General features: G+C 72.5%; 55 protein-coding genes (1 of these 55 only partly in view). 34 read left to right on the forward strand and 21 right to left on the reverse strand.

The window, feature by feature from the left end; all coding sequences use genetic code 11:
- Window positions 1-208: 208 nt before the first annotated feature.
- Entirely contained in the window at window positions 209-1,876 is a 1,668-nt protein-coding gene (locus tag AC0682_RS11880) for a bifunctional 3'-5' exonuclease/DNA polymerase (RefSeq protein ID WP_478532510.1), read from the reverse strand.
- 109 nt (window positions 1,877-1,985) lie between these two features.
- Between AC0682_RS11880 and AC0682_RS11885 the strand changes: the two genes are divergently transcribed.
- Together AC0682_RS11885 and AC0682_RS11890 are read left to right on the forward strand one after the other, a co-directional pair.
- Window positions 1,986-3,197 carry a DUF2786 domain-containing protein gene (locus AC0682_RS11885; RefSeq protein WP_478532512.1) on the forward strand — a complete coding sequence of 404 codons (1,212 nt, stop codon included), beginning with the start codon at window positions 1,986-1,988 and terminating at the stop codon, window positions 3,195-3,197.
- A gap of 36 nt (window positions 3,198-3,233) precedes the next feature.
- Window positions 3,234-5,360, forward strand: a complete 2,127-nt coding sequence (locus tag AC0682_RS11890; RefSeq protein ID WP_478532513.1) for an FUSC family protein — start codon at window positions 3,234-3,236, stop codon at window positions 5,358-5,360.
- A gap of 67 nt (window positions 5,361-5,427) precedes the next feature.
- Here AC0682_RS11890 and AC0682_RS11895 read toward each other — a convergent pair whose 3' ends face one another.
- The gene (locus tag AC0682_RS11895; RefSeq protein ID WP_478532515.1) at window positions 5,428-5,952 is read right to left on the reverse strand and encodes a hypothetical protein; all 525 of its coding nucleotides are present in this window, start codon (window positions 5,950-5,952) and stop codon (window positions 5,428-5,430) included.
- Window positions 5,953-6,219: 267 nt separating this feature from the next.
- Here AC0682_RS11895 and AC0682_RS11900 point away from each other — a divergent pair, with 267 nt between their 5' ends.
- Window positions 6,220-6,462 (forward strand): DUF397 domain-containing protein, encoded by a 243-nt coding sequence (locus tag AC0682_RS11900; protein ID WP_019762059.1) that lies wholly within the window; start codon window positions 6,220-6,222, stop codon window positions 6,460-6,462.
- Window positions 6,463-6,564: 102 nt separating this feature from the next.
- Here AC0682_RS11900 and AC0682_RS11905 read toward each other — a convergent pair whose 3' ends face one another.
- Window positions 6,565-7,071, reverse strand: coding sequence for an ATP-binding protein (locus AC0682_RS11905; protein ID WP_478532517.1), 507 nt, complete (start codon window positions 7,069-7,071; stop codon window positions 6,565-6,567).
- 350 nt (window positions 7,072-7,421) lie between these two features.
- Between AC0682_RS11905 and AC0682_RS11910 the strand changes: the two genes are divergently transcribed.
- From AC0682_RS11910 to AC0682_RS11930, 5 genes are all read left to right on the forward strand, one after another.
- Entirely contained in the window at window positions 7,422-8,303 is an 882-nt protein-coding gene (locus AC0682_RS11910; protein WP_478532518.1) for a helix-turn-helix domain-containing protein, read from the forward strand.
- Between the two features lie 58 nt (window positions 8,304-8,361).
- On the forward strand, window positions 8,362-9,819 hold the full coding sequence (locus AC0682_RS11915; RefSeq protein WP_478532520.1) for an aldehyde dehydrogenase family protein: 1,458 nt from the start codon (window positions 8,362-8,364) through the stop codon (window positions 9,817-9,819).
- Between the two features lie 81 nt (window positions 9,820-9,900).
- Window positions 9,901-10,542, forward strand: a complete 642-nt coding sequence (locus AC0682_RS11920) for a PadR family transcriptional regulator (RefSeq protein WP_478532521.1) — start codon at window positions 9,901-9,903, stop codon at window positions 10,540-10,542.
- Between the two features lie 86 nt (window positions 10,543-10,628).
- Window positions 10,629-11,690, forward strand: coding sequence for an ATP-binding cassette domain-containing protein (locus AC0682_RS11925; RefSeq protein ID WP_478532522.1), 1,062 nt, complete (start codon window positions 10,629-10,631; stop codon window positions 11,688-11,690).
- Window positions 11,687-12,538, forward strand: coding sequence for an ABC transporter permease (locus AC0682_RS11930; protein ID WP_478532523.1), 852 nt, complete (start codon window positions 11,687-11,689; stop codon window positions 12,536-12,538). The genes AC0682_RS11925 and AC0682_RS11930 overlap by 4 nt, the downstream gene beginning before the upstream one ends.
- 11 nt (window positions 12,539-12,549) lie before the next feature.
- On the opposite strand, the gene gad is transcribed toward AC0682_RS11930, so the two are convergent.
- The 3 genes from gad to AC0682_RS11945 form a co-directional block, all read right to left on the reverse strand.
- Complete coding sequence (gene gad, locus AC0682_RS11935; protein ID WP_478532524.1) at window positions 12,550-13,977, reverse strand: glutamate decarboxylase; 1,428 nt, start codon at window positions 13,975-13,977, stop codon at window positions 12,550-12,552.
- A 247-nt stretch (window positions 13,978-14,224) separates the two neighbouring features.
- Window positions 14,225-15,523, reverse strand: coding sequence for an ion channel protein (locus AC0682_RS11940; RefSeq protein ID WP_478532525.1), 1,299 nt, complete (start codon window positions 15,521-15,523; stop codon window positions 14,225-14,227).
- Between the two features lie 144 nt (window positions 15,524-15,667).
- Window positions 15,668-16,033: a YbjQ family protein gene (locus AC0682_RS11945; protein WP_098024152.1), complete on the reverse strand. Its 366-nt coding sequence runs from the start codon at window positions 16,031-16,033 to the stop codon at window positions 15,668-15,670.
- Window positions 16,034-16,197: 164 nt separating this feature from the next.
- Between AC0682_RS11945 and AC0682_RS11950 the strand changes: the two genes are divergently transcribed.
- The gene (locus AC0682_RS11950; protein ID WP_478532526.1) at window positions 16,198-16,329 is read left to right on the forward strand and encodes a hypothetical protein; all 132 of its coding nucleotides are present in this window, start codon (window positions 16,198-16,200) and stop codon (window positions 16,327-16,329) included.
- A 60-nt stretch (window positions 16,330-16,389) separates the two neighbouring features.
- On the opposite strand, the gene AC0682_RS11955 is transcribed toward AC0682_RS11950, so the two are convergent.
- The 3 genes from AC0682_RS11955 to AC0682_RS11965 form a co-directional block, all read right to left on the reverse strand.
- Window positions 16,390-17,355 (reverse strand): DUF368 domain-containing protein, encoded by a 966-nt coding sequence (locus AC0682_RS11955; RefSeq protein WP_478532527.1) that lies wholly within the window; start codon window positions 17,353-17,355, stop codon window positions 16,390-16,392.
- A gap of 142 nt (window positions 17,356-17,497) precedes the next feature.
- Window positions 17,498-19,201, reverse strand: coding sequence for a threonine/serine exporter family protein (locus AC0682_RS11960; protein WP_478532528.1), 1,704 nt, complete (start codon window positions 19,199-19,201; stop codon window positions 17,498-17,500).
- A gap of 177 nt (window positions 19,202-19,378) precedes the next feature.
- Window positions 19,379-19,873, reverse strand: a complete 495-nt coding sequence (locus tag AC0682_RS11965) for an inorganic diphosphatase (RefSeq protein WP_254813242.1) — start codon at window positions 19,871-19,873, stop codon at window positions 19,379-19,381.
- Between the two features lie 86 nt (window positions 19,874-19,959).
- Between AC0682_RS11965 and dacB the strand changes: the two genes are divergently transcribed.
- The 6 genes from dacB to folE all read left to right on the forward strand — a co-directional run bounded on the left by dacB (window position 19,960) and on the right by folE (window position 27,677).
- Window positions 19,960-21,444 (forward strand): D-alanyl-D-alanine carboxypeptidase/D-alanyl-D-alanine endopeptidase, encoded by a 1,485-nt coding sequence (gene dacB, locus AC0682_RS11970; RefSeq protein ID WP_478532529.1) that lies wholly within the window; start codon window positions 19,960-19,962, stop codon window positions 21,442-21,444.
- A 94-nt stretch (window positions 21,445-21,538) separates the two neighbouring features.
- A complete protein-coding gene (locus AC0682_RS11975; protein ID WP_254812280.1) occupies window positions 21,539-22,675 on the forward strand; it encodes a zinc-dependent metalloprotease in 1,137 nt (378 codons plus the stop codon).
- 187 nt (window positions 22,676-22,862) lie between these two features.
- On the forward strand, window positions 22,863-24,002 hold the full coding sequence (gene tilS, locus AC0682_RS11980; protein ID WP_254812281.1) for a tRNA lysidine(34) synthetase TilS: 1,140 nt from the start codon (window positions 22,863-22,865) through the stop codon (window positions 24,000-24,002).
- Window positions 24,003-24,100: 98 nt separating this feature from the next.
- The gene (hpt, locus tag AC0682_RS11985; RefSeq protein ID WP_032754715.1) at window positions 24,101-24,640 is read left to right on the forward strand and encodes a hypoxanthine phosphoribosyltransferase; all 540 of its coding nucleotides are present in this window, start codon (window positions 24,101-24,103) and stop codon (window positions 24,638-24,640) included.
- A gap of 186 nt (window positions 24,641-24,826) precedes the next feature.
- Window positions 24,827-26,887, forward strand: a complete 2,061-nt coding sequence (gene ftsH / locus AC0682_RS11990; RefSeq protein ID WP_478532530.1) for an ATP-dependent zinc metalloprotease FtsH — start codon at window positions 24,827-24,829, stop codon at window positions 26,885-26,887.
- Window positions 26,888-27,071: 184 nt separating this feature from the next.
- Complete coding sequence (folE, locus tag AC0682_RS11995) at window positions 27,072-27,677, forward strand: GTP cyclohydrolase I FolE (protein WP_254812283.1); 606 nt, start codon at window positions 27,072-27,074, stop codon at window positions 27,675-27,677.
- A gap of 59 nt (window positions 27,678-27,736) precedes the next feature.
- On the opposite strand, the gene AC0682_RS12000 is transcribed toward folE, so the two are convergent.
- From AC0682_RS12000 to AC0682_RS12025, 6 genes are all read right to left on the reverse strand, one after another.
- Window positions 27,737-28,228 carry a DUF3180 domain-containing protein gene (locus tag AC0682_RS12000; protein WP_254812284.1) on the reverse strand — a complete coding sequence of 164 codons (492 nt, stop codon included), beginning with the start codon at window positions 28,226-28,228 and terminating at the stop codon, window positions 27,737-27,739.
- Window positions 28,229-28,290: 62 nt separating this feature from the next.
- Entirely contained in the window at window positions 28,291-28,902 is a 612-nt protein-coding gene (gene folK / locus AC0682_RS12005; protein ID WP_478532531.1) for a 2-amino-4-hydroxy-6-hydroxymethyldihydropteridine diphosphokinase, read from the reverse strand.
- Window positions 28,899-29,258 (reverse strand): dihydroneopterin aldolase, encoded by a 360-nt coding sequence (folB, locus tag AC0682_RS12010; RefSeq protein WP_254812286.1) that lies wholly within the window; start codon window positions 29,256-29,258, stop codon window positions 28,899-28,901. The genes folK and folB overlap by 4 nt, the downstream gene beginning before the upstream one ends.
- Before the next feature lie 213 nt (window positions 29,259-29,471).
- Window positions 29,472-29,945: a nuclear transport factor 2 family protein gene (locus AC0682_RS12015; protein ID WP_254812287.1), complete on the reverse strand. Its 474-nt coding sequence runs from the start codon at window positions 29,943-29,945 to the stop codon at window positions 29,472-29,474.
- A complete protein-coding gene (folP, locus tag AC0682_RS12020; RefSeq protein ID WP_478532533.1) occupies window positions 29,942-30,802 on the reverse strand; it encodes a dihydropteroate synthase in 861 nt (286 codons plus the stop codon). Before folP ends, AC0682_RS12015 begins: the two co-directional genes overlap by 4 nt.
- A 33-nt stretch (window positions 30,803-30,835) precedes the next feature.
- Window positions 30,836-32,659: a phosphatidylglycerol lysyltransferase domain-containing protein gene (locus tag AC0682_RS12025; RefSeq protein WP_254812288.1), complete on the reverse strand. Its 1,824-nt coding sequence runs from the start codon at window positions 32,657-32,659 to the stop codon at window positions 30,836-30,838.
- Window positions 32,660-32,847: 188 nt separating this feature from the next.
- Between AC0682_RS12025 and AC0682_RS12030 the strand changes: the two genes are divergently transcribed.
- Window positions 32,848-33,969, forward strand: coding sequence for an alpha/beta hydrolase (locus AC0682_RS12030; RefSeq protein ID WP_478532534.1), 1,122 nt, complete (start codon window positions 32,848-32,850; stop codon window positions 33,967-33,969).
- A gap of 151 nt (window positions 33,970-34,120) precedes the next feature.
- Here the strand turns inward: AC0682_RS12030 and AC0682_RS12035 are convergent, their stop codons facing one another.
- Window positions 34,121-35,287 carry an ABC transporter ATP-binding protein gene (locus AC0682_RS12035; protein ID WP_478532536.1) on the reverse strand — a complete coding sequence of 389 codons (1,167 nt, stop codon included), beginning with the start codon at window positions 35,285-35,287 and terminating at the stop codon, window positions 34,121-34,123.
- A gap of 181 nt (window positions 35,288-35,468) precedes the next feature.
- On the opposite strand from AC0682_RS12035, the gene AC0682_RS12040 reads away from it, so the two are divergent.
- The 4 genes from AC0682_RS12040 (at window position 35,469) to AC0682_RS12055 (ending at window position 39,190) form a co-directional block, all read left to right on the forward strand.
- Window positions 35,469-36,233, forward strand: a complete 765-nt coding sequence (locus tag AC0682_RS12040) for an ABC transporter permease (RefSeq protein ID WP_478532537.1) — start codon at window positions 35,469-35,471, stop codon at window positions 36,231-36,233.
- Window positions 36,234-36,236: 3 nt separating this feature from the next.
- The gene (locus AC0682_RS12045) at window positions 36,237-36,911 is read left to right on the forward strand and encodes an ABC transporter permease (protein WP_478532539.1); all 675 of its coding nucleotides are present in this window, start codon (window positions 36,237-36,239) and stop codon (window positions 36,909-36,911) included.
- Between the two features lie 62 nt (window positions 36,912-36,973).
- Window positions 36,974-37,939, forward strand: coding sequence for an ABC transporter substrate-binding protein (locus AC0682_RS12050; RefSeq protein WP_478532541.1), 966 nt, complete (start codon window positions 36,974-36,976; stop codon window positions 37,937-37,939).
- A 171-nt stretch (window positions 37,940-38,110) separates the two neighbouring features.
- Window positions 38,111-39,190 carry a hypothetical protein gene (locus AC0682_RS12055; protein ID WP_478532542.1) on the forward strand — a complete coding sequence of 360 codons (1,080 nt, stop codon included), beginning with the start codon at window positions 38,111-38,113 and terminating at the stop codon, window positions 39,188-39,190.
- Between the two features lie 16 nt (window positions 39,191-39,206).
- On the opposite strand, the gene AC0682_RS12060 is transcribed toward AC0682_RS12055, so the two are convergent.
- Window positions 39,207-40,349: an NADH-quinone oxidoreductase subunit D gene (locus tag AC0682_RS12060; RefSeq protein WP_478532544.1), complete on the reverse strand. Its 1,143-nt coding sequence runs from the start codon at window positions 40,347-40,349 to the stop codon at window positions 39,207-39,209.
- Between the two features lie 174 nt (window positions 40,350-40,523).
- Window positions 40,524-41,498 carry an SAM-dependent methyltransferase gene (locus tag AC0682_RS12065; RefSeq protein WP_478532546.1) on the reverse strand — a complete coding sequence of 325 codons (975 nt, stop codon included), beginning with the start codon at window positions 41,496-41,498 and terminating at the stop codon, window positions 40,524-40,526.
- Window positions 41,499-41,594: 96 nt separating this feature from the next.
- On the opposite strand from AC0682_RS12065, the gene AC0682_RS12070 reads away from it, so the two are divergent.
- Window positions 41,595-42,797 carry a sensor histidine kinase gene (locus AC0682_RS12070; protein WP_478532547.1) on the forward strand — a complete coding sequence of 401 codons (1,203 nt, stop codon included), beginning with the start codon at window positions 41,595-41,597 and terminating at the stop codon, window positions 42,795-42,797.
- A gap of 55 nt (window positions 42,798-42,852) precedes the next feature.
- Window positions 42,853-43,527 (forward strand): response regulator transcription factor, encoded by a 675-nt coding sequence (locus tag AC0682_RS12075; protein ID WP_478532549.1) that lies wholly within the window; start codon window positions 42,853-42,855, stop codon window positions 43,525-43,527.
- Between the two features lie 23 nt (window positions 43,528-43,550).
- On the opposite strand, the gene AC0682_RS12080 is transcribed toward AC0682_RS12075, so the two are convergent.
- Window positions 43,551-44,663: a DUF5937 family protein gene (locus tag AC0682_RS12080; RefSeq protein ID WP_478532589.1), complete on the reverse strand. Its 1,113-nt coding sequence runs from the start codon at window positions 44,661-44,663 to the stop codon at window positions 43,551-43,553.
- A 103-nt stretch (window positions 44,664-44,766) separates the two neighbouring features.
- On the opposite strand from AC0682_RS12080, the gene AC0682_RS12085 reads away from it, so the two are divergent.
- Window positions 44,767-44,949 (forward strand): hypothetical protein, encoded by a 183-nt coding sequence (locus AC0682_RS12085; protein WP_478532550.1) that lies wholly within the window; start codon window positions 44,767-44,769, stop codon window positions 44,947-44,949.
- 59 nt (window positions 44,950-45,008) lie between these two features.
- Here the strand turns inward: AC0682_RS12085 and AC0682_RS12090 are convergent, their stop codons facing one another.
- Window positions 45,009-46,166, reverse strand: coding sequence for a threonine aldolase family protein (locus AC0682_RS12090; RefSeq protein WP_478532551.1), 1,158 nt, complete (start codon window positions 46,164-46,166; stop codon window positions 45,009-45,011).
- A 180-nt stretch (window positions 46,167-46,346) separates the two neighbouring features.
- On the opposite strand from AC0682_RS12090, the gene AC0682_RS12095 reads away from it, so the two are divergent.
- From AC0682_RS12095 to AC0682_RS12140, 10 genes are all read left to right on the forward strand, one after another.
- Window positions 46,347-47,297 carry a Rossmann-like and DUF2520 domain-containing protein gene (locus AC0682_RS12095; RefSeq protein WP_478532553.1) on the forward strand — a complete coding sequence of 317 codons (951 nt, stop codon included), beginning with the start codon at window positions 46,347-46,349 and terminating at the stop codon, window positions 47,295-47,297.
- A gap of 296 nt (window positions 47,298-47,593) precedes the next feature.
- Window positions 47,594-48,574: a pantoate--beta-alanine ligase gene (gene panC, locus AC0682_RS12100; protein ID WP_478532590.1), complete on the forward strand. Its 981-nt coding sequence runs from the start codon at window positions 47,594-47,596 to the stop codon at window positions 48,572-48,574.
- Complete coding sequence (locus AC0682_RS12105) at window positions 48,571-50,262, forward strand: L-aspartate oxidase (RefSeq protein WP_478532554.1); 1,692 nt, start codon at window positions 48,571-48,573, stop codon at window positions 50,260-50,262. The genes panC and AC0682_RS12105 overlap by 4 nt, the downstream gene beginning before the upstream one ends.
- Window positions 50,263-50,372: 110 nt before the next feature.
- A complete protein-coding gene (nadC, locus tag AC0682_RS12110; RefSeq protein WP_478532555.1) occupies window positions 50,373-51,428 on the forward strand; it encodes a carboxylating nicotinate-nucleotide diphosphorylase in 1,056 nt (351 codons plus the stop codon).
- Window positions 51,428-52,225, forward strand: coding sequence for a type III pantothenate kinase (locus AC0682_RS12115; protein ID WP_254812295.1), 798 nt, complete (start codon window positions 51,428-51,430; stop codon window positions 52,223-52,225). The genes nadC and AC0682_RS12115 overlap by 1 nt, the downstream gene beginning before the upstream one ends.
- Window positions 52,226-52,374: 149 nt before the next feature.
- Entirely contained in the window at window positions 52,375-52,968 is a 594-nt protein-coding gene (locus AC0682_RS12120; protein WP_254813244.1) for a hypothetical protein, read from the forward strand.
- A gap of 102 nt (window positions 52,969-53,070) precedes the next feature.
- Window positions 53,071-53,250, forward strand: coding sequence for a hypothetical protein (locus tag AC0682_RS12125; protein ID WP_254812296.1), 180 nt, complete (start codon window positions 53,071-53,073; stop codon window positions 53,248-53,250).
- Window positions 53,251-53,381: 131 nt separating this feature from the next.
- Complete coding sequence (locus AC0682_RS12130; protein ID WP_254812297.1) at window positions 53,382-53,789, forward strand: BlaI/MecI/CopY family transcriptional regulator; 408 nt, start codon at window positions 53,382-53,384, stop codon at window positions 53,787-53,789.
- Window positions 53,790-53,799: 10 nt separating this feature from the next.
- Window positions 53,800-54,369: an amino-acid N-acetyltransferase gene (locus AC0682_RS12135; protein ID WP_254812298.1), complete on the forward strand. Its 570-nt coding sequence runs from the start codon at window positions 53,800-53,802 to the stop codon at window positions 54,367-54,369.
- A 157-nt stretch (window positions 54,370-54,526) separates the two neighbouring features.
- Window positions 54,527-54,862, forward strand: coding sequence for a histone-like nucleoid-structuring protein Lsr2 (locus AC0682_RS12140; protein WP_018489329.1), 336 nt, complete (start codon window positions 54,527-54,529; stop codon window positions 54,860-54,862).
- Here the strand turns inward: AC0682_RS12140 and AC0682_RS12145 are convergent.
- Window positions 54,841-55,449 carry an SCO3374 family protein gene (locus tag AC0682_RS12145; RefSeq protein WP_478532556.1) on the reverse strand — a complete coding sequence of 203 codons (609 nt, stop codon included), beginning with the start codon at window positions 55,447-55,449 and terminating at the stop codon, window positions 54,841-54,843. The genes AC0682_RS12140 and AC0682_RS12145 overlap by 22 nt on opposite strands.
- Before the next feature lie 450 nt (window positions 55,450-55,899).
- Here AC0682_RS12145 and AC0682_RS12150 point away from each other — a divergent pair, with 450 nt between their 5' ends.
- Window positions 55,900-56,370, forward strand: partial view of an ATP-dependent Clp protease ATP-binding subunit gene (locus AC0682_RS12150; RefSeq protein WP_053560686.1) — the beginning only. 2,058 nt of this gene lie beyond the right edge of the window; the window shows 471 of its 2,529 coding nt (coding positions 1-471); it begins with the start codon at window positions 55,900-55,902; the stop codon falls past the right edge of the window.

Here is a 56,370-nt window from a genome sequence, read left to right on the forward strand (position 1 = left end):
ACCCCCCTTCCGCCTCCTCCCCCCGCCCCCCCCCCCACCCCCCCCGCTTCCGCGTGCCCGGGGAGAAGGGCGGCCAGGGGGAGCCGCCCGCTCCGACCGCTCCGCTCCGACCGCTCCGCTCCGACCGCTCCGCTCCGACCGCTCCGCTCCGACCGCTCCGCTCCGACCGCTCCGCTCCGACCGCTCCGCTCCATTCGCGCCGCTGCGTTCACTTCGCGTCGGAGTACCGCTCCGCCACCACCGTGGTGAACGGGAACCGCACCGGGGTCTCCCCGAAGACGATCCGTCCGGCCTGCTCGCCGGCGGCACCGATCGCCGCGGTCACGGCGGCGCTCTCCTCGACCGGGCAGTGCACGATCACCTCGTCGTGCTGGAAGAAGACCAGCTCGGCGCGGAGCCCCTGGTCGTGGAGGGTGCGGCGCAGCCCGGCCAGGAGGAGCAGGGCCCAGTCGGCGGCGCTGCCCTGGACCACGAAGTTCCGGGTGAAGCGGCCGCGGGCCCGGGCCGGCCCGCCGTCGGAGGAGGGCTCGCCGCCCTCCTGGGGGATGCCCGCCTCCTCGTCCTGGCCCGCCGAGGCGACCGGCGGGCTGGTGCGGCCCAGCCAGGTCCGCACCGTCCGCCCCTCCTCACCGGCCCGGGCCGCGTCGTCCACGTAGGCGACGGCGAGCGGGAAGCGGCGGCGCAGGGCGGCCAGGTTCTTCAGCCCGTCCCCGGACGTCTGGCCGTAGATCGCGCCGAGCAGTGCCAGCTTGGCGTGTTCGCGGTCGCCGTGGAACGCCCGGTCGGAGAGGGCTCTGTAGAGGTCGCCGTCCTGACCGGCCACCTCCATCAGGCCCCGGTCGCGGGAGATCGCGGCCAGCACCCGCGGCTCCAGCTGGTCGGCGTCCGCGACGACCAGCCGCCACTCCTCGTCGGCGACGACGGCCTGCCGGATGACCTTGGGGATCTGGAGGGCCCCGCCGCCGTTGGTCGTCCAGCGGCCGCTGACCGTGCCGCCCGGCTGGTACTCGGGGTGGAAGCGGCCCTCGCGCACCCAGTCCTGGAGCCAGCTCCAGCCGTGGGCCGTCCAGATCCGGTACAGCTTCTTGTACGCGATCAGCGGCTCGACCGCCGGGTGGTCCAGCCCCTCCAGCTCCCACCGCCGGGTCGACTTCACCGCGATCCCCGCTCGCGCGAACGCCTTCACCACATCGGCGGGCAGATCGGGCCGGACCCTTCTGCCGAATGCCGCCGACACCTCGTCCGCCAGCTCCGCCAGCCTGCGGGGCTCGCCCCCGCCCGCGTACCGCTCGCCCAGCAGCCCGTGCAGCACCTCCCGGTGCACATCGGCCCGCCAGGGCAGCCCCGCCCGGTGCATCTCGGCCGCGACGAGCATCCCCGCCGACTCCGAGGCGGTCAGCAGCCGCATCCGGTCCGGGTGCTCGGCCGTGCCGTGGCGGCGCATCTGGTCCGCGTAGACCCGCAGCAGCCCCTCGAAGGGGACCCCGGGGCCGGAGGACGGCTCGAAGAGGGAGGACTGGGAGCCGGGTTCGGCCGAGCGGGCGGGCGGGTCCGGCGGCACGGGCGCGTTCTCCAGCCGGGCCAGCGCGGCGGCGGCGGACCGGGGCTCGCCGAGCCGTCCCGCGTGCCCGAGCAGCAGGAGCTCGGCGCACTCGACGTCGTAACACCGCTCGACGCGGACCCCGGCGGCGAGCAGCCGGGGGTAGATCCCGTCCGTGGACCGCCAGACCCACCGCCCCACCCCGGGCCGGGAGCGGACGGACTCGACGAGATCGGGCTCGGCCAGCACGGGACCGGCGGGCGTGCCGTCCGCCGCCAGCGGAACGAGCAGCGCTCCGCCCCCGTCCGCGGCCGCCACCGCCCACCGTTCGGTCATGGAGATGAGTCTGGCACCCGCCACTGACACCGCCCCGGAGCCGGGCCGCCCGCCGTGAGCGGCCGACCGGGCTCGGCCGAGCCGGGAGCGGTCCGCCTACCCTGGGCGGATGGAATCGGTGATCGACCAGGCCTGCGCGGCGGCGCTGTACGCGGAGGGGGACGCGGCCCTGGACACCGGGGCCTCCCTGCTCGCCGCCGCCCCGGACGCGGACGACGCGCTGCACCGGCGCGGCGAGGAGTTCGTGACCCGGGCCTGGGGGAGGGGCTGGCTCCCCGCCGACCTGATCCGCTTCGTCCGGCTGGAGCTGGACGAGCGGCGGGCGGTGCTGGCGGCCACGCTGATCGCCGCCGAGACCGCCCGGTACGGGGAGCTGCCGCCCCGCTGGCGGGCCCAGCTCGCCGAACTGCCCGGCCGACCGCCCGCACCGCGGAACAAGCCGGACCGGTTCAGCTACGCCTTCGACCTGCTGGAGCTGTTCCGGCTGCTGCTCCGGCTCCCCGCGATCGAGCCCGTCGGCCCGGTCCCCGGCACCGCCGCCGACCACCTCCACCACCCGCCCGCAGCGGACGAGCCCCGCATGCTCACCCGGATCCGGGCGCTGCTGGCCAAGGCGGAGGCGACCGGCTTCCCGGAGGAGGCCGAGGCGCTGACGGCCAAGGCGCAGGAACTGACGGCCCGGCACAGCATCGACGAGGCGCTCCTCGCCGCCCGCGGTCACAGCACCGGCAGCCCCGGGGCGTGCCGGATCGGGGTGGAGCCCCCGTACGAGAGCGCGAAGGCGATCCTGCTCGACGCCGTGGCCTGTGCCAACCGCTGCCAGGCCGTGTGGAACGGCGAGCTGGGCTTCAGCACCGTCGTGGGCTTCGAGCCGGACCTGGAGGCCGTCGAGCTGCTGTTCACCTCGCTGCTGGTGCAGGGGACGGCGGCGATGACCCGGGCGGAGGCCGGCCAGCGCGCCTCCGGCCGCAAGCGGACCAAGACCTTCCGGCAGTCGTTCCTCATGGCGTACGCGCAGCGGCTCGGCTCCCGGCTCGCGGACAGCGCCGAACGGGCCACGGCGGAGGCCGGCGCGGACACGGCCACGGACGCGGCCACCGGCGCCGCCACCCCCACCGGCCTGCTCCCCGTCCTCGCCGCGCGGGACGTCGCCGTCACCGAGGCCACCGAGCGGATGTTCCCCCGGACCGCCTCCACCCGGGTCCGGGGCGCCACCGACCTGGACGGCTGGAACCACGGCACCGAGGCAGCCGACCGGGCCCGCGTGGGCGGCTCCCGGAAGGGCCCGCACGGACGCGACGGTGGCGAAATCACGGCGTAAGTCAGGCTTGTCTGTTATTCGGGCTAGGCTCGGCCCATGAGCTGGCTCCGGGCGCTGAAGGAGACCGCCCGCTCGGGGCTGGAGATCGAGCGGCAGCGACTCGAACCGCTCATCGCCTTCCGCGGGGCGGCCGGACTCGCCCTCGTCGTCGGCACGAGCCTGGTCCTCTTCGGGCCGGAGATCGCGGCCAGCTCGGCGTTCGGCGCCTTCCAGGCGGCCATCGCCACCTTCCAGCGCAGCTGGCGCCCGCGCCCCGTGCTCGCCCTCGTCTCCGGGGCCAGCCTCGCCGTCTCGACGTTCCTCGGCTATGTCTCCGCCTCGCACGCCGTGGTGTTCCTCTGCCTCCTCGGCCTGTGGACCCTTCTCTCCGGCCTGGCCTGGGCGGCGGGCCCGACGGGCGGGATCATCGCCTCGTCCAACGTCGCGATCATGCTGGTCACGATCACCCTGCCCACCTCCGTCGTGGACGCCGCCGCCCATGCCGGGATGATCCTGGTCGGCGGGGTGGTCCAGGCGGCGCTGATCGTCCTGTTCCCGATCCGCCGATGGGGCGCCCAGCGCGACGCCCTCGCCGACGCGCTGGCCGCCGAGGCCGACTACGCCCGTCGGCTGCGCCTCGACCCGGTCGCCCCCTTCGACCCGCTGCCCCTGATGACCGCCCGCAGCGCCGCCGCCGTCACCCCGCGCCAGGCCCGCCGCCGCCCCGCCGAGCTGCAGGGCGCCCGGGGCGTCGCGGAACGGCTGCGCCCGGTCCTCGCCTCGCTGGCCGACCCGGCGATGGGGGTGCCCGCCGACGGCCTGGAGCGGGCCTGGGTGAACGAGCTGCTGGGCGCGGCCGGCTCCGTGCTCGACGCCGCCGCCCGGGCCGTCCGGCACGGCGAACCCGTCCACCTCTCCGCCACCGACCTCGGCGTCCTCAAGACCCCCGACAACGACGTGATCCTCGTCGGCCCCGCCCTCCGCGCCGCCGACCGGCTCGCCGCCCTGCTCGACGACGTCCTGGAGATCGCGGAGGGCACCGGCACCGACAGCGGGCTCCCCGAGAACCTCGCCCCCGACACCCGCCACCGCCCCACCCTGCTGCGGCTCGTGCCGGTCGTGCTCAAGGCGATCCGCCGGGAGCTGCATCACGGCTCCCCGATCCTGCGCCACGCGATCCGGGTCGCCGTGGTCGCGGTGTGCGGGTACTTCGTGGGTGAGGCGATGCCGCTCGGCCACGGCTACTGGGCGCCGATGACCGCCGTCATGGTGATGCGCCCGGAGTTCTCGCAGACCTACGGCCGCTCCGTGGCCCGCTTCGGCGGCACCCTCGTCGGCGTCGGCCTCGCCACCGCGATCGTGCAGACCGCCCACCCCGACGCCCGGCTCTCCGCGCTGCTGTCGGTGGTCTGCGCCGGGCTGATGTACCTGCTGATGCGGACCGGGTACGCGGTCAGCCAGGTCTGCGTCACCGCCTATGTCGTCTTCCTGCTCGGCATGGCGGGCGACGACTGGTCCCAGACCGTCACCGAACGCATCGTGCTCACGCTGGTCGGCGGGCTCCTCGCGATGATCGCGTACGCCCTCTACCCGGCCTGGGAGACCCCGCGGCTGCGCAACCGGCTGGCCGAGTGGCTGGTGGCGGACGGGCGGTACGCGGCGACGGTGGTCGACCGGTACGCCGACCCGGCCCACCGCGACCTGGAGGAGGTGCGGGACGCCCTCATCGCCACCCGGGAGGCCAGGGTCGCCTGGCAGGAGGCACTGGCGACCGCCCAGCACGAACCCGTACGCCACCGGGGCATCTCCCGGGCCGCCGCCACCGACGCCCAGCACGCCCTGGCGCAGCTCGGCCGCTCCGCGATGGTGCTGGAGGCCCACCTCCCGGCCCGGTCGGCCGACCCCGTGCCCGGCGCCGCCCAGCTGGCGGAGGCGTTGCGCCGGGCCACCGAGAAGGGCGCCAAGGCCGTACGGGAGCGGCGGCTGCCCGACTGGCAGCCCGTGGTGGACGCGGTCGCCCACTGGGACGTGGCGACCCCGGCGGAGGACGGTACGACCCCGGTGGGCGACCCGGTGGTGCGCCGGGGCGCGGCCCTGCTCCTGCAGGCGCTGGAGGAGTTCACCCGCGCCCTGGACGAACGCGGCGGCTCCACCCGGGTGAGCAGCACCCTCTCGGAGCGCTGAGCCCTGCTCCCGTACGAACCGCTCCCGCACGGGGCCCTCGTGCGAAGCGCTCCCGCACGGGCTGTTCTCAGGAGGACGGCAGCTCGGGCATCTCCGGAAGCGTCGGCAGGCCCGAGGGCAGATCCGAAGGCAGCGACGGCAGATCCGTCGGCAGCTTGCCCTGTTCGGCCTTGGACAGGGTGTCCTTCAACCCGCCGTCCCAGGACAGGACCAGCTTCCTGCCGTCGTTGGACTCGATCGTGCCCATCGTGCGGCCCGTGGAGCCGCCGGTGCACTTCAGCGCGAGCATCACCTCGCCCATGTCCTTCACATCGCCCTGGCACACCGCCTGGTCGGCGACGAGGGCGACCTTGCCCGCGGTGATGGAGACGGTGACGTTCTTGCCGTCGGTCAGCCCCACCCAGGTGCCCTCCAGCGCAGCGGCGTCCACGCCGGAGCCCTTCGCGTCCTGGCCGTCCCCGGGCTTCGCGCTCGACGCGGCGTCCGGGCCCGGGCCCTTGCCCGTGTCGTCGTCGCTGCCGCACGAGGTCAGCGTCAGCGCGGCGGCCAGTGCGGCCACCACGACACCGGCGGTGGTTGCGAACCTGGTCACGTGGAGTTCCCCCTTGCTGTTTCTCCGGTCGAAAGACCGCGTCACGTTACCAAGGTTCCTCTCATCAACTCCGTTGAGCGGGAGCGAAATAGGCGTGCCGTTCGTCTCTCCTCCGGGACGTATCCCTTCCGGGGCCCCCTCCGGACGGAAAGTCTGTAATCACGGCAACACCCGGCGTGCACGTGCATCTGCTCATGCATTGGCATATGAACAGAGCTATGATCCGATCTAGTTGACACTTGCACCTTGCAACTCGGGGAGCGTCCTGTGCACCACGTGTACAACGGCATGGCGGCCACAGAGCTTCACGGAGTCGTCTGGCAGAAGAGCAGGCACAGCAACTCGCAGGGATCCTGCGTGGAGTTCGCGAAACTGCCCGGAGGGGATGTGGCGATGCGGAACTCACGCCATCCCGACGGGCCCGCACTCGTCTATACACCGGCCGAGATCGAGGCCTTGCTGCTCGGTGTCAAGGACGGCGAGTTCGACCATCTGGCGACCGGCGGCTGAACCGCTCCGGCCGCCGGGGGCCGGCTCGCTCCGGCGGTCCAGGCGGCCCGGCAGTCCAGCGGTACAGGCGGTCCCGGACCGCCTCAGGGCCCCGAGGTCCCCTCACGCCCCGCTCTTCGCACAGTCCGAAAGCCGGAAAAGGGCCCAGACCACCTTGCCGTACAGCGGCACCGACGGGAACTCGCCGGCCGACGCGGGCGAGGGGTGCCACCCCCAGCTGTCGCTGACGCACTCCACCAGGAACAGGCCCCGGCCCGATTCGGCCGAATCCGCCGCCTCGCCCGCCACCGGGCTCTTCCGGCTGGGGTCGCGCACCGCGCAGACCAGCCGCGAACTCCAGCGCATCAGATGGAGGCGCACCGGCGGGTCCTGGAACTCCCGGGGCGGCTCACTGGGCAGCGCGTGCCGCAGGGCGTTGGTGACCAGCTCGGAGACCACGAGGGCGACATCGTCGAAGCGGTCGCTCAGCTCCCACCGGTCCAGGGTGGACCGGGTGAACTGCCGTGCTCCGCCGACCGCTTCGTAGCGGGCGGGCAGGGCGCAGGAGGCCGAGCCGGCGACCCCTGAGGGGTCGGTCGGGGGAAGCCCCTGCCGTAACGGCTCGAGCATCGTCGATCCATTCGTCCCCATACGAGGCACTCCCGGGATTCGCGGCTGTAGCGGCACTGCCTGTCGGCGGTACTGCGGGGGGTACAGCGGCACAACACGAGCACGCAGGTGCGCAGGGGCCATGCTTCCCAATGCGCAGGGCAGATGCAAGGGCAGATGCACGTGCACGCGCCGGACCTGCCCGATACCGTGGTGATTCCGGGGTATTTCTTCCGCCGGGCAGTTTCGGAGCTTTCCGGACGTCTTCCCATTTCCGTAATCGAATGAGTACGGGCTGAAGCGTTTTGGTGGCAGAATCCTTGGCTTCGGGGTCGAGATGTTCTGGGGGCGCCCCGAGTGCCCGGTAGGCGATGGGGAGGGTCGGGTCGGTGTCGGCAGGCGAGTCGAGTGGATCAGTGGTGCGGCGCATCCTGCTGGGCTCTCAGCTCAGAAGGCTGCGGGAGTCGCGCGGCATCACCCGTGAGGCGGCCGGCTACTCCATCCGGGCCTCCGAATCGAAGATCAGCCGCATGGAGTTGGGACGGGTGAGCTTCAAGGCCAGGGACGTCGAGGATCTGCTCACGCTCTACGGTGTCGCGGACGTCGCGGAGCGCGATGCGCTCCTCGGCCTGGCGCGCGAGGCCAACGTGGCGGGTTGGTGGCACAGTTACGGCAATGCGCTGCCCGGCTGGTTCCAGACCTATGTGGGTCTGGAGGGGGCGGCCTCTCTCATCCGTATCTATGAAGTCCAGTTCGTGCACGGTCTGTTGCAGACCGAGGCCTACGCCCATGCCGTCGTCTCCCGCGGTATGCGCGGAGCGTCGGACGCCGACATCGAGCGCCGGGTCGCGCTGCGCCTGGAGCGCCAGAAGGTGCTCGTCTCCGAGCGGGCGCCGGTCCTCCACGCCGTGCTGGACGAAGCCGCGCTCCGTCGCCCGTACGGCGAACGCGAAGTGATGCGCGGCCAGTTGCGGCATCTGATCGATATGTCGGAGCAGCCGAACATCACCCTGCAAGTGATGCCCTTCAGTTACGGAGGGCATGCGGGTGAGAGCGGTTCGTTCGCGATGCTGCGATTCCCGGAATCCGATCTGTCGGACATTGTCTATTTGGAGCAGCTGACAAGTGCGCTCTATCTGGACAAGCCCGAGGAGGTCGCGCAGTACGAAAAGGCCATGGAGTGCCTGCGCAAGGACAGTCCCGGGCCGGAGGAGAGTCGCGATCTTCTGCGCGGACTCCTCCAACTGACGTGATTAATCGTTACGATGACGTCGCATCAGGAGTCTGCGAACGCCTGCAGTAAGGGATTGCATGTCCTTCTTCCATGAACTGGCCCACCAGTACATCGATGGCGAGTGGCGCACGGGCAGCGGCTCATGGGACATCATCGATTTCAATCCCTACAACGGCGAGAAGCTCGCGGCCATCACCGTGGCGACCGCGCTGGAGGTCGACCAGGCCTACCGGGCGGCCGAGCGGGCGCAGCGTGAGTGGGCCGCCACCAATCCGTACGAGCGGCGGGCCGTCCTGGAGCGGGCCCTGCGCATCGTGGGGGAGCGCACCGAGGAGATCGTCGAGGCGATCATCGACGAGTTGGGCGGCACCCGGCTGCGCGCGGCATACGAGGTCCGGGGCGCGACGGAGGTGCTGCGCGAGGCGATCCGGCAGTCGCTGCGCCCCAGCGGCCGACTGCTGCCCGCGGTCTCCGACGGCCGGGAGAACCGCCTCTACCGGCTCCCCGTCGGCGTCATAGGCGTGATCAGCGCCTTCAACTTCCCCTTCCTGGTGACGATGAAGTCCGTCGCGCCCGCCCTCGGGCTCGGCAACGCGGTCGTCGTGAAACCCCACCAGAGCGCGCCCGTCGTGGGCGGCGGGCTGATCGCGAAGATCTTCGAGGACGCCGGGCTGCCGACCGGACTGCTCAATGTCCTGATCACCGACAGTGCCGAGATCGGTGACACGTTCATCGAGCACCCCGTACCCAAGGTGATCTCGTTCAGCGGCTCCGACCGGGTCGGCCGCCACATAGCGGGCATCGCCGCCGGTCACCTCAAGCGGACCATCCTCGAACTGAGCGGCAACAGCGCCCTGGTGGTGCTGGAGGACGCCGACATCGACTACGCGGTCCGGGCGGCGGTCTTCAGCCGCTTCCTCCACCAGGGCCAGATCAGCATGGCGGCCAACCGCATCCTGGTGGACCGGGCGGTGGCCGAGGAGTTCACCGCGCGCTTCACCGCCGCCGTGGCCGCCCTCAAGTCCGGCGACCCGCGGGATCCGGAGACCCGGATCGGCCCTGTCGTCGACGCCCTGACCGCCGACGCCCTGACCGCCCTGGTCGACCGGGCCGTCGCGGACGGAGCCACCGCGCTCGTACGGGGGAGGACCCGCGGCAACGTCGTGGAGCCGACCGTCCTCACCGACCTCCCCGAGAACTCCCCGCTGCCGGGGCAGGAGATCCTCGGCCCGGTGGCCCTGCTGATGACGTTCGACGGCGAGGACGAGGCCGTACGGATCGTCAACGACAGCCCCTACGGACTGAGCGGCGCCGTGCACACGGGCGACGCGGAGCGCGGGGTGCGGTTCGCGCAGCGGATCGTCAGCGGGATGTTCCACGTCAACGACTCGACCGTCCAGGACGATCCGTTGGTGGCGTTCGGCGGCGAGAAGACGTCCGGCGTGGGGCGGCTGAACGGCGAGGCGGTCGTGGAGGCGTTCACGACGCAGAAGTGGCTGTCGATCCAGCACGGCCGTGCGGTCTTCCCCTTCTGACCTCCTCCGGCCTCCGCGGACGCTTCCCTTCCGACCGCCCGGGCTACCCTGATCAACGGTGAACAGGAAGGGGTGGGCGCCATGTCCGCGATCCGGCTGCTGGTCCTCGGCGCTGTGCGGATGCACGGCCGCGCGCACGGCTACCAGGTCCGCAACGACCTGGAGTACTGGGGTGCCCACGAGTGGTCCAACGCCAAGCCCGGGTCGATCTACCACGCCCTGAAGCAGATGGCGAAGCAGGGGCTGCTCCTCGCGCACGAGACGGCCCCCTCCACGGTCGGCGGCCCGCCGCGTACCGAGTACGAGGTCACGGAGGAGGGGCTCGCGGAGTACCGCACCCTCCTGCGCGACGCGATCCGCTCGTACGACCAGGACCTCGACGTCCTCTCGGCGGCGATCGGGTTCATCGTCGACCTGCCCCGCGAGGAGGCGGTCGCGCTGCTCAAGGAGCGGGTGGAGGGCATGAAGGTGTGGCGGGACTCGGTCACCGAGTACTACACGCCGGAGGAAGGGCCCGAATCCCTCGGCCACATCGGCGAGATCATGAACCTGTGGGTGCACTCGGCCGACGCGGGTGCGGAGTGGACCCGGGGGCTGATCGAGCGGATCGAGGGCGGCGCGTACACCTTCGCGGGCGAGGGCGAACCGTTCGTCGGGGTGCTGGCCGAGGGCGAGGAGAACCCGTACGCGACAGGTGTGCCGGACCCTGGGGACGACGGCTAATCAAGTTTGACCAATGGATGGACCCGATTTACCCTTGGGTCGCTAGTCAAGTTTGACTACATGGCTGCGGAAGGATGGCGGGGAGCATGACCGAAGCGATCGTCCTGGACGGTGTCCGCAAGAGGTACGGGGGCAAGCGCGCCCTCGACGGGCTGGACCTCGCGGTCGGCGCCGGTACCGTCCACGCGGTGCTCGGCAGCAACGGGGCGGGCAAGACCACCGCCGTACGGATCATGTCGACGCTGCTGCGCCCCGACGCGGGCCGGGTGACGGTGGCCGGGTTCGACGTCCGGGAGCGGGCCTTGGACGTACGCCGCAGGATCGGCCTGCTCGGGCAGCACGCAGCGGTGGACGAACAGCTCGGGGGGCGGCAGAACCTGGAGATGTTCGGGCGGCTGTACCACCTGGGCGCACGCCGGGCGGGCAGCCGGGCCGACGAACTCCTGAACCGCTTCGGGCTCGCGGACACCGGGCGCAAGGCGGTCAAGCAGTACAGCGGAGGGATGCGCCGACGGCTCGACCTGGCCGCCTCGCTGATCACCGACCCGACCGTCCTCTTCCTCGACGAGCCCACGACCGGGCTCGACCCGCGCGGTCGGGCCGAGGTCTGGGACGCCGTACGGTCCCTGGTCAAAGGCGGCACCACCGTCCTGCTGACCACGCAGTACCTGGAGGAGGCGGACCAGCTGGCCGACCGGATCTCCCTGATCGACGAGGGCAGGGTCGCCGCCGAAGGCACCGCCGACCAGCTCAAGGCGCTCGTCGGCGGCGACCGGATCGACGTCGTCCTGCGCGACGCGGCCCGCCTGGCGGAGGCGGCCGCGCTGCTGGGCGCCGGGTACCCGGTTCTCGACCCGGACCGCCGACTGGTCAGCGCCCCGGCCCCGGACCGGATGGCGGCCCTCACCGGAGCGGTCCGGGTGCTCCAGGAGGCGGGCATCGAGGCGGAGGACATCGCGGTGCGCCGCCCGACGCTGGACGAGGTGTTCCTCTCCCTGACGGGAAGGCCCGCCGCTGGCCGCCGTGCACGCGGGGCGGGCGACCGTCCGGCACGCGGTACGGGTGAACGCACGGCACACGGGAGGGGCGAACGCGAGGCGTACGAGACGGGTGAACGCGCGGCGCGCGAGACGGGGGCGGCGGCATGAGCGCGACGACGGCTCACGGTGACAGCCTGGACGCGACCACACCCCCGAAAGAGGGCTCCGGCGGCGGCCGTCTCGCCTGGGCCCTGGCCGACTCCTGGACGATGACCCGCCGCGAGCTCGCCCACTGGGCCCGTCGGCCCGTCGAGGTGGTCGTGGGTCTGGCCTTCCCGGTGATGCTGCTCCTGATGTTCACGTACCTGGTCGGTGGCGGCCGGGGTGTGGACGGAGACCCCACTGAGTTCCTGGTCCCCGGGATGCTCGCGCTGACCATGGCCTTCGGCCTGGAGGGCACGATGCTCGCGGTCACCCAGGACCTGAACAGGGGCGTGATCGACCGGTTCCGGGCCCTGCCGATGGTCCCGGGCGCGGTCCTGGTCGGCCGCAGCGCCGCGGACATGCTCCAGTCGGTGGCCGCGCTCGCCGTGATGGCCGGGGTCGGCCACGCGGTCGGCTGGCGCTGGCACAACGGCGCCTCGGCGGCGCTGGCCGCGGTGGGGCTGCTGCTCCTGCTCCGGTTCGCGATGCTCTGGGTCGGCATCCACCTGGCCCTGGTGGCGGGCCGCCCCGAGCTGGTCACGGCGGTCCAGATCCTGGTCTGGCCCGTCGGCTTCCTCTCCAACGTCTTCGCCGCCCCGGCGTCGATGCCGGGGTGGCTGGGCGCGATGGTCGAGTGGAACCCGATGTCCGCCACCGCCACCGCCGTACGGGAGCTGTTCGGCAACCCGGGCGGCGCCACCGGCTCCTGGGCCGCCGAGCACGCCCAACTCCTCGCCGTACTCTGGCCGCTGGCGATCATCGCCGTGTTCTTCCCGCTGGCGGTCGGGAAGTTCGCCCGCCTCAGTCGCTAGCGACGGGGGTGTCAGTGGTGGAATGCCGTCCGGGCCGTCCGGTCGTGGCTCAACGGGTGCTTCTGCGACCGCAGTTCGGGGAGCAGCAGCTTGAGGTCCTCGATCAGCAGGGCGGCCAGGTCGGAGGAGAAGCCGTTGCGGCAGACCACCCGCAGCACCGACAGGTCCTGGCGGTTGGCGGGGAAGGTGTACGCCGGGACCAGCCATCCGTGCTCGCGCAGCCGGCGGGAGACGTCGAAGACGTCGTACGCGTGGACGTCCGGGTTCGTCGTGAAGGCGAAGACCGGCAACTCGTCCCCCCGGGTGAGGAGTCGGAAGTCGCCCAGCTCCGCCACCGCCCGGGACAGTCCGCAGGCCACGTCCCGGGCGGACTGCTGGACCGCCCGGTAGCCGTCGCGTCCCAGGCGCAGGAACGTGTAGTACTGGGCGACCACCTGCGCCCCGGGCCGCGAGAAGTTCAGCGCGAAGGTCGGCATGTCGCCGCCCAGGTAGTTGACCCGGAAGACCAGCTCCTCCGGCAGCTCGTCCGACGTACGCCACAGGGCCCAGCCGACGCCCGGGTAGACCAGCCCGTACTTGTGGCCCGAGGTGTTGATCGACGAGACGCGCGGCAGCCGGAAGTCCCACGTCAGTTCCGGGTCGAGGAAGGGCGCCACCATCCCGCCCGAGGCCCCGTCGACATGGACGGGGACATCGAGGCCGGTGCGCTCCTGGAGGGCGTCCAGGGCCGCGCACAGGTCCGCGACGGGCTCGTAGGAGCCGTCGAAGGTGGAGCCCAGGATCCCGACGACCCCGATCGTGTTCTCGTCGCACAGCTCGGCGGCGGCCTGCGGGTCGAGATGGAAGCGCTCGCCGTCCATCGGGACCTGGCGGGCCTCCACCTCCCAGAAGGTGCAGAACTTCTCCCAGCACACCTGCACGTTGACGCCCATCACCAGATTGGGCCGGGCTGTCGCCGGATAGCGGTCCGCGTTCCGCTTGGCCCAGCGGCGCTTGAGGGCGAGCCCGGCCAGCATGCACGCCTCGCTCGACCCGGTGGTCGAACACCCCACGGCGGCCGCCGGATCCGGCGCGTTCCACAGGTCCGCGAGCATCGCCACGCACCGCCGCTCCAGCTCGGCGGTGCGCGGGTACTCGTCCTTGTCGATCATGTTCTTGTCCTGGCACTCACCCATCAGCACCCCGGCCTGGGGCTCCATCCAGGTGGTCACGAAGGTGGCCAGGTTGAGCCGGGAGTTGCCGTCGAGCATCAGCTCGTCATGGACCAGCCGGTACGCCGTCGGGGGAGGCAGCGGCCCGTCGGGGAGCTTGTGCCGGGGCGGGGCGGTGTTCATCGCCGCCGTCGGATCGGCCTCGCCGTAGAAGGGGTTGAGGGCGAGCCTGCGCCGCTCCTCGGAGTGTTCGTCCCGCCGCGGGTGGGCGCCTCGGTGGAGCGGCATGGGGGAGTCCTCTTCCTCGGCTCGGGTTTCTGCGGCTCGCGGTCTCTCAGCTCCCGACAAGGCCTCCGTCGGAAGATCAGCGGTGGTGCGCATCCGTATACGGCGCTACGAAGCCGACGATACGGACATGTGTGAGGTCCGGCGCGCCGGAAGGGGCCACCCGCTCGGGTGCGTCCTCCCGGTCTCGTTCCCGTACGCGAACGTGCTCCTGCACGCGTACGGGAGAGGGAACCGGAACGGAGAAGCCTCACCGCAGTGCCTTCCCCTCCCCGTCCAGCTGCATCTGGGCCCGCCCGGTCACCAGCAGCCAGGCCGGCAGGGTGGCGGCGCAGAGCAGCGGCAGTACGGACGCGTCGCTGACCAGCACCGCCGCCGTGAACAGGCTCAGCCACCCCTGACGGGTCACGGCGAGCAGCACGCCCAGCACCGCGCAGGAGACGGCGAGCGCCGGTGGCACCGCCCCGACCAGGGCATGGGCGCAGAGCCCGAGCGCCACCCCCGCGAAGACCGCCGGGAAGATCCGCCCGCCCCGGAAGCCGCAGGTGGCCGCCACCACCAGTGCGGCCATCTTCACGACCGCCATCACCGCGAACTCCCCGGCCGACCACCCGTCCGGGTCCCCCGCGATCTCCTTCACCTCGTCCAGCCCCTTGAAGAGGGTGAGGTGGCCGCCCAGTGCCCCGAGCAGCCCCAGCGCCAGCCCGCCGAGCGTCAGCGCGAGCACCGGGTACCGCAGCGCCCGGAAGGCCCGGTGCGCCCACGGGAACGCGTACACCGCCAGCAGGCCGAGGAGCGCGCCCGCCGAGGCGATCAGCAGGGCGGCGAGCAGATCGCCCCAGTGCGGCCCGGAGTAGCCGGGGAGCGAGAGGTCGAAGCTGGGCTCCGCGATCAGCGACATGGTCAGCGCACCGGCCGTACCGGCCGCGAGCGGGGCGAAGAGCCGGTCCCAGAACACCCCGGGGCCCGGCCGCGAGGCCAGCGTCTCGGAGAGGATCAGCGCGGCGGCGATCGGCGTGCCGAAGAGCGCCCCCACCGTTCCGGCCGCCGCGAGCGCCACCCACAGCTCGGCCGGTGCGCCGGGCGCGGCCCGTCGGCCGAGCCAGTAGGCGAGCGCGATGTTGGCGGCGGTGATCGGGTTCTCCGGTCCGAGGCTCACCCCGCCCGCCAGCGCCAGCATGGTCACCAGGAGCAGCCCGGGGACGACGCTCGGCCGCATCGGGGCGTCCACCAGCCCGGTGGTGGCCGGGTCGGGCCCGCCGTGCCCGGGGGCGGCCCGCAGGACCAGGCCCACCGCGAGCCCGGTCGCGGTGAGCATGACGATCATCCAGAGCGCGGAGTACCGCCCCACGCCGAGCGCGTCGGGCAGGGTCTCCCAGAGCACGTCCTGGAGTCGCTCGGCCAGGAGACTGACCCCGAGCAGGACCAGCGCGCAGACCACACCGACGGCGATCGCGGGCAGGACGAGCGGCGCGAGCCGCCGGGCGGGGGCGGCGGCGGGGTGCGGGGGAGCGGTGGACGGGGGCGCGGGGGGTTCAGGTGCAGCCACCGGCTCACCATAGATTCACAAGATGCGTGAATCGGTCATAACGCCTCAATGGCGGCCCGGATGGCGTCACGCCACCCCGCGCCGCCCCTCCCCGCCCTCACACCTTGCCGCTCCCCGCCGCTGTCCCCCGCCGTCACCCAGCCGTCACACCTTGCTGATCACCGCGGCCGTCCCGTACGCGCAGACCTCCGTTCCCACGTCCGCCGCCTCCGTCACGTCGAACCGCATCATCAGCACCGCGTTGGCGCCCCGTGCCCGCGCCTGCTCCACCAGCCGGTCCATCGCCTGGTTGCGGGTCTCGACCAAGGTCTTGGTCAGCCCCTTCAGCTCGCCGCCGATCATCGACTTCAGCCCGGCGCCGATCTGGCTGCCGAGGTGGCGCGACCGTACCGTCAGCCCGAAGACCTCACCGATGACCTGCGTCACCCGATACCCCGGCACGTCGTTGGTGGTGACGACCAGCACGTCCGCCTGGGCGGTCTGCCCGCCGCCGAATTCCTCAATGCCCATGTCCGTGGTACCTCCTGCGATCCGCTTCGGCCTACTCCGCAGGATGCGCATTCCCGCTGTGCGCCGCTGGAACCACAGGCATCCGCCTGGGTCACCCCCTCGGCCGAGAGCCCGAACCGGCCCTGTCCGGGCGCCCGGACTCCTGCCTCTTCCCGGAGGGGAACGTGACGAAGGGCCGCATCTTCCGCGAGAAGCACGGCCCGATGCCCCTGGTTCCGGCGTGCTTCGCGCCCGTCGTGCGCATGGTCACGCCGCTCGTCGCGGGCGCCTCCCCGATGAGCGGCGCCCGTGCGTGATCCACAGCATCGTGGGCGCTGCTCCGGGGCGGGGGCGTCGCCGTGCTCGGCCGACCGGGCTCAGCCCCGCCTGGAGCCGGAGGAGGCGCGCGCGTGCCTGCCACGCTTCGACGCGGCGGCCGACGGCTCCGCCTTCCTGCCCTGCGCCCTGCGCTCCACCACCAGGACAGCGATCACCACGGCGGCCCCGAGCGCGAACAGAGCGCAGGTCAGGCCGACGGAGCCGCTGGGCGCCAGCAGGCCGCGGTCGTCGTCCTGCCAGGGCCACAGCGCGCGCAGTGAGCCCGCCATCAGACCGGTCATCACCACCAGCGTCATGTGGTGGTAGTTCGCCAGCAGCCACTTCAGCAGCTTGACGAAGAGCGCGAGCCCTGCCGCACAGCCCAGCGCGAAGGCGGCGAGATAGCCGAAGTCGCGCTCGTTGACGGCTTCGATCGTCGGCTCGTACAGGCCCATGGTCAGCAGCAGGAACGAGCCGGAGACACCGGGAAGCACCAGCGCGCAGATCGCGATCGAGCCGGCCAGCGCGACCACCACGGGATGGGTCGGCATCTCGCCGGGCGGCAGCCCCGTCAGGGTGAAGGCGCCCACCGCGACGATCGCGCAGAGCGCGTAGTTCCCGACGGTCCAGCGCTTGCCGGAGCCTGAGTACGGCACCCACAGAGAGGCCAGCACCAGACCGAAGAACAGGGCGTAGGCGGACTGGGGGTGCTTCTCGACCAACGGTGCGATCAGTTTGGCCGCGAGCACCAGGGCCACCGCCATGCCCACCAGGAGGGGAAGCAGGACCGTCCAGTCGATGTTCCGCAGCTCGGCCCTGGCGCGCGCTGTCCCACGGCCGCGGGGCAGGTCGGACGCGCCCATGCGCAGCGCGCTGGTGAGGTGACCGGCGCCGTCGATCAGCTTCTCGTACACGCCGGTGATCAGCGCGACGGTGCCGCCGCTGACACCGGGGACGGCCTCCGCGGTGCCGATGAGAGCGCCGCGGAAGGCGTTGAAGACGTGGTGGCCGGATGGCTTCGCCATGATCTCCTGTTTCGACTGTCGGCTGTCGGCCCTGGTTCGGCTCTCGGCCTCGGGGGGAGCAGGCGACCATCCTAGGCGGCGCGCCGCAGCGGCCGTACGAGGGAGGGGCCGGGGGGCCGGACGGACGCGCCCGCCCCTGGCGTCAGAAGCCCCGGGTCCGCTTCGCCGCCCGGCGGCTCGCCCCGCCGACCGCCCCCGGCACCCCCATGAACAGCCGGGAGATCTCGCTCCCCAGGTTCACCCCGATCGCGATGGCCAGCGCCGTGGCGACCGCCGTCGACAGCGAGGTCAGCCCCCGGGTCACGTCGTTCTGGGCCACGCCCAGCAGACCGAAGTACGTGGCCGAACCGGGCAGCAGCGGACCGATCGCGGCCGTGATGTACGGCAGCGAGGAGGTGAACCGGTAGCGCGAGAACAGCTGGCCGAACAGACCCACCAGACCGGCCGCCACCGCCGTCGCCGCGACCGGCGAGATGCCGCCGGTCCGGGCCATCGCCCCGAAGATGATCCAGGCCACCCCGCCGTTCAGGGTGACCGCCAGCACCGTCGAGCGCTCCTGCTGGAGCAGCACCGCGAAGGCCAGGCTGAGGCCCATCGACGCCAGGATCTGGAGCGCCGGCTCGTTGTACGGCGTGAACTGCGCCTCCGGGTTGAGCTGGGCCCCCAGCTGCACCCCCAGGTAGAGGACGATCAGCACGCCCGCCACGATCCCGATGAAGAAGTACATGACCTCCAGGAGCCGGGCGGCGGCGGTGATGTAGTAGCCGGTCAGCCCGTCCTGCACCCCCGCCACCAGCGCCCGTCCGGGGAGCAGCGCGAAGAGCCCACCGGTGATCACCGCGGAGGGCCGGACGTCCGTCGAGTGGGACAGCGTCAGCGCCACCCCCAGCGCGGCGGGCGGCATCGCGGCCACCGTGAACTGGTAGAACTCCGGCAGCCCGCGTCCGGCGCACAGCCACGCCAGCCGGTCGCCGAGCATCGCGCCCGCCGCCGCCACGAGGAAGACCAGCACGCCACCGCCGACCAGCACGGAGGCCGAACCGGCCAACAGCCCGGCGGCGGCCGTCAGCACCCAGCCGGGGTAGGGGTGCCGGTTCCTGCGGATCTCCGCGAGCCGCCGGTAGGCCTCCTCCAGGGAGACCTCGGTGTCCTCGCTGGTGATGTCGTCCACCAGCCGGAAGACCGCCGCCAGCCGGGTGTAGTCGGTGCCCCGGCGGCGTACGGTACGGCTCGCCGTCACCGGGTCGTCGACCAGCGACGGCTGGTGCGAGATGGACAGCAGCGTGAAGGTGACCGTCGGCTCGCTGCGGTCCAGCCCGTACGAACGGGTCACCGCGAACATCGCCGCCTCGACGTCCTCGGCCCCCTCACCGCCCGCCAGCAGCAGCTCCCCGATACGGAGCGTCAGGTCGAGCACGCGCGGTACGGCGGGGCCCGTCTCGTCGTCCGTGCGCTGGACGCTCTCGGGGGCCGGGCGCTCGGTCACCGGCATCCGCAGCATCGTGCGCATCCGGTCCTGCCAGGGCGCCTCCTTGGTCAGCTTGACCATCGGAATGCCCTGCGCCGGGGTGAAGGCGGGCGGCGCCTGCTGCGCCCGGTAGGTGCTCGGCGGGGTGAAAGCGGAACTCAGCGTGTCCGAGTTCGAACCGCCGCCGGGCCCGCCGCCGGAGCCCTGCGCACCGCCCGTCTCGGGGTGCACCCCGGTCGGGATCGCGAACTCCGACGTCGGATGGTCCTCCTCGGGCGGCGGCAGTGGCTGCATGGCCCCGGCGGGCGGGGCGAAAGCGCTGCGTGCCTCGTCGGACTGGGGCTTCTGGTCCTCCGGACCGCCCGATTCCGCCACCACTCGACCTCGTTCCTGCTCGGCTGCTCCTTCGGGCGCACGTGTGCCCAGTATGGCCACGGACATGGCCGCCGCATGACGAACGGGGGTGCGCAGCGGAACGGGCGGCACACCCGTGAAGGTGTGCCGCCCGTTCGTCATGCGGCCGTCCGGCTCACAAACGGAACCGGAAGAGGGACGTCAGTGCTGGCCGCCCTGGGCCTCAAGGCGCTTGTACGAGGCCTCGATCTCCGCCTCCGCCTCGGCGCGGCCGACCCAGTCGGCGCCCTCGACGGACTTGCCCGGCTCCAGGTCCTTGTAGACCTCGAAGAAGTGCTGGATCTCCAGGCGGTCGAACTCCGACACGTGGTGGATGTCGCGCAGGTGCTCCACGCGCGGGTCGGACGCCGGGACGCAGAGCAGCTTGTCGTCGCCGCCGGCCTCGTCCGTCATACGGAACATGCCGATGGCGCGGCACTTGATGAGGCAGCCGGGGAAGGTCGGCTCGTCCAGGATGACCAGCGCGTCCAGCGGGTCGCCGTCCTCGCCGAGGGTGTTCTCGACGAAGCCGTAGTCGGCCGGGTAGCTGGTCGAGGTGAAGAGTCGACGGTCCAGGCGGATCCGACCGGTCTCGTGGTCCACCTCGTACTTGTTCCGCGAACCCTTCGGGATCTCGATGGTGACGTCGAACTCCACGGGTGGCTCCTCCATGATCAACACATACGACTGGTGGTTAAGTGTCCCCCACGCAGAAGAGTGCTCGCGAAAGGGGCTGGTCAACGGTGGCCGAGTCGGTGGAAGAACCGTCGAACCGTCCGTCGGACCCGTGGGGCCGGATCAAGAACCCGAAGAGCAAGCGCAACGGGTCCAACACCTGGCAGGTCGTCGCAGGCTCCGCCGTGCTCGGCCTGGTCGTGGCCACCGGCGCCGTCCTCGCCGCCGGTCCCTGGGACAACGGTCAGCGTAAGGCCGAGCGGCAGCTCGCAGCCGCCGCGCACCCCACAGGTGGCGGACATCACGGCCGCAGGCTCCCCGGCGCCCCCGAACCGGCCCCCAGCGCCCCCGCCGTCCTCGGCGCGCTCGACACCGTCACCCGTTCCGCCCCACAGGACCCGGCGAGTCTGCGCGCCGCCCTCGCCCCGCTCATCGCCGCACCCGAACTCGGCACCCGGGTCGCGGCCTCCGTCGTCGACACCGCCACCGGCGAGCAGCTGTACGGGCGCGGCGCGGCCACCCCGATGACCCCGGCCTCCACCGTCAAGATCGCCACCGCCGCCGCCGCGCTCTCCGCCCTCGGCCCCGACCACCGCATCGCCACCACCGTCCGCCTCTCCGAGGACGGCCGCACCCTCACCCTCGTCGGCGGCGGCGACCCCACCCTGGACACCGCCGCCCTGCGCTCGCTGGCCACCACTGCCGCCAAGGCGCTGGGCGGGGACGGCGAGGGCCCCGTACGGCTCGCCTACGACACCTCCCGCTACACCGGCCCCGTACGCCACCCCATCGGGAAGAACCCCAACATCGCGCCCGTCACCGCCCTGATGGTCGACGAGGGCCGGCTCGACGGCAGTGACCGCGGCCCCGCCGACCGCAGCAAGGACCCCGCCGGGGATGCCGCCCGCGCCTTCGCCGCCCAGCTGACGGCGGCGGGCGTCGCGGTCGGGGGCGAGCCCCGCGCGGCCCGCCCGGCCGCCGGAGCCCGCACCGTCGCCACCCACCGCTCCGCCCCGCTCTCCGCCCTCGTCGAGCGCACCCTCACCAACAGCGACAACGACATCGCCGAGGCGCTCGCCCGGCAGACCGCCATCGCCAAGGGCGAGAGCGCCGACTTCGCGGGCGCCCGCCGAGCCGTCACCACCGAGCTCAAGAAGCTCCAGGTGCCGACCGCCGGAGCCCGCCTCGCGGACGGCAGCGGACTCGACCGCCAGGGCCGGGTCACGCCGGCCCTCCTCACCGCGCTCCTCGCCCGCGCCGCCGACCCCGAGCGGCCCGGACTGCGTCCCGTCCTCACCGGCCTCCCCGTCGCCGGCTTCACCGGCACCCTCAGCACCCGCTACCGGGACACCGCCGGCACCCCCGGCCTGATCCGCGCCAAGACCGGCACCCTCACCAAGGTCAACTCCCTCGCCGGAACCGTCGTCGACCCCCAGGGCCGGCTGCTCGCCTTCGCCTTCCTCGCCTCCGGCTCCACCGTGCCCGGCGACGCCGAAGCCGCCCTCGACGCCCTGGCCGCCGCACTCACCGGCGCGGGAGGCACGGCAGGCTGAGGCCGGACGATCCCGGGCGCCGGGGGAGCCCCCGGCGCCCGGGGAGCGGCCCGACACCCCACCACCGGGCGACCCGCTCACGTACGGTTGACGCATGACGAGCATCGGTGGTGCAGAGATGGTCGACTGGAACCTCGCGGTTGCGACCGCGACCCGACTGGTCCGGCCCGGACCCGAGATCAGCCGCGAGGACGCCCGAGCCGTCGTCGCGGAGCTGCGTCGGCACGCCAAGTCCTCCGAGGGACACGTCCGCCACTTCACCCGGATGATCCCCGAGGGGACCGAACCGGAGGACACCCCCGTCCTGGTCGTCGACCGGGCCGGGTGGATCAGGGCCAACGTCGCCGGCTTCCGCGAACTGCTCCGCCCGCTGCTCGCCAAGATGGAGAGCCGCCGCCCCGGCGGACCCGGCGGAGCGGTGCTCGGCGCGGTCGGCGGCAAGGTCACCGGCGTCGAGCTGGGCATGCTGCTCTCGTTCCTCGCCTCCCGGATCCTCGGCCAGTACGAGACGTTCGCCCCCGCCACCCGGGAGCTGCCCGGCTCCGCCGACGGTGGCGGACGGCTGCTCCTGGTCGCCCCGAACATCGTCCACGTCGAGAGGGAACTCGACGTCGACCCGCACGACTTCCGGCTCTGGGTCGCCCTCCACGAGGAGACCCACCGCACCCAGTTCACCGGCGTCCCCTGGCTCCGCGACCACCTCCAGGGCGAGATCCAGACGTTCCTGGACGAGACCGACGTCGACCCGATGACCTTCCTGGAGCGACTCCGCGAGGCCGCCCAGTCCCTCTCCGGCGCGGGCCGCCCCGAGGGCGAGAAGGGCGAGAACGGCGGACGCAGCCTCGTCGACGTCGTCCAGACCCCCGCCCAGCGCGAGGTGCTGGGCCGCCTCACCGCCGTCATGTCCCTCCTGGAAGGCCACGCGGACTACGTGATGGACGGCGTCGGCCCCGAGGTCGTCGGCTCCGTCGCCGAGATCCGCGAGAAGTTCCAGAAGCGCCGCGCCCAGGGCGCAGGCCGGCTCGACCAGGCCCTGCGCAAGCTGCTCGGCCTGGACGCCAAGCTCCGTCAGTACAAGGAAGGCGAGAAGTTCGTACGATCGGTCGTCGACGAGGTCGGCATGGACGGCTTCAACCGGGTCTGGACCTCGCCCAACACCCTCCCCACCAAGGCGGAGATCGCCAAACCCGCGGAGTGGGTCGCGCGGGTGCACCGCAAGGCGGAATCGTGACCCTTTTCCGGCCCACGTCCGGGAATCTGCCCTCCAATCACCCATCCGAGGGACCATGAGGGCATGGGAAGGCGTGCAATGCTCGATGAACAGCTTGTCTCTGTCACCATCGACGCACTCTGAGTGACGGGACTCCCGCGTTCCGGCGCTCGACGCTCCTCCCGAAACTCCACGAAGGGCACCGGACATGGGTCCCCATCCTGCGGTCGCGGCGATACGCCTGGCGGTCCGCCGCGTACTCCACGACGTCCTCACCGAATTCCACCGCCACGACGGCCACGACGCTCCCGCCCAGGAGCCCCGGCGCACCACGGCCGCCGCCCCCCGCTACGCCGAAGCCGGCACGGCGGGCAGCCCCGCCCTCCCCGACCGGCCCGCCCTCCCCGACCGTCCGGCTCTCTCCGACCGGCCGACCGCCCCGCTGGTCCTCGTCGCCTGCTCCGGCGGCGCCGACTCGATGGCGCTCGCCTCGGCCCTCGCCTTCGAGGCCCGCAAGCTCGGCGTCCGGGCCGGCGGCATCACCGTCGACCACAACCTCCAGCCGGGATCCGGCCTCCGCGCCGCCGAGGTCGTCACCCGGCTCGCCGCCATGGACCTCGACCCCGTCGAGGCCGTCGCCGTGCACGTCGGACGCGAGGGCGGCCCCGAGGCCGCCGCCCGCGACGCCCGCTACGCCGCGCTGGACGCCGCCGCCGAGCGCCACGGAGCCGCCGCCGTGCTCCTCGGCCACACCCGCGACGACCAGGCCGAGACCGTCCTCCTGGGCCTCGCCCGCGGCTCCGGCATCCGTTCGCTCTCCGGCATGGCCGCGGCCTCCGGACCGGCCGGCCGCTACCGCCGCCCCTTCCTCCAGCTCGACCGGCAGACCGCCCGCAAGGCCTGCCTGGTCCAGTCGATCCCCGTCTGGGACGACCCGCACAACATCGACCCCGCCTACACCCGCTCCCGCCTCCGCCACGAGGGCCTGCCCGCCCTGGAGAAGGCGCTCGGCAAAGGCGTCGTCGAAGCCCTCGCCCGGACGGCCCAGCTCTCCCGCGACGACGCCGACGCCCTCGACACCTGGGCCGCCGAGGCGGAGCGCTCCGTACGGGACGAGGCCGGCCAGCTGGAGTGCGCCAAGCTCTACGTCCTGCCGCCCGCCGTGCGCCGCCGGGTGCTGCGCCGGGCCGTCATCGAGGCGGGGGCGCCGGCCGGCTCCCTCTTCGCCCGCCATCTCGAAGAAGTCGACCGCCTGATCACCGGCTGGCGAGGCCAGCGGGCCATCAACCTGCCCGGCCGCGTCGAGGCCCGGCGGCAGGGTGGCAGACTGGTCATTCGGCAGAGCTGACGCGTGAGCGGCACAGACGCAGGCGAACAGCCGGCCGGGTCCGGGGCGCACCCCCGGACCCGGCAGGCGAGAAAGAGACGCGGGTGAACGAGAAGGACATGGGCAGCGACCTCCAGTCGGTGCTCCTCACCAAGGAAGAGATCGACGCGAAGCTCGTCGAGCTGGCCGCGAAGATCGACGCGGAGTACGCGGGCAAGGACCTGCTGATCGTCGGCGTCCTCAAGGGCGCGGTGATGGTCATGGCGGACCTGGCGCGCGCGCTGTCCACCCCCGTCACGATGGACTGGATGGCCGTCTCCTCGTACGGGGCGGGCACCCAGTCCTCCGGTGTCGTGCGGATCCTCAAGGACCTGGACACCGACATCAAGGGCAAGCACGTCCTGATCGTCGAGGACATCATCGACTCCGGCCTGACGCTGTCCTGGCTGCTGTCCAACCTGGGCTCCCGGGAGCCGGCCTCCCTGGAGGTCTGCACCCTGCTGCGCAAGCCGGACGCCGCCAAGGTCGCGATCGACGTGAAGTGGATCGGCTTCGACATCCCCAACGAGTTCGTCGTCGGCTACGGGCTGGACTACGCGGAGAAGTACCGCAACCTCCCCTTCGTCGGCACGCTCGCCCCGCACGTCTACGGCGGCTGACCGCCGGGGAACCCTTGCGGCCCGCGAGCCGTTGAAGCTGCGAAAGCGGGTTTCTCCGCCGCACGCAGCGGTCGCGGGCCTCCATGCTGGGGTACCGTCCGAAGAGCACTCTTTTCAAGCAGAGCTTTCCCACACAGCAGCATTTACCTACGGGCAGGAGGGACGGGGCGTCTTCGCTCCGTATGGATGGACGTGAAGCGATACTTCCGTGGGCCGGTCATGTGGATCGTGCTGGCCGTCCTCGCCGTGGTCGTGTTGATGCAGGTCGTCGGCTCGTCGGGCGGCCACAAGACGGTGGACACCGCCAAGGTGATCCAGGCGATCAGCAAGGACCAGGTGGAGCAGGCCAAGCTGACCACCGGTGACGAGCAAATCCTCAAGATCGAGCTGAAGAAGGGCCAGAAGCTGGCCGGCGAGTCCGGCACCAAGTTCCAGGCGAGCTACATCGGCAACCAGGGCGTCCAGCTCGCCGACACGCTCCAGCAGAAGTTCGAGGCGGGTGACATCGAGAAGGGTTACACCGTCTCGCCGTCGAAGCAGTCGCCCTTCGTCTCGATCCTCCTCTCGCTGCTGCCCTTCGTCCTGATCGTCGTCGTCTTCCTGTTCCTGATGAACCAGATGCAGGGCGGCGGCTCCAAGGTCATGCAGTTCGGCAAGTCCAAGGCCAAGCTGATCACCAAGGACACCCCGAAGACGACCTTCGCCGATGTGGCGGGGTCCGAGGAGGCCGTGCAGGAGCTCCACGAGATCAAGGAGTTCCTCCAGGAGCCTGCGAAGTTCCAGGCCGTCGGAGCCAAGATCCCCAAGGGCGTCCTGCTCTACGGGCCGCCCGGTACGGGCAAGACGCTGCTGGCCCGTGCCGTCGCCGGCGAGGCCGGGGTGCCGTTCTACTCGATCTCCGGCTCCGACTTCGTCGAGATGTTCGTCGGTGTCGGTGCCTCCCGGGTCCGTGACCTCTTCGAGCAGGCCAAGGCGAACGCCCCGGCGATCGTCTTCGTCGACGAGATCGACGCCGTCGGCCGCCACCGCGGCGCCGGCATGGGCGGCGGTCACGACGAGCGCGAGCAGACGCTCAACCAGCTGCTCGTCGAGATGGACGGGTTCGACGTGAAGGGCGGGGTCATCCTGATCGCCGCCACGAACCGTCCCGACATCCTCGACCCCGCGCTCCTGCGCCCGGGCCGCTTCGACCGGCAGATCGCCGTCGACCGCCCCGACATGCAGGGCCGCCTGGAGATCCTCAAGGTCCACCAGAAGGGCAAGCCCGTCGCGAAGGACGTCGACCTCGGCGCCGTCGCCCGCCGCACGCCCGGCTTCACCGGTGCCGACCTGTCGAACGTGCTGAACGAGGCCGCGCTCCTGACGGCGCGCAGCGACAAGAAGCTCATCGACAACGAGAGCCTCGACGAGGCGATCGACCGTGTCGTGGCGGGTCCGCAGAAGCGGACCCGGATCATGTCCGAGAAGGAGAAGAAGATCACCGCGTACCACGAGGGCGGACACGCCCTGGTCGCGGCGGCCTCTCCCCAGTCGGACCCGGTCCACAAGATCACGATCCTCTCCCGCGGCCGCGCCCTCGGTTACACGATGGTGCTCCCGGAGGAGGACAAGTACTCCACGACCCGCAACGAGATGCTCGACCAGCTGGCGTACATGCTGGGCGGGCGCGCGGCCGAGGAGCTGGTCTTCCACGACCCGACCACCGGCGCCGCCAACGACATCGAGAAGGCCACGGCGACGGCCCGCGCGATGGTCACCCAGTACGGCATGACGGAGCGGCTCGGCGCGATCAAGTTCGGCGGCGACAACTCGGAGCCCTTCCTGGGCCGCGAGATGGGCCACCAGCGCGACTACTCGGAAGAGGTCGCGGCGCTGGTCGACGAAGAGGTCAAGAAGCTCATCGAGACCGCCCACAACGACGCGTGGGAGATCCTCGTCGAGAACCGCGACATCCTCGACGCCCTCGTCCTCGAACTCCTGGAGAAGGAGACGCTCAACAAGGACGAGATCGCGGAGATCTTCGCCCCGATCGTCAAGCGTCCCGCCCGCCCGGCGTGGACCGGCTCCGCCCGGCGCACCCCGTCGACGCGTCCCCCGGTCCTCTCCCCCAAGGAGCTGGCCCTCACCAACGGCGCCTCCACCGCCAACGGCTCGGCCACCCCGCCGGAGATCGCCCCGACGACGGACCTCACCAAGGACATCGCTCCCTCCCCGGAGCCCCTCCCCGAGGACCGTCCCGAGAGCTAGGGCGCGTCCGCCGGACACGCCCTGGCCCCTTCCTCTGCTGAGACCTCCGTCACGGAGGCCCCACCAGGCCCGGAATGGATGCCGCGCCCCCCAGGTTTTAGCCTGTGGGGGCGCGGCTTTTCCGTATGCCTGCGATGTCCACGTGCGAACCGCGCACGGGGCAGCACTGAGGAACGAGGCACAGATGACCGACCCGGTGACGCTGGACGGCCAGGGAACGATCGGCGAATTCGACGAGAAGCGGGCCGAAGCGGCCGTACGCGAACTCCTCATCGCCGTCGGCGAGGACCCGGACCGCGAGGGCCTGAAGGAGACACCGGGGCGGGTGGCACGGGCGTACAAGGAGATATTCGCCGGGCTGTACCAGCAGCCCGAGGACGTGCTGACGACCACCTTCGACCTGGGCCACGACGAGATGGTGCTGGTCAAGGACATCGAGGTGTTCAGCACCTGCGAGCACCACCTGGTGCCGTTCAGGGGCGTCGCGCACGTCGGCTACATCCCGGCGACCACCGGCAAGATCACCGGCCTGTCCAAGCTGGCCCGCCTCGTCGACGTCTACGCCCGCCGCCCGCAGGTCCAGGAGCGGCTGACGACCCAGATCGCCGAGTCCCTGATGACGATCCTGGAGCCGCGCGGCGTCATCGTGGTCATCGAGTGCGAGCACATGTGCATGTCCATGCGCGGTATCCGCAAGCCCGGCGCGAAGACCCTCACCTCGGCCGTACGCGGCCAGCTCCGCGACCCCGCGACGCGCGCCGAGGCGATGAGCCTCATCATGGCGAACTGAACCCGCCGCGCAGCGCCACCGGCCCCCTGAGACCGACGATGCCACGAGCCCTGGCCGCCCTACGCGGCCGCCGCCCCCGTGCCGTCGTGGTCGTCGTCGCCGTTCTCGGGGAGGCGGCAGACGCGTTCCAGGAAGAAGGCGGCGGCGATGACGCCGATGCCGGCCACCACCGCCGCGCCGGCGTAGATGGCCTGGTCGCGGCGGGGCGGGACGTCGAGGAAGGAGAGCAGGAAGACGCCCGTGCCGCCGTACATCCCGGCGACCAGGGCGGTGACCAGGGCGCTCGCCTGGCCGAAGACGACGGCCCGGGCGGCCATCAGGGGTTCGACGCCCTTGGCGCCCGGGCGGCGTTCGCGCTGGGCGCGGAGGCGGGCGCGGAGGGAGAGGGCGGTGGCCAGGAGGATCACCGCGATCACGGCGAGCACGATCGACGCGGCCAGCGGGACGCTCGGGAGCGTGCCGAGGGAGTCCCAGAGGCGGGCGCCGCCCCAGGAGAGGACGCCGGCGGCGGCGAAGAGGCCCGCCAGTACCCCGAGCCGTAGTTGCTTCACCGCGTGCGCCGCCCTTCGTCGCCTGTTCTGTTGCTTGAGCTCGTGCCCGTCGAGCCTAACGATTACTCCGGCAGGCGCAGTTCCAGGTCGGCGCGGTGCTGGACGCCTTCGCGGCCGACGCCCGCGAGGAGGTCGGCGACCGGGCCCGCGCCGGGGAGCTGGGCCTCGGGGTCCATGTCGTGCCAGGGTGCGAGGACGAAGGCCCGCTCGTGGGCACGGGGGTGGGGGAGGGTGAGCACCGGGTCGTCGGAGAGGACGTCGGCGTACGACACGATGTCGACGTCGATCGTGCGCGGGCCCCACCGCTCCTCGCGGACCCGCTCGAAGGCCTCCTCGACGGCCTGGCCGCGCTCCAGCAGGGAGGCCGGGGGCAACGTGGTCTTCACGAGGATGACCGCGTTGAAATACGAGGGCTGGGAATCCGGGGCGACGCCCCAGGGCTCCGTCTCGTAGACCGGCGACACGGCCTTGACCCGCAGGCCCGGGGTGTCCTCCAGCGCGTCCACGGCGCCCTGGAGGGTCTCCAGCCGGTTGCCCAGGTTGGAGCCGAGGGCGATCACGGCCATCTTGGGGTTGGAGAGGGTGGTGTCGGCGGCGTCCACCTGCTTGACGACGGCGGCGGGCACCGGCTGGACGGTCGGGTCGCTCTGCCCCTCGGTGGAGAACGCGGTCATGCTCGGCTCCGGGTGATGGTGATGGTCACGTCGTCGAACGGGACGGTGATCGGGGCGTCCGGCTTGTGCACCACGACCTGGACCTCCTGGACCCCCTCGTGCTTCAGGCACCGCTGGGCGATGCGCTCGGCGAGCGTCTCGATCAGGTCGACCGGCTCGCCCGTCACCACCTCGACGACCTCCTCGGCCACCACGCCGTAGTGCACGGTGCGGGCCAGGTCGTCGGCGGCTGCCGCGGGGCGGGTGTCGAGGCCGAGCACCAGATCGACGATGAAGGTCTGGCCCTCCTCCCGCTCCCGGGGGAAGACGCCGTGGTGCCCACGGGCCTTGAGGCCGCGCAGCGCGACACGATCCACGCGAATCACTCCTGCTGTCGTTGGTCCAAGGGCATCCGGCCGCGTGCGGGCGGCTCGGCGCCTTCTTCCGAATCTACCTGCGAGCACCGACCGTGCTCGCCCGCGGGGGCCATCGGCAGCGCCGCACGGCACTGGTAGCCGCCCCTACCCCCATGGCCGGGGGCCCAACCTCCCCCGGTCGCTCCCCCCACTCGTGCGGGCGGCCGTCCGCCGTCAGGGGGACGGCTCCTCGTCGTCCTCCTCGCCGGTCTCCGCCAGGACGGGTGAGCCGTGGTGGGACCAGAGCTTCCAGCCGCCCGGGGTGCGCCGGAACACGTTCGTGGCGACCACGAGCTGGCCCACCAGCGGGCCCAGGGCGTCGCCGTCCTCGGCGGGGCCGCCGCTGAGGATGTTCTCGGTGCAGGTCACCAGGGCGGTGTCGCCGGTCATGGCGACGTTGACGTCGGTGAGGAAGAACTGGATGTACTCGGTGTTCGCCATGATCAGCGCATAGCTGCGGAGCACGTCGCCCCGGCCCGTGAGCACCGGCCACCCCGGGTGGACGCAGGAGACGGTGAGGTCCTCGCCCGGCAGCCAGAGGCCGGAGAGGGCCGCCTGGTCGCCGCGCTCCACCGCCTCGTAGAACGCGGTGTTGGCCGCCTCCACCTCCGCGATGTCGGCGGCGGCCCGTGCGTGCTCCTCGTTCACGCGGCTCCCTCGACGGCGCGGGCGACCCGGACGGCGTCGGCGGTGGCCCCCACCTCGTGGACGCGGACCGCCCAGGCCCCGGCCCGGGCGGCGAGGGCGGAGACGGCCGCGGTCGCCGCGTCCCGTTCGCGGGCGGGCGGCGGGGTGTCGTCGGGCCCGGCCAGCACATGGCCGAGGAAACGTTTGCGGGAGGCGGCCACCAGGAGGGGCCTGCCCAGCACGTGCAGCTCTTCCAGGCGCGCGACGAGGGACAGGTCGTGCGGGGCCAGCTTCGCGAAGCCGAGGCCCGGGTCGATCACCACCCGGTCCGGTGCGAGCCCGCCCGCGACCACCGCGTCCATCCGCTGCCGCAGTTCCGCCAGGACCTCGGCGACCACGTCCTCGTACACCGCGAGGCTGTTCATCGACTCGCTGAAGCCGCGCCAGTGCATCACCACGAACGGCACCTCGGCGGCGGCGACGGCCGGGATCATGTGCGGGTCCGCGAGGCCGCCGCTCACATCGTTGACCAGGACGGCCCCGGCGGCGACGGCCTGCTCCGCGACGCGGGCGCGCATGGTGTCCACGGAGACGGTGACGCCCTCGGAGGCGAGCCCCCTGACGACCGGGACGACCCGCCGCAGCTCCTCGGCCTCGTCCACCCTGGTGGCGCCCGGCCGGGTCGACTCGCCGCCGACGTCGACCAGGTCGGCGCCCTCGGAGACCAGGTCCAGGCCGTGTTTGACCGCGACCGTCGTGTCGAACCAGCGGCCCCCGTCGGAGAAGGAGTCGGGCGTCACGTTGACGACCCCCATGACCGCACAGCGGTCCCACTCCGGCAGTCCTCGGACCGTGCCCCGCGCGCGTGTCGTACTCATGCCACCAGCGTAGGCGCCCTCACGACCCGCCCGTCACGCCGCGCGTACCTCGTGCTCCTGGGCCGTACGCGGCGTGTGGCCGCAGGGGCGCCGGTCGCGCGGGCGGAAGGGGCGGGGCAGCGAGAAGTTGACGAAGCCCTCCGCCTGCATCGCAGCGATCCCGATCCGGGGCAGGTCCCGGCTGGAGCGGAAGACCATGAAGCGCGGCTCCCAGCGCGGCCGGAACTTGGCGTTGAACTTGTACAGGGACTCGATCTGGAACCAGCGCGAGAGGAAGATCAGCAGCCCGCGCCAGCAGCGCAGCACCGGTCCCGCGCCGAGCCGCTCGCCGCGGGCCAGGGCCGAGCGGAACATCGCGAAGTTCAGCGAGACCCGCTGGACGCCGAGCTTCCCGGCGGCCTGGAGCGAGGCGACGATCAGCAGCTCGTTCATGCCGGGGTCGGCCGAGCGGTCGCGGCGCATCAGCTCCAGCGACATCCCGTCGCGCCCCCAGGGGACGAAGTGGAGGACGGCCTTCAGGTCGCCGTGCGGTCCGTCCCCGGAGCCGGGGAGGTGGGCGGTGGCGATCACGCAGTCGCCGTCGGCGGGGTCGCCGATCCGGCCCAGCGCCATGGAGAAGCCGCGCTCCGTGTCGGTGCCGCGCCAGTCGGCGGCGGCCCGGCGGATGCGCTCCAGCTCGGTGGCGCCGATGTCACGTGCTCGCCGGACCCGGGTCTCGTAGCCGTTCCGCTCGATGCGCCCCACCATCTGGCGTACGTTGCGCATGGCCCGCCCGGCGAGCGAGAAATCCGCGACGTCCACCACCGCCTCGTCGCCCAGCTCCAGGGCGGTGAGCCCGGTCTCCCGGGTCCAGACCTCGCCGCCGCGCTCGCTGCACCCCATCACGGCCGGGGTCCAGGAGTGCGCCTTCGCCTCGTCCATGAACCGCTCGATCGCGCCCGGCCAGGCCTCCACGTCCCCGATCGGGTCCCCGCCGGCCAGCATCACCCCGGAGACGACCCGGTAGCAGACGGCGGCCTTGCCGCTGGGGGAGAAGACGACGGCCTTGTCGCGGCGGAGCGCGAAGTGGCCGAGCGAGTCGCGCCCGCCGTGGGTGGCGAGCAGCGCCCGCAGCCGGCTCTCGTCGTCCTCGGTGAGCCGGGCCGCCGGGTGCTCGGGCCGGAAGGCGAAGTAGATGGTCGTGACGGCGGTCAGCAGGCCGAGCGCGCCCAGGGAGTACGCCACGGTCCAGCTGGTCCGCCCCGCGTAGTCGACCGGCCCCTCCACGCCGAACAGGCCGTACAGCACGTGCTGGAGCCGGTCCGCGATGGACGGGTCGCCGACGACCCGGCCGGGGTGGACGGAGACGATGACCAGGCCGAGCGCCAGCGAAGAGGCCCCGAGCAGCACGAAGTTGGCGAGCGCCCGCCAGCGGCTGCGCGGGTCGGGCAGCGCGCGGAACTGGTCGCGGTGGCGGATCAGGAGCGCGCAGAGCGTCAGGGAGACCAGCACGCCGACGATCGAGTGGCGGTAGGCGAACTGCGCCACGGCCCCCGCGGGGAGCAGCACCACCGCCGCCCGCCAGGCCCGTCGCTTGTGCCGCTTCAGCCCGTGCGCGAGCAGGAGCAGCAGGATGCCCGCGCTCAGCGAGAGCGCGGCGGCGAACGGGCCGAGCGCTCCGGGGAGCACCTCGGCCAGCGTGTGCATCCGGCTGTGCCGGAAGCGCGGGAAGACCCCGGCCGCGACGTCGATCAGTCCGACGACGGTGCAGGCGGTGCCGACGACCGTCGGTACGGATTCGGGGCGCGGCCCGCGCAGCAGCCGCCGCAGGCGTGGTGGAACCGACACCGATTTATCCCCATCTACCGTGACAGACATCGCTTCCCGTGGCTCCCGATGAGATTGCAGAGATTCTTCGGTCCGTCGGCGTGGCCCTACGGACGATGTGCGCCCTGTAGGACGGGCGTTGGGTGGCGAAGGTTCATCCACATTCCGGAAATTTCCTGCTCACCGGCGCGGAGAGCGCCCGCCGGGAGCGTCGAGAAGAACGTGGGGACAGCTCACTCATGGGTCTCACCAGCAAGGTAGTTCTGGCGGTCGTGGCCGCCACGGCCGTGGCGTTGTTCGCCGCCACGGTCTGGCTCTGGCCACGTCTGGCCCGGCGGAGCGCCGCGGCCGTCACGGGCCGGGTGGGGTTGCTGCTGGCGACCCAGCTGACGCTGTTCGCCGCGGTCGGCCTGGCCGCCAACAACGCGTTCCTCTTCTACGGTTCCTGGGCCGACCTCTTCGGCCGGGAGCAGGACCTGGGCGTGGTCACCGACCACCGGGACGGGGCGGCCGGGTCGCGCCACATGACGCGGATCTCCACCCAGCGGCCGGACGTCCCCGGCGGCAGGGTGCCGTCGGCGGGCGGGCGCATCGACAAGGTGGTGATCTCGGGGCGGCAGTCGGGCATCGAGTCACCGGCGTACGTCTATCTGCCCCCGGAGTACTTCCAGCGCGACTACGCCGACCGGACGTTCCCGGCGGTCGTGGTGCTCACCGGCTACCCGGGGACGGCGGAGAACCTCCTCAAGGGCCTGCGCTACCCGCAGACGGCGCACGAGCGGGTGAGGGCGGGCACGGCGCAGCCGATGATCCTGGTGATGCTGCGGCCGACGGTGGCCCCGCCCCGGGACACCGAGTGCGTGGACATCCCGAAGGGGCCGCAGACGGAGACGTTCTTCGCGAAGGACCTCCCGGAGGCGGTCTCGCAGTCGTACCGGGTCGGCGAGGAGGCCCGCAACTGGGGGATCATCGGCAACTCGACCGGTGGCTACTGCGCGCTGAAGATCGGCCTGCACCACCCGGACCGGTACGCGGCGAGCGCCGGGCTCTCGGCGTACTACAAGGCGGCCGAGGACCCGACGACGGGTGATCTGTTCCACGGGAACCAGGCACTGCGGGACCGGGCGGACCTGATGTGGACGCTGGAGAACCGGCCGCCGCCCGGGGGGTCGTTCCTGGTGACGACGTCACGGAAGGGCGAGGGGAACCTGAAGAGCACGATGCGGTTCATCGACAAGGTGAAGGCGCCCGCCCAGGTGTCCTCGATCGTGCTGGAGAGCGGCGGGCACAACTTCACGACCTGGCGCCGGGAGATCCCGCCGGCCCTGGAGTGGCTGAGCGGGCGCCTCAGCGCGCAGTGAGGGCCTGGGGCGTGCGGCGGAGCTCCCGGCGGGAGTGAGTCCCGGCGCTGCGCCGGGACGGGCGCCGGGCGCCCACGTTGTGGCGGGCGCCGGGAGGGTCCACGTACGCGGGCGCCGGGAGGGTCCGCGCCTCACGGCGGGCGCCGGGGGCTCACGCCGTGGCGACCGTCTCCACCGCCACCTCCGCGCGCGGCAGCGCCTGGGCGTCGGCGTCGATCGAGCGGCGCAGCGCCTCGTGCAGCCGGGCAGGGGTCAGGACGCCGAGGAAGCGGCCCTCACCCCCCTCGTCGATCACCGCGATCCACCCGGCGTCGTGCTGGAGCATGGTGGCGAACGCCTGCTTCAGCGGGGCGCCGAGCGGGAGCCAGGCCTCCATCCGGCGGGCGTGCTCGCGGACGGAGGCCGTGCCGTCGGCGGGGGTGTCGGCCGGGATCCAGCCGTGCAGGTTCTCCCGGCCGTCCAGGACGACCGCCCAGCGCGCGCCCTCGGAGCGGAGCCGTGCGGTGGCCTCCGCGAGGGTGTCGTCGAGGTGGACGACCGGGGGCCGGTCGAGGTCGCTCTCCTCGATCGGGGTGACCGAGAGCCGCTTGAGCCCGCGGTCGGCGCCGACGAAGTCGGCCACGTACGGGGTGGCGGGGGCGCCGAGGACGGTGGCGGGGGAGTCGAACTGCTCGATGCGGCCCTGCCCGTAGACGGCGATGCGGTCCCCGAGGCGGACGGCCTCCTCGATGTCGTGGGTGACGAGCAGGACGGTTTTACGGACCTGGGCCTGGAGTTTCAGGAATTCGTTCTGGAGCCGTTCGCGGACCACCGGGTCGACCGCCCCGAAAGGCTCGTCCATCAGCAGGACGGGCGGATCGGCGGCCAGGGCGCGGGCGACACCGACGCGTTGGCGCTGTCCGCCGGAGAGCTGTTCCGGATAGCGGTCACCGTAGACGGAGGGGTCGAGTCCGACGAGGTCGAGGAGTTCGGCGGCGCGTGCGCGTCCCTTTCCGCGTTTCCAGCCCAGGAGATGGGGGACGGTCGCGGTGTTCTCCAGGACCGTCCTGTGCGGGAAGAGGCCCACCTGCTGGATCACATAGCCGATACGGCGGCGGAGTTCGACGGGGTCGACGGCGGATATGTCGTCCCCGTCGAGGAATATCGTGCCCTCGGTCGGCTCGATCAACCGGTTCACCATCTTCATGGTGGTCGTCTTGCCGCAACCGGAAGGTCCGACGAGCGTGACCAGTTCGCCCTCGGCCACCTCGAAGGAAAGGTCGTCGACGGCGGTGGTGCCGTCCGCGTACCGCTTGGTGACGTGCTCGAAACGGATCATGGGTCCCCATTGTGGCGGCGATGCGTGAAGGGCGTGTTGCCGAAAAGGCGACAGCCTCCGCGATGTCAGTGGTCGAGGATAGGCTCGCCGGAGATTCGCTCGACAGCGGGCGTGACGGGGAACGCGGCAGGGAATACGGGCGCCGCGGGGACATGACGGGGAAGGGGGAGGTGGGGGCCGGATGGCCGGATCGGACTGCCTGGCGACGAACGACTGGATCTGCGGCGAGTATCTGCGCTCCCGCGGCCAGGAGTTGACGGACGCCACCGTGCAGCACATCGGAATAACGGTGGCCTCGGTGCTCATCGGGCTCGTGGTCGCCTTCCCGCTGGCGCTGCTCGCCCGCCGGGGCCGTGGCTTCGCCGGACCGGTGCTCGGCCTGACGACGGTCCTCTACACGGTGCCCTCGCTGGCGATGTTCTCGCTGCTGCTGCCCCTGTTCGGGCTCTCCGCCGCGCTCGTCGTCACGGGCCTGGTGCTCTATTCGCTGACCATCCTCGTACGGAACATCCTGGCCGGTCTCGAAGCGGTGCCCCAGGAGGCCAGGGAGGCCGCCCGGGGCATGGGATACGGGCGGTGGCGGCTGCTGTGGGAGGTGGAGCTGCCGCTCGCACTGCCCGCGCTGATGGCGGGGCTGCGCATCGCCACCGTGTCGACGGTCGCGCTGACCACGGTCGGCTCGCTCGTCGGCAAGGGGGGCCTCGGCAATCTCATCGAGGACGCGCTGCCGAGCTTCTTCAAGGCCCAGGTGCTCACCGCCTCGGTCCTCTGCGTCCTCCTCGCGGTCACCGCCGACCTGCTGCTCCTGGGCCTCCAGCGGCTGCTGACGCCCTGGACGCGTATACCGGCGGCGACGGGGGAGACGCGTACGGGCGGCGAGGGCGGTTCCCGTGGCCCGGGCGGTGCGGCGGGGACACCCGCCCCGGCGAAGGTGGAGGCGGGCTGACCTGTGGGAGTCATCGGCGACGCCTGGACCTGGCTCACCACCGGGGCCAACTGGTCGGGCGACGGCGGCGCCGCGCAGCGCCTCGGCGAGCATCTGTACGTGAGCGGGGCGGCCCTCGCGGTGGCCTGCGCCATCGCCCTGCCGATCGCCCTGTGGCTGGGCCACCTGGGCAAGGGGGGTGCGCTCGCGGTCAACATCTCCAACGTGGGGCGGGCCGTCCCGGTCTTCGCGGTGCTGGCCCTCTTCATGCTCACGCCCCTGCGCAACTCCGGTTACTGGCCCACCGTCATCGCGCTGGTGCTCTTCGCCGTACCGCCGCTGCTGACCAACGCCTACGTGGGGATGCGGGAGGTGGACAGGTCCGTGGTGGAGGCCGCCCGGGGCATGGGGATGTCCGGCGGGCAGCTCTTCGTCCGGGTCGAGCTGCCGCTCGCCTACCCGTTGATCATGACCGGGCTGCGCTCCGCCGCCGTCCAGGTCGTGGCCACCGCCTCCATCGCCGCCATGGTCGGCCTCGGCGGCCTCGGCCGGATCATCACCGCCGGATTCAACACCTACGACACCGCACAGGTCTTCGCGGGCGCGGTCCTCGTCGCCGCGCTTGCCCTGCTGGTGGAAGGGGCGCTGGTGGCGCTGGACCGGGCGCTGTCCCCGCTGCGCCGCCGCCGGCCCGCCTGAGCACGCACGTCTCGCCCCACCTTTCTCTGACACTTTTCCTCTGTTCGGACGGAGAGCAACACATGAGCAGGACCTCGCGGATAGCCGGAGCGGTCATCGGCATGGTGGCGCTGGCAGGGTCGCTGGCGGCCTGCGGCGGCGACACCCTGGAGCAGGAGCGGAGCGGCTCCTCGGGCGGCGACGCCACGAAGGGCTCGCTCGTCGTCGGTTCGGCCGCCTTCACCGAGTCCAAGGTGCTCGCCGAGCTGTACGCGCGGATCCTGGGCGACGCCGGATACCGCACCTCGGTCACCACGGTGAAGAACCGTGAGCTGTACGAGCCCTCGCTGGAGAAGGGCGAGATCGACGTCGTCCCCGAATACGCCGCCACCATCACCGAATTCCTCAACGCCAAGGTGAACGGGGCGGACAAGGCCCAGAACAACCCCCTCGCCTCCCCGGACACCGCCGCCACGGTCGCCGCCCTGGAGAAGCTCGCCGGTCCGCTGGGCCTCAAGGTGCTCCCGGCCGGGAAGGCCGTCGACCAGAACGCCTTCGCGGTATCCGAGGAATTCGCCGCGAAGCACCACCTCAAGACCCTTTCCGATCTCGGGAAGTCGAAGCTCAAGGTGAAGATCGCGGCGGGCGACGAGTGCGCGGTGCGGCCCTTCTGCGCACCCGGTCTGAAGAAGACGTACGGCATCGATGTGGCGGGTATCGACCCCAAGGGCGTAGGCACCCCGCAGTCCAAGCAGGCCGTCCGGGACGGCAAGGTCGAGCTGGTCCTGACGACGACCACCGACGCGGTGCTGGACGGGCTGGTCTTCCTGGAGGACGACAGGAAGCTCCAGAACGCCGACAACGTCCTGCCGGTCCTCAATGCCAAGGACGCGGGCGCCCCGGAGATCGCCGCCGCGCTGCAGAAGGTCACGGATGCGCTCACCACGGAGGATCTCGCCGAGCTGAACCGCAAGGTCGACGCCGAGCGCGCGAAGCCGGCGGATGTGGCCAAGGAGTATCTGGAGTCGAAGGGCCTCGTCGAGAAGTAGGCCGCCGAGAAGCGGGCGTGTCGAGAAGTCGGCCCGGCCGGTCGGGATGTTCTTGATCGAGAGCCTTCTCGATCAAGGAACAGGGGGTTTCGGGGGGCCGTCGGGTAACCGGCCGGGAAAGATTGCCGGGCGGCCCCCCAAGCAGCGCGTACACACGGTAAATTTCAGGCCATGCCACGTGGACGCCACCGCCATTCGCCACCCCTTCACAGAATCCTGCCGCCCTCCGTGGTGGCGGGAGTGTCGGTCGTCGGTGCCACCGGCGCCTGGTTCCTCGCCGAACCCCTCGCGCTGCGCGGGCTGGTGGCCGCCGTGGCCGCCGCCGCGCTGGCCGGCGCCTATCTGATGCGCAGCTGGGACCGGGCCGCGGGGCTGCGGGTCGCCGAGCTGACCCGGGCCCGCACCCGGGACGAGTGGCGGGCCGAGGAGCGGATAGCCGAGCTGGAGCAGGATCTGGAGGAGTCGCGCGAGCTGCGCACCCGTCTGGAGACCAAGCTCCGCCGCAAGCGCGTGGAGCTGGCCGGACTGCGCGGCGAGCACGCGGGGCTCCTGCGCCGGTACGCCAACGCCGAGACCGAGCGGGCCAGTGCGCTGGAGGGCCGCAGGCAGCTGGCCGTCGAGTCGGCCGCCCCGGCTCCCGAGCTGACCGTCGGACGGTCGACGCCCACCCCGGAGGCCTACCGCCGCGCGGACGAGGCCCTGGGGAACCTCACCCGTAACGCCGCCCGCCAGGAAGCCCGCCGTGCCGCGGAAGTGGCCCGGCAGTCGGTCGCCCCGAAGCAGGGCGCGAGGAAGCACCCGGAGCAGCGCGCGGAGGGGGAAGACCCGCAGGGGAAGGACGCGGCGGCCACCGGGGCGGGCGAGCACCGCCACAGCCGCCCCTCGACCGTCCCGCCCGCCCCGGCCCCGCAGCTCCCAGCCCCCGCCTCCCCGCTCCCGGCCTCCGCCGCACCCGTACACGTACCGCGTACGGTCCCCACCGCCTCGGCCGTCGTGCCGTACGCGGCCCGCCGCCATCTGGTCCCCCAGGGCAGCTTCGACTTCTTCGGCACGCAGAACGGCCAGAAGACGAAGGCCGCCATCGAGTCCGTGCAGAACGAGGACCTGGCGGACGTCGTCGGCGAGGAGGCACTCGCCGACCACCGCACGTCAGCGGCGCAGCACCGGGCGGTCGGCAAGGTCATCGACCTCACCGCGCACGACGAGACCGAGCAGATCGAGGTGGCGCAGCTGCGCGGCGCGGTCTCCTGAGGAACCGGCCGGCCGGTTACTTGTCGATGTCCCCGACGACGAAGAAGAGCGAACCCAGGATCGCCACCATGTCGGAGACCAGCGTCCCCGGCAGCAGTTCGGTGAGCGCCTGGATGTTGTTGAAGGACGCCGAGCGCAGCTTCAGCCGGTACGGGGTCTTCTCGCCCTTGGACACCAGGTAGTAGCCGTTGACGCCGAGCGGGTTCTCCGTCCAGGCGTACGTGTGGCCCTCGGGCGCCTTCAGCACCTTGGGCAGCCGCTGGTTGACCGGCCCCGGCTCCATGTCGGCCAGCCGGTCCAGGCAGGCGTCGGCCAGCTCCAGGGAGTTGAGGGTCTGCTCCAGCAGGCACTCGAACCGGGCCAGGCAGTCGCCCTCGGTCCGGGTCACCACCTCCAGGGTGTCCCGCAGCTCCCCGTACGCGAGATACGGCTCGTCGCGCCGCAGGTCGAAGTCGACGCCCGAGGCGCGGGCGATCGGCCCCGACACCCCGTACGCGTGCACCGCGTCGGCGGAGAGCACACCGATCCCGCGCGTGCGGCCCCGGAAGATCTCGTTGCCGAGGACCAGGTTCTCGTACACGTCCATCCGGGAGCGGACCGAGGTGACGGCGTCGCGGACCCGGCCGGTCCAGCCCGCCGGGATGTCCTCCTTGAGCCCGCCGACCCGGTTGAACATGTAGTGCATCCGGCCGCCGGAGACCTCCTCCATCACCGCCTGCAGCTCCTCGCGCTCGCGGAAGGCGTGGAAGACCGGGGTGATGCCCCCCAGTTCGAGGGGGTAGGAGCCGAGGAACATCAGGTGGTTGAGGACCCGGTTCAGCTCGGCGAGCAGCGTCCGCGTCCAGACCGCGCGCTCGGGGACCTCCATGCCGAGCATCCGCTCGACGGCCATCACGACGCCCAGCTCGTTGGAGAAGGCGGAGAGCCAGTCGTGGCGGTTGGCGAGCATGATGATCTGCCGGTAGTCGCGCGCCTCGAAGAGCTTCTCCGCGCCCCGGTGCATATAGCCGATGACCGGCTCGGCGTGCTGGACGCGTTCGCCGTCCAGGACGATCCGGAGCCGGAGCACGCCGTGCGTGGAGGGGTGCTGCGGGCCGATGTTCAGCACCATGTCGGTGCTCTCCGCCGCGCCGCCGATGCCGATGGTCGTCTCCGTCATGGGGGCCAGTATTCCCTGCCCGGCCCCGCCGCACCGGCGGTCACCCACCCCGGCCACGCCGCCTGCCACGCGCCCCGCCGTCACTTCCCCGAGCGGCCGGTCACCCGCCCCTGCCGTCGCCCTCGGGGCGGCCGGTCACCCGTCCCGGCCACCCCGGAGCTCACCCCGCCCGCATCACCCCACCCGGTGCAGCAGCCACCCGAAGTCGCCCAGTCCGCCGCGCGCGGTCAGCTCCGCCGCCTCGCCCGCCGCCGCCAGCGCCCGTACGTACGCCGCAGGATCGGAGGCGGCCAGCGTCAGCGGCGGCCGCTCCCCCGAGACCCCGAGCCGCCCGAGCGCCGTCCGCTGGTCCGTCAGCTCCACCGCCCCCGGGCCCGCCCCCGCCGCACACGCGTCCAGCGCCACATGGGCGGTCAGGTCGCAGGAGCCGTCTGGCACCGGGCGCACCTCCCGCCCGCCCCGGAAGCCGGTCAGCGTCCCGAACGGCGGCCGCTCGCCCCGTACATGCGCGTAGTCCACCGCCACCGCGAGCCCTGCCTCCAGCGACCCCACCGCCCCCGCCCAGGCCAGATCCCGGGGCAGCCCGATCTCCGCCCGCTCGCCCGGCGCCGACAGCGGCCACCACCGCTCCAGCCACTCGGCGTCCGCCCCGGCCACCGGCGGCCCCAGCCGCTCCGCCCCGTCCGAGGTCCGCACCCGGACGTACCGGGCGACCCCGGCCCCGTCCACCTCCGCCACCTCCACCGGCACGTTGTCCAGCCACTCGTTGGCGAACAGCAGACCGGCCACCCCCCGGGGCGGCTCGGAGCACCAGCGCACGCGCGGGTCGAGCCCCGGCGGGCGGGCGGCGACCTCCACCCCGTACGGGACCACCTCCAGCCCCTCGGGGGCGGCGGCGAGCACCCCGGTCAGCAATTCACCCCGCCCCGCGCCCACATCGACCAGCGCCACCGTCCGCGTACCCAGCTCCCGCGCGGTCGAGGCCAGCAGCCGGGCCACGGCCCGCGCGAAGAGGGGTGAGGCGTGCACCGACGTACGGAAGTGGCCCGCCGGCCCCCGCGGACTGCGGACCGGACTCCGGTAGAAGCCCTCGTCGCCGTACAGTGCGGTCTGCGCCGCCGCCCGCCACCCGCGCCACTCCTGCGTCATGTGGGCAAGTCTCCACCTTGGGGAGTACGGTCCCAGGATCTGGATCGACCCTCCGGTTGACCCCGGCACCTGTCCGCTGTCCTTACGCTGGGCTACGTGCAGCGCCTCTACGATTTTCTCCGCAGACACCCGACGGGCGTCGACGTCTTCTGGGCGGTCGTCCTCCTCGGGCTCTCCGGCATGTCGCTGGCGTCGGGCATGTACGCCACCGGGCGGGAGACGTTCCTCGCGATTCCGGTTGCGCTCGGGCTCTCGACGGTGGTGGCGCTGCGCCGACGGCTCCCGGAGAAGATGCTGCTGCTCGCCATCGCGGTGGGCCTCTGCCAGCTGCTCTTCGACGTCCGGCCGGGCATCGGCAACTTCGCGATGCTGGTGATCACCTTCACGGTGGCCACGATCGGGGAGCGCTGGGCCTCCCGGCTCGCCCTGGTGTGCAGCCTGAGCGCGGCCGCCCTGTCACAGCTGCGCTGGCCGTCCGAGCCGGGCGGCTCCTGGCCGCAGCAGGTCTTCGTGACGGTGATCATGACGGTGCCGTTCGTGCTGGCCTGGGTGATGGGCGACTCGCTGCGCACCCGGCGGGCCTACTTCAGCCAGCTGGAGGAGCGGGCCGCCCGGCTGGAGCGGGAGCGCGAGGCGCAGTCCAAGGTGGCGGTGGCCGCCGAGCGGGCCCGTATCGCCCGGGAGCTGCACGACGTCGTCGCGCACAACGTCTCGGTGATGGTCGTCCAGGCCGACGGCGCGGCGTACGTGATGGACACGGCGCCCGACCAGGCCCGGCAGGCGCTGACCACGATCTCCTCCACCGGGCGGCAGGCGCTGGCCGAGATGCGGCGGCTGCTGGGGGTGCTGCGGACCGGGGACGCGCCGGAGAGCGGGGAGTACGTCCCGCAGCCCGACGTGGAGCAGATCGAGGAGCTGATCGAGCAGGTCCGCAGGACGGGCCTGGCGGTGGACTTCAAGGTGGAGGGCACCGCCCGCCCGCTGCCGAGCGGTGTGGAGCTGACCGCGTACCGCATCGTGCAGGAAGCCCTCACCAACACCCGCAAGCACGGCGGCCCGGACGCCGGGGCCAGCGTCCGGCTGGTCTACTTCGACGACGGCCTCGGGCTCCTGGTCGAGGACGACGGCCGGGGCGCGGCGCACGAGCTGTACGAGGACGGCGGCGCGGACGGGGCCGGGCACGGGATGATCGGGATGCGGGAGCGGGTCGGCATGGTCGGCGGAACCCTGGACGCGGGGCCGCGGCCCGGTGGCGGCTTCCGGATCAGCGCGCTGCTGCCGCTGAAACCGGCCGAGTAGCGCCCCGCCCCTCCCACCAGCCTATTTCCCTCCCTACAGGACAGGACAAGACCCCATGGCCATCCGCGTGATGCTCGTCGACGACCAGGTGCTCCTCCGTACGGGCTTCCGCATGGTCCTGGCCGCCCAGCCGGACATGGAGGTGGTGGCGGAGGCCGGGGACGGCGCCGAGGCGATCGAGATCCTGCGCTCGACCGCCGTGGACGTGGTCCTGATGGACGTCCGCATGCCCCGGCTGGACGGGGTCGAGGCGACCCGTCGGATCTGCGCGCAGCCGAACCCGCCGAAGGTGCTGATCCTGACGACGTTCGACCTGGACGAGTACGCCTTCTCCGGGCTGAAGGCGGGCGCCAGCGGCTTCATGCTCAAGGACGTGCCGCCCGCCGAACTGCTCTCCGCGATCCGCTCGGTGCACAGCGGTGACGCGGTCGTCGCCCCCTCCACCACCCGCCGTCTGCTCGACCGCTTCTCCCCGATGCTGCCCAGCAGCGAGAAGCAGCCGAAGAACAAGCACGTCGAGAAGCTCACCGAACGCGAACGCGAGGTGATGCTCCTGGTCGCGCAGGGCCTCTCGAACGGCGAGATCGCCTCCCGCCTGGTCCTCTCCGAGGCGACGGTCAAGACCCACGTCGGCCGCATCCTCACCAAGCTGAGCCTGCGCGACCGCGTCCAGGTCGTCGTCCTCGCCTACGAGACGGGGCTGGTGCGCGCGGGCGGCGGAGCGGGCTGAGACCCCGGGCCCCATGGCCCGGCTCAGCGCAGCACGCCCTCCAGGAAGTCGCTGCCGAGGCGGGCGACGACCGTGACGTCCAGCTGGTGCAGTACGTAACGGCCCCGGCGGCGCGTCGTGATCAGACCCGCCTTCTTGAGCACCGACAGATGCCGGGAGACCTCGGGCGCGGTGATGCCGTGCGACTCGGCCAGTTCGCCGGTGGTGTACGGGGAGCGGGCGAGGTTGCGGCAGAGCCGCATCCGCATCGGGTGGGCCAGCGCCTCCATCCGGCGCTGGAGCAGCTCCACGGAGGCGGGGGCCGACAGGTCGGGCATCCGGACCGGGTAGTGGAGCACCGGCCGCCAGCCGGGGGCGTGCAGCACCATCAGATGGGGCCAGCCGAAGGTGCTGGGCATCAGGGTGAGGCCGGAGCCGACGTCCGGGTCGACGGCGGTGGTCCGGCCCTCGGCCAGCTTGTCGACGGAGATCCTGCCCGCCTCCTCGTCCACGGTCAGCGCCGGGGAGACCGCCCCGACCGCCTCCGCGAGGCCCTTGCGCCGCAGCAGCTCCGTCTTGTGCCGGGCGTCGGCGGCCAGCTGGACCGAGACCCGGCGCCAGGTGTCCGCGAAGAACGCCTGGTCCAGGTCTTCGAAGAGCCGCCTCAGCCAGCGGCGTACGGGGGCGGGGTCGGCCAGCAGCCGCTGGGTGAAGTCCACCTGGCGCGGGCCCCGGGCCGCCGCCATGTCCAGGGCGCGGGCCCGCATCGCCGGGTCCGAGAGCGGGGAGGCGGAGCCCGCCCCGTACAGGCTGCTGCAGGTGAACTCCAGGGCCGCCGTCACGAACCGCTCGTCGTCCAGCCGGTCCAGGATGTCCAGGTCCTCCGCCAGGGTCGCCCCGGTCCGGCCGTCGCCCCCTCGGATCCCGGCGAACGGCATGAAGACGTCCGAGAAGGTGTTCCGCCAGAGGAACTCCGCCTCCATCAGCCGGTCCGCGAGATCGGGCTCCAGCCCGGCCGCCGTCGCGGTGGCCCAGCCGTGCACCCCGGGGTGGTGGCCCGGCTCGGAGAGCGCGTGCAGGGCGACGCCCAGCTCGGCCAGGGGAGAGGTCGCGAATTCGATGCGGTCGGGGGTCAGGCCCGCGATGTCTATGTGCACGCTCACCCGTCCATGGTGCGGGTACGGGGACCGGCCGTCGTTCCGTTTGACGGTGGCCGTCAATCAACGCGCGGGCCCGCCGTGACCTGCGCACGCTGGATGCATGGACGCCATCCAGCAGCACATGCTCGACACCTGCCGCGCGGCCCGCCTGGGCGAGCCCGCACCGCCCCCGCCGGGCCGCCACGACCGCCGGACCCTGCGCGACCTCTACCGCCACTGGCTGACCCACCCGCCGACGCCCCGTACCGCCCGTCCGGGCCACGTCGGGCCGTCCGGTGTCTGAGGCCGGAGCCCGGAAGCCGGGGACCGGCCATCCGGCAAGGCCCCTGCGCCCACAACCCCCTACGCCAACAGCCCCGCGAAACCGGCCACCGCCTCCCGCACCTCCTCCGCCGACCACTCCAGCCCGGCCCCGGCGACCGTCACCTCCGTGACCGACACCCCCGGCGGCAGCCCGGCCGCCCCCGGAGCCCCCTCCGACCAGCTCCGGAACAGCGTCACGCCCGTCTCCTCCGCCTGCCGCAGCGACGCCTCGTCCAGCACCCCGGCCCCGTACGGCAGCCAGACCTGGAACTGGTGCGTGTGCGGCGGCTCCGGACGGACCCGGAACCACGGCACCCCGGCCGCCGCGAACCCCTCCGCCATCGCCCCGGCCACCACCTTCGCGTGGGCCACGTACGACGGCAGCCGGGGCAGCTCCCGGTCCAGGCCGATCAGGGCGGAGAGCGCCGCCGGGTACTGCTGGAAGAGCTGTCCCCCGTACCGGTGACGCCACACCCGGGCCTCCTCCACCAGCGCCGAGGGCCCCGCCAGTGCGGCCCCCGACAGCCCGTCGAGCGACTTGTAGAAGGACACGTACACACTGTCCGCGAGCGCCGCGATCTCCTTCAGGCCCCGCCCGAAGTGCGGACCGCACTCCCACAGCCGCGCCCCGTCCAGATGGACCACCGCGTCCCGCTCCCGGGCCGCCGCCACGGTCGCCTCCAGCTCGTCCCAGGTCGGCAGCACGAACCCGGCGTCCCGCAGTGGCAGCTCCAGCATCAGCGTGCCGAACGGCTCCGGGTGGTCCCGCACCTCCTCCGCACTCGGCATCCGGGACGCGGAGGTCAGGTGGACCGTGCGCAGCCCGCTCACGGCCGCCAGGGACCCCTCCTCGTGCAGCTCCGGGTGGGCCAGCGGGTGCAGCGCCACCGTCGCGTTGCCCGTCCGCCCCGCCCAGCACCGCAGCGCCACCTGCTGGGCCATGGTCCCGGTCGGGAAGAACGCCGCCGCCTCCGTCCCGAGCAAGTCGGCCACCCGCTGCTCCAGCTCCGCGACGACCCCGCCCCCGTACACATCCACCGCACCGTCGGGATCGTGTACGGAACCGGCCCCGGCGGCCAGCGCCGCGAGCCCCTCGCCCACCGTGCCGTCCGTGGACCGGCGGGCCAGCACCCGGTGGGATCCACGCCAGGCGGCGAGTCGCCGTCGCCGCTGCTCCTGCTCATCGATGGCTGTCATGGGACGATCATCCCCTGGACCCCGCGCGGCACACCCGTGTGTCTCCCGTCCGTTCCGCCTCGCTTCCGCGGAGTTATCCACAGGCTGTGGGCGGCGGGCGCGCTCCGTCGAAACGCTGGCGTAGCATGCAGAGAAATCGTCCGGTACCCGCCGCGGACTGGAACGGAAGGCCATCGCCGCGTGAATACGACAGTCCCGAAGGAACCCCTCGACGCGAGGGACCGCCCCGCCCGCCTCACCGTCGGCGTCGTGGGAGCGGGCCGCGTCGGCCCCGCGCTCGCCGCCGCGCTCCAGCTCGCCGGTCACCGTCCGGTGGCCGTCTCGGGTGTCTCCGACGCCTCCCGGCGCCGCGCGGCCGCCCTCCTCCCCGACGTCCCCCTGGTGACGCCCGCCGAGGTGCTGGCCCGTGCCGAGCTGGTGCTGCTGACCGTCCCCGACGACGCCCTGCCCGGCCTGGTGGAAGGGCTTGCGGAGACCGGTGCCGTACGGCCGGGACAGCTGCTCGTCCACACCTCCGGGCGGTACGGGGCCCGGGTCCTGGACCCCGCGCTGCGGGCCGGGGCCCTGCCGCTGGCACTGCACCCGGCGATGACGTTCACCGGCACATCCGTCGACGTCCAGCGGCTCGCGGGCTGCTCCTTCGGGGTCACCGCCCCCGAGGAGCTGCGGCTGGCCGCCGAGGCGCTGGTCATCGAGATGGGCGGCGAGCCGGAGTGGATCGCGGAGGAGTCCCGTCCGCTCTACCACGCGGCCCTGGCGCTGGGCGCGAACCACCTGGTCACCTTGGTCGCGGAGTCGATGGAGCTGCTGGCCAAGGCCGGGGTAACCGCCCCGGACCGGATGCTCGGCCCGCTCCTCGGAGCCGCCCTGGACAACGCCCTGCGCTCCGGCGACGCGGCGCTGACCGGCCCGGTGGCCCGGGGCGACGCGGGCACGGTCGCGGCCCATGTGTCCCAGCTGCGCGTCCACGCCCCCCAGATGGTCGGCGGCTATCTCGCGATGGCCCGCGCCACGGCCGACCGGGCCCTGGCCCACGGCCTGCTCAAGCCGGAGCTGGCGGAGGATCTGCTCGTCGCCCTGGCCGACCAGGAGAGCCGGCCGGGCTCCACCGGACCGGGGGAGACCCGATGACGACCACCGGGAACGGCCGCAAGGCCGCGGACACCACGGGCAGCACGGCCCCCCGGGGCGACCGCGCCCAAGGCACGCTCCCCGGAAGCGCGGCCCCTGAAGGCGTGCCCCCCGAGGGCGCTGCCCCTGAGGGCGTGCCCCCCGAAGGCGCTACCCCTGAGGGCGCGGCCCCCGAAGGCGCTACCCCCGAAGGCGCGGGTGCCCAAGCCTCCTCCCCCGCACACGCACCCACCCCCACCCCCACGTCCACCCCCACGTCCGCCTCCGCCCCCGCTCTCCTCCGCACCGCCGCCGAGCTGGACGCGCTTCCCCGCCCCGCCGGCGCCGAGCGGGTCGTCGTCATGACCATGGGCGCTCTCCACGAGGGGCACGCCACCCTGATCCGGGCCGCCCGGGAGGCGGCGGGCCCGGACGGGCAGGTCGTGGTGACCGTCTTCGTCAACCCGCTCCAGTTCGGCGAGGCGGCCGACCTCGACCGCTACCCGCGCACCCTGGACGCCGACCTGGCCACCGCCGGGGCCGCGGGCGCCGACGCGGTCTTCGCCCCCGGTGTGGACGAGGTCTACCCCGGAGGCGAGCCCCAGGTCCGGATCACCGCGGGCCCCATGGGCGAGCGGCTCGAAGGAGCGTCCCGCCCCGGCCACTTCGACGGCATGCTCACCGTCGTCGCCAAGCTCCTCCACCTCACCCGCCCCGACGAGGCGCTCTACGGGCAGAAGGACGCCCAGCAGCTCGCCCTGATCCGCCGCATGGTCCGCGACCTGGACTTCCCCGTCCGGATCACCGGCGTGCCCACCGTCCGGGACGGGGACGGCCTCGCGCTCTCCAGCCGCAACCGTTTCCTCTCCCCGCAGGAGCGGCACACCGCCCTCGCCCTCTCGCACGCCCTGTTCGCCGCCCGGGACCGGCTCGCCGCCCAGCAGGCCCTGCACGAGCGCGCCCTGGCCACAGCCCCCGGCTCCGGCGCCGACCGGGCCGCCGGGCTCAACCGGCTCGGTGAGGCCCGGGCCGCCGCCGACGCCCAGGCCGTCGCCCTGGCCCGGCCCAACGGGGCACCCGCCGCCGTCCGGGCCACCGCGCGCGCGATCCTGGACGAGGCGGCGGCCCGCGACCGGCACCCGCTCGTCCTGGACTACCTGGCCCTGGTGGACCCGGCGGACTTCACCGAGATCCCCGACGACCGCGAGAGCGGGGAGGCGATCCTCGCCGTCGCCGCCCGGGTCGGGGAGACCCGCCTCATCGACAACATCCCCCTCACCTTCGGAGCCCTGACGTGACCGGAATACGGCTGACCGCCCCCGCCCCCGGCTGGGCCATCGACGCGGACGTCGTGGTGGTCGGCTCCGGAGTCGCCGGTCTCACCACCGCCCTGCGCTGCGCCGCCGCCGGCCTGGACACCGTGGTCGTCACCAAGGCCCGGCTCGACGACGGCTCGACCCGCTGGGCCCAGGGCGGCATCGCCGCCGCGCTCGGCGAGGGCGACACCCCCGAGCAGCATCTCGCCGACACCCTGGTCGCGGGCGCGGGCCTCTGCGACGAGGAGGCCGTACGGGCCCTGGTCACCGAGGGCCCCGACGCCGTACGCCGGCTGATCACCACCGGCGCCCACTTCGACACCACCGACAGCGGTGACATAGCGCTCACCCGCGAGGGCGGCCACCACCGCCGCCGCATCGCCCACGCGGGCGGCGACGCCACCGGCGCCGAGATCTCCCGGGCCCTTGTCGAGGCGGTCCGCGCCGCCGCCCTCCGCACCATCGAGAACGCGCTCGTCCTGGACCTGCTCACCGACGCCGAAGGCCGTACGGCGGGGGTCTCGCTCCACGTCATGGGCGAGGGCCAGCACGACGGCGTCGGCGCGGTCCGGGCCCCCTCGGTCGTCCTCGCGACCGGCGGCATGGGCCAGGTCTTCTCCGCCACCACCAACCCGTCGGTCTCCACCGGGGACGGCGTGGCGCTGGCGCTGCGGGCCGGGGCGGAGGTCTCCGACCTGGAGTTCGTCCAGTTCCACCCCACCGTCCTCTTCCTCGGCGCCGACTCCGAGGGCCAGCAGCCGCTGGTCTCCGAGGCGGTACGGGGCGAGGGCGCCCACCTCGTCGACGCCTCCGGCACCCGCTTCATGCTGGGGCAGCACGAGCTGGCGGAGCTGGCCCCGCGCGACATCGTCGCCAAGGCCATCACCCGGCAGATGCACGAGCACGGCACCGAGCACATGTATCTCGACGCCCGGCACTTCGGCGCCCGGATGTGGGAGCAGCGCTTCCCCACCATCCTGGCCGCCTGCCGCGCCCACGGCATCGACCCGGTCACCGAGCCGGTCCCGGTCGCCCCGGCCGCGCACTACGCCTCCGGCGGCATCCGTACCGACCTGCGCGGCCGGACGACCGTCCCCGGTCTGTACGCCTGCGGCGAGGTCGCCTGTACGGGGGTGCACGGGGCCAACCGGCTGGCGTCGAACTCCCTTCTGGAGGGCCTGGTCTTCGCCGAGCGCATCGCCGCCGACATCGCGGAGGCCCGCCCGCCCCGTACGGACCCGGCCGCAGCCCCCGGTGCCGCGGACGACCCCGTCCCGCTGCTCGCCCCCGAGGCCCGTACGGCCATCCAGCGCATCATGACCCGGGGCGCCGGAGTCCTCCGCTCCGCCGAGTCCCTGGCAACCGCCGCCGAGGAGCTGGAGGGCCTGCACCGCGGCGCCGCCGCCGACGCGGACGACCCCGATCCCAAGGTCGCCGTCCCCGGCGTCGACGCCTGGGAGGCCACCAACCTGCTGCTGGTCTCCCGGGTCCTGGTCGCCGCCGCCCGGGAGCGCGAGGAGACCCGCGGCTGCCACTGGCGCGAGGACCGGCCCGACCGCGACGACGAGCACTGGCGCCGCCACCTGGTCGTCCGGATCGCCGCCGACCGCACACCGGCCGTCCACCGTACGGAGACCGCCGCATTCCCGTCCGTACGCCCGGCGGATTGACCGGACTGCTGGACTGAAGAGGCCGCCCCGGACAGCAGCCGCACCGAAGAGCAGAAGCGCCCGGACAGAGAAGCACCGCACCACCCGTCACGCCCCGAGGAGCCGCAACCGTGTCCACGCCCGAAGAGAATCCGCGCCCCACACCCGTGGACGTACCGCTGATCCGGGTCGGCGCGCCCGCCCCGTCCGCGTCCTCCGAGGGCTGCGGCGACGACTGCGGCTGCGGCGAGGGGTTCGCCGCCGACGCCCTGGAGTGCGGTCTCGACCCCGCACTCGCCCTGCTGCTGGCGGAGGCGGGGCTCGACCCCGTCCAGGTCGAGGACGTCGCCCATGTGGCCATCGAGGAGGACCTCGACGGCGGGGTGGACGTCACGACCGTGGCGACCGTCCCCGAGGACGCCGTGGTCACCGGTGACTTCACCGCCCGCGAGGCCGGGGTCGTGGCCGGGCTGCGGGTCGCGGAGGCGGTCCTGTCGATCGTCTGCACCGAGGAGTTCGAGGTCGAGCGGCACGTGGAGGACGGCGAGCGCGTCGCCCCCGGCCAGAAGCTGCTCACCGTCACCACCCGCACCCGGGACCTGCTGACCGGCGAGCGCAGCGCGCTGAACCTGCTCTGCCGCCTCTCCGGCATCGCCACCGCCACCCGCGCCTGGGCGGACGTGCTGGAGGGCTCCAGGGCCCAGGTCCGCGACACCCGCAAGACGACGGCGGGGCTGCGCGCGCTGGAGAAGTACGCGGTGCGCTGCGGCGGCGGCGTCAACCACCGGATGTCGCTCTCCGACGCGGCCCTCGTCAAGGACAACCACGTGGTCGCGGCGGGCGGGGTCGCGGAGGCGTTCCAGCGGGTCCGCGCCGAGTTCCCCGACCTGCCGATCGAGGTGGAGGTCGACACGCTGGAGCAGGTGCGCGAGGTGCTGGACGCGGGCGTCGACCTGATCCTGCTGGACAACTTCACCCCGGCCGAGACCGCCGAGGCGGTGGCCCTGGTCGACGGCCGCGCGATCCTGGAGTCCTCCGGCCGCCTCACGCTCGACTCGGCCCGCGCCTACGCGGACGCGGGCGTGGACTACCTGGCCGTCGGCGCGCTCACCCACTCCGCGCCGATCCTGGACATCGGCCTGGACTTCCGCGAGGCATCCACCACCAGCGACGGGGCCGAAGCCTGATGCTGCTCACCATCGACGTCGGCAACACGCACACGGTCCTCGGCCTCTTCGACGGCGAGGAGATCGTCGAGCACTGGCGGATCTCCACCGACGCCCGCCGCACCGCCGACGAGCTGGCGGTCCTCCTCCAGGGCCTGATGGGCATGCACCCGCTGCTCGGGATGGAGCTGGGCGACGGTATCGAGGGCATCGCGATCTGCGCCACCGTCCCCTCGGTCCTGCACGAGCTGCGCGAGGTCACCCGCCGCTACTACGGGGACGTGCCCGCCGTCCTCGTCGAGCCGGGCGTCAAGACCGGGGTGCCGGTCCTGATGGACAACCCCAAGGAGGTCGGCGCGGACCGCATCATCAACGCGGTCGCCGCCGTCGAGCTGTACGGGGGCCCCGCGATCGTCGTCGACTTCGGCACGGCCACCACCTTCGACGCGGTCTCCGCGCGCGGGGAGTACGCGGGCGGGGTCATCGCCCCCGGCATCGAGATCTCCGTGGAGGCGCTCGGCGTCAAGGGCGCCCAGCTCCGCAAGATCGAGCTGGCCCGGCCGCGCAGCGTGATCGGCAAGAACACCGTGGAGGCCATGCAGTCCGGCATCGTCTACGGCTTCGCGGGCCAGGTGGACGGGGTGGTGACCCGGATGAAGAAGGAGCTGACCGCAGACCCGGACGACGTCACGGTCATCGCGACGGGCGGCCTTGCTCCGATGGTGTTGGGGGAGTCCTCCGTCATCGACGAGCACGAGCCGTGGCTGACGCTGATCGGGCTGCGCCTGGTCTACGAGCGGAACGTCTCCCGCGCTTGAGGTGCGCCGCGTGAACCCCGGCGCACCCTGCGGAAAGGGCCGGGGCCGCCGTTCGGGCACGCCGCGCCACCGGCGGCCAGTTAAACGGATTTTGTCCATTTAGCACGTATTGTCGCGTTATGCCCACGCCCTACGGTTCACGAGGCGGCATGGCGTTCAGCGCGGACGAGCTGCGGGTGCTCCGACGTGCCCTCGCCATCGCCCTCCACCCCATGCCCCTGTCCGACGAGGATGTCCAGGACTGCCTGCGGCTCGCGGGCTCCGTGGACGAGGCGGTCGGGGAGGCGGGCCGGCTGCGAGCGTTCCTCCTCGCCGACCTGGCCCGCTACCGCGACGCCCTCCCCGGCTCCGCCACCGGCTATCTGGAGCAGCTCCAGGACGCCCTGGCGGCCGGGTACGACCCCCGCCCCGACGATCTGGCGGCCCTGCGCGCGCTCCGCGGTAAACCCCTCGCCGCGGCCCTCCTGGAGCGCTGCCAGATCCTCGCGGAGCGGTCCGTACGGGCCCGGCTCGCCGGCCGCTCCGTCGCGGTGGCCCCCGCGCCCCGCGGCCGACTGCTCGCCCTTCCCGGCGGCCGGGCCGCCGACCGGGAGCCGGACCGCCCCAAGGGCCCGGCCGCCCCCGCCCCCGGCCGGACACCGGCCCCCGCCCCGCAGCGCCCGATGCCCAAGCCCTCCGAGGTCTTCCCGCCCCGGCGCCGCCCCGCGCCGCCCCCGGCGGAGGAGGAGCGTGCCGCGGGCTGACCCCCGCCCGGCCCGCATGCCCGCACGCCCGGACGCGGCGGCTTCCCGCGGAGGCGGGAGGTCGCCGCGTCCCGGCGTGCGGGGCTCGCTACTCTGGACGGCATGGACTACGTATCCGCGCTCGTGCCCCCCGTGGTGATGGCCGTCTTCTTCATCGGTGTGGTCGTGACGATCGTCAAGAGTCAGGGCGGTCCGAACAAGACCAAGGAGGACGAGGCCGTGGACGCGGCGATGGCCCGCGCGGAGTCGGTAAAGCAGACCGCTCGTCCGGAGAACGCCTGACGGCAGTGGCGGCCCCTTCGTGCCGCGGACCCGTCGCCCGCCCCTGGGAGCGTACGGCTCGTGAGAGCCGTGCGCTCTTTTGGCTCTGCAAATAACCAGCCATTCGGGACATCTGGCACTAAAGTGATCCCGTGCCCCGCCAATTGGGAGAGCTGGAAGACGCCGTGATGACACGCGTCTGGCAATGGAACCGTCCGGTCACGGTGCGGGAAGTCCTTGAGGACCTCCAGCAGGAACGGTCCATCGCCTACACGACGGTGATGACGGTAATGGACAATCTCCATCAGAAGGGCTGGGTCCGCAGGGAAGTGGACGGCCGGGCATATCGATATACGGCCGTCTCCACCAGGGCCGCCTACTCGGCCGCACTGATGAACGAAGCCTGGTCCCAGAGCGACAACCCGGCCGCCGCCCTTGTCGCGTTCTTCGGGATGATGTCGCCCGAGCAGCGCGAAGCACTTCAGGACGCCGTCCGTATGGTTTCCCCGGGCCCTGTGGAGACCCCGGCCGATGGCGCGGAGCCCGAGGGCGGGCGATAGCGTCGGGGCCATGTCCTCCGAGCAGTCGCAAACCGAAGCGGGTACCGACTTTCATACCGACCCGTCGGTAAATAGGCCCGCCATCACCGTCCGCCGCGCCAGGACGAGTGATGTGCCGTCCGTACGCCGCCTCCTCGACGGGTACGCGTCCGGCGGCATCCTGCTCGACAAAGCCACCGTCACCCTTTACGAGGACATCCAGGAGTTCTGGGTCGCGGAACGCGACGAGGATGCCCGGGTCGTCGGCTGCGGCGCTCTCCACGTCATGTGGGAAGACCTCGCGGAAGTCCGCACCCTCGCCGTCGACCCCCGCATCAAGGGGGCCGGGGTGGGGCATCGTGTGCTGGAGAAGCTCTTGCAGACCGCCCGATGGCTCGGGGTCCGCAAGGTTTTCTGCCTCACCTTCGAAGTGGACTTCTTCGCCAGGCACGGCTTCGTCGAGATCGGAGAGACGCCGGTCGACACGGATGTCTACAGTGAGCTGCTGCGTTCCTACGACGAGGGTGTCGCCGAGTTCCTCGGTCTCGAACGGGTGAAGCCGAACACCTTGGGCAACAGCCGGATGCTTCTGCACCTGTGATGCGCTCAAGCCGTGCTGTCGTCCCCGCATCCCTATGTCCGAATCGCGTACGTTTCCCGCGTTCTCGCGCTCCTGAACCTCTCCTGGGGGTTTGTGTTTTCCCGAGAAAAGCGGTTTCCTTTCCGCGTACTCCATTTCTTCGATGAAAGGAAATCCCGTGGCACAGAAGGTTCAGGTCCTTCTTGTCGATGACCTCGACGGTGTCGAGGCGGACGAGACCGTCACGTTCGCGCTCGACGGCAAGACCTACGAGATCGACCTCACCACGGCCAATGCGGACAAGCTTCGCGGTCTTCTCGAGCCCTACACCAAGGGTGGCCGCCGCACCGGTGGCCGCGCCGCGACGGGCCGTGGCAAGGGCCGCGCCGTCTCCGGTGGCAACAAGGACACCGCGGAAATCCGCCGGTGGGCGCGGGAGAACGGCCACAACGTGAATGACCGCGGCCGTGTTCCCGCCGAGATCCGCGAGGCTTACGAGAAGGCCAACGGCTGATCCGACGTACTGCCGTTCCGCAGCCCGGCCCGGGCACGCGACAGCCGGACCCGATGGCACTCCGTCGCCGCCGCGTCCACCAGGCGTACGAGATCGGGGGCATCCCCACCGCTGCTCCCGAAGCCCGCGAGAGCGGGAAGCGTAGGCCCGGGCGCAGGCCTCGTCCCGGGGGGCCGCAGCCACACAGCGGCCCCCGGCGAGCCCGTACCGCCCTGGAGCGCGGGAGCGGTGATCCGGCCGCCGACCCCCAGGGCAGTCAGATCGGGCGCGACCGGACCCCATTCCAGCCAGTCGAGCAGCCCCGGCAGCTCATCGGCGCCGCCGGGGGCGACCAGCAGCCCGATCCGGCCACCGCTCAGCAGCACCGGCCCGGTCCGCACGGGGCGGCGCAGCAGGGCACGGCCGGCCTCGGCGGGAAGCTCCAGCACGTCGAAGCTGATCCCGGTGAGCAGCCGCACCGGGGCGCTCCCCTCCGTCGCCCATCCGAGCTGTTGCTCGTACCACCGGGCGAGAGCGGCGGGCTCCGGACCGACGGGAACCGGACCGGTATCGGGTGACGATCGGGGCGGCGGGACGGTGAGGGCCATGTCCGATGAACCCTTGGACAGGCGGCGAAGTTACGCAAAGTCCCCGAGTGGTCACTTTCCGTCCCGTTTTTCCGGTCGGGTGAGAGTGTGTCGCAGCGCAAGGTTGTTCGCCCGTAGCGGAGGGAACCGGGGCGCGCCGCATGGACTGTCAGTGATTGCGGGTAAGACTTTCCTAGTGGGAAGGGGCGACGCGCAGGCCGAGGCGTCTCACGTTCGCCATCGGCGTACTGGCGATAGGGGTATCTGCCTGGCCTGCGGGAACATCGTCTCGCACCATCGGGTTGGAGCAGTTGTCAGCTGTTCGGCAGTAAGAATCCCCGCGCCGTGCGGGGTGATCCGGACGGATGTCGGCAGTTGGAATGAGCTGTCCCGTCCTGCGGGACTAGCATGCGGAAGGACTGGGAGGGGACCGACCCCTCACTGACCGACCGCTCTGAGGAGCGATTAACGATGTTCGAGAGGTTCACCGACCGCGCGCGGCGGGTTGTCGTCCTGGCTCAGGAAGAAGCCCGGATGCTCAACCACAACTACATCGGCACCGAGCACATCCTCCTGGGCCTGATCCACGAGGGTGAGGGTGTCGCCGCTAAGGCCCTGGAGAGCCTCGGGATTTCGCTCGAGGCGGTCCGCCAGCAGGTGGAGGAGATCATCGGGCAGGGGCAGCAGGCTCCTTCCGGGCACATCCCCTTCACTCCGCGAGCCAAGAAGGTCCTGGAGCTGTCGCTCCGCGAGGCCCTTCAGCTGGGCCACAACTACATCGGCACCGAGCACATCCTGCTCGGCCTGATCCGCGAGGGCGAGGGCGTCGCCGCCCAGGTCCTCGTGAAGCTGGGCGCCGACCTGAACCGGGTCCGGCAGCAGGTCATCCAGCTGCTTTCGGGCTACTCGGGCGGCAAGGAGACGGCTGCCGCGGGCGGCCCC

The organism is Streptomyces sp. NPDC043746 (assembly GCF_056436485.1).

Bases quoted from the DNA above. Each gene is read 5' to 3' on its own strand.
- AC0682_RS11925 (WP_478532522.1), top strand. From the start codon at position 10,629: ATGACCGAAGCGATCGTCCTGGACGGTGTCCGCAAGAGGTACGGGGGC.
- AC0682_RS12050 (WP_478532541.1), top strand. From the start codon at position 36,974: ATGAGCAGGACCTCGCGGATAGCCGGAGCGGTCATCGGCATGGTGGCG.
- hpt (WP_032754715.1), top strand. From the start codon at position 24,101: ATGGGCAGCGACCTCCAGTCGGTGCTCCTCACCAAGGAAGAGATCGAC.
- AC0682_RS11885 (WP_478532512.1), top strand. From the start codon at position 1,986: ATGGAATCGGTGATCGACCAGGCCTGCGCGGCGGCGCTGTACGCGGAG.
- folE (WP_254812283.1), top strand. From the start codon at position 27,072: ATGACCGACCCGGTGACGCTGGACGGCCAGGGAACGATCGGCGAATTC.
- AC0682_RS11945 (WP_098024152.1), bottom strand. From the start codon at position 16,033: ATGGGCATTGAGGAATTCGGCGGCGGGCAGACCGCCCAGGCGGACGTG.
- tilS (WP_254812281.1), top strand. From the start codon at position 22,863: ATGGGTCCCCATCCTGCGGTCGCGGCGATACGCCTGGCGGTCCGCCGC.
- folP (WP_478532533.1), bottom strand. From the start codon at position 30,802: ATGAGTACGACACGCGCGCGGGGCACGGTCCGAGGACTGCCGGAGTGG.
- AC0682_RS11890 (WP_478532513.1), top strand. From the start codon at position 3,234: ATGAGCTGGCTCCGGGCGCTGAAGGAGACCGCCCGCTCGGGGCTGGAG.
- AC0682_RS12040 (WP_478532537.1), top strand. From the start codon at position 35,469: ATGGCCGGATCGGACTGCCTGGCGACGAACGACTGGATCTGCGGCGAG.
- AC0682_RS12115 (WP_254812295.1), top strand. From the start codon at position 51,428: ATGCTGCTCACCATCGACGTCGGCAACACGCACACGGTCCTCGGCCTC.
- AC0682_RS12120 (WP_254813244.1), top strand. From the start codon at position 52,375: ATGGCGTTCAGCGCGGACGAGCTGCGGGTGCTCCGACGTGCCCTCGCC.
- AC0682_RS12125 (WP_254812296.1), top strand. From the start codon at position 53,071: ATGGACTACGTATCCGCGCTCGTGCCCCCCGTGGTGATGGCCGTCTTC.
- AC0682_RS12030 (WP_478532534.1), top strand. From the start codon at position 32,848: ATGGGTCTCACCAGCAAGGTAGTTCTGGCGGTCGTGGCCGCCACGGCC.
- AC0682_RS11915 (WP_478532520.1), top strand. From the start codon at position 8,362: ATGTCCTTCTTCCATGAACTGGCCCACCAGTACATCGATGGCGAGTGG.
- AC0682_RS12135 (WP_254812298.1), top strand. From the start codon at position 53,800: ATGTCCTCCGAGCAGTCGCAAACCGAAGCGGGTACCGACTTTCATACC.
- AC0682_RS12065 (WP_478532546.1), bottom strand. From the start codon at position 41,498: ATGACGCAGGAGTGGCGCGGGTGGCGGGCGGCGGCGCAGACCGCACTG.
- AC0682_RS12055 (WP_478532542.1), top strand. From the start codon at position 38,111: ATGCCACGTGGACGCCACCGCCATTCGCCACCCCTTCACAGAATCCTG.
- AC0682_RS11955 (WP_478532527.1), bottom strand. From the start codon at position 17,355: ATGGCGAAGCCATCCGGCCACCACGTCTTCAACGCCTTCCGCGGCGCT.
- AC0682_RS12035 (WP_478532536.1), bottom strand. From the start codon at position 35,287: ATGATCCGTTTCGAGCACGTCACCAAGCGGTACGCGGACGGCACCACC.
- AC0682_RS11910 (WP_478532518.1), top strand. From the start codon at position 7,422: ATGGGGAGGGTCGGGTCGGTGTCGGCAGGCGAGTCGAGTGGATCAGTG.
- ftsH (WP_478532530.1), top strand. From the start codon at position 24,827: ATGGACGTGAAGCGATACTTCCGTGGGCCGGTCATGTGGATCGTGCTG.
- AC0682_RS11920 (WP_478532521.1), top strand. From the start codon at position 9,901: ATGTCCGCGATCCGGCTGCTGGTCCTCGGCGCTGTGCGGATGCACGGC.
- AC0682_RS12090 (WP_478532551.1), bottom strand. From the start codon at position 46,166: ATGACAGCCATCGATGAGCAGGAGCAGCGGCGACGGCGACTCGCCGCC.
- AC0682_RS11880 (WP_478532510.1), bottom strand. From the start codon at position 1,876: ATGACCGAACGGTGGGCGGTGGCGGCCGCGGACGGGGGCGGAGCGCTG.
- gad (WP_478532524.1), bottom strand. From the start codon at position 13,977: ATGCCGCTCCACCGAGGCGCCCACCCGCGGCGGGACGAACACTCCGAG.
- AC0682_RS11930 (WP_478532523.1), top strand. From the start codon at position 11,687: ATGAGCGCGACGACGGCTCACGGTGACAGCCTGGACGCGACCACACCC.
- AC0682_RS12075 (WP_478532549.1), top strand. From the start codon at position 42,853: ATGGCCATCCGCGTGATGCTCGTCGACGACCAGGTGCTCCTCCGTACG.
- AC0682_RS12145 (WP_478532556.1), bottom strand. From the start codon at position 55,449: ATGGCCCTCACCGTCCCGCCGCCCCGATCGTCACCCGATACCGGTCCG.
- AC0682_RS11975 (WP_254812280.1), top strand. From the start codon at position 21,539: ATGACGAGCATCGGTGGTGCAGAGATGGTCGACTGGAACCTCGCGGTT.
- AC0682_RS12085 (WP_478532550.1), top strand. From the start codon at position 44,767: ATGGACGCCATCCAGCAGCACATGCTCGACACCTGCCGCGCGGCCCGC.
- AC0682_RS12025 (WP_254812288.1), bottom strand. From the start codon at position 32,659: ATGTCTGTCACGGTAGATGGGGATAAATCGGTGTCGGTTCCACCACGC.
- AC0682_RS11905 (WP_478532517.1), bottom strand. From the start codon at position 7,071: ATGCTCGAGCCGTTACGGCAGGGGCTTCCCCCGACCGACCCCTCAGGG.
- folK (WP_478532531.1), bottom strand. From the start codon at position 28,902: ATGACCGCGTTCTCCACCGAGGGGCAGAGCGACCCGACCGTCCAGCCG.
- AC0682_RS12060 (WP_478532544.1), bottom strand. From the start codon at position 40,349: ATGACGGAGACGACCATCGGCATCGGCGGCGCGGCGGAGAGCACCGAC.